Here is a 57,671-nt window from a genome sequence, read left to right as displayed (position 1 = left end):
AATGATGCGTTGGTGTGACGAAGCTTATGGCATGAAATTTGTCGCATTGCGTTATTTCAATGTAGCTGGTGCCAAAGCAGATGCAACGATCGGCGAAGACCATGATCCAGAAACCCACTTAGTACCGATCATTTTGCAAGCGGCACTAGGACAGCGAGAAGAAGTCGCAATCTTTGGTGATGACTATGACACGCCAGATGGCACCTGTATCCGTGACTATGTTCATGTAGAAGACTTGATCAATGCCCATTTATTGGCGTTAGACTACTTACAAAAAGGCAACGAAAGCAATGTCTTCAATTTAGGCAGCAACAATGGTTATTCGGTCAAAGAAATGGTCGAAGCAGCCCGCACAGTCACACAAAAAGACATTCCGGCCCGCATCGCACCACGCCGCGCCGGCGATCCGAGTACGCTTGTTGCTTCAAGTGACAAGGCCAGAGCTATCTTAGGCTGGGCACCAAAGTATACAACTGTTGAATCAATCATCGAAACCGCATGGAAATGGCATGTTAGTCATCCAAATGGTTATCAAGAGTAGGAGGCATTTGATCTATGACGATCAGTCAAACAATTTGTGATTTTGTCACGTTGTCCATCAAAGCTGGAGGCTGGATGGCGCTGGATCGCATTTATTTACAGAACCGTGTCTTGGCATTGATTGGTGAAGACGTGATGGAAGAAACGGTTGAACAAGAAGTTGCCTCCTCATTGACATTGATGGATACACTTGTTGAAAAAGCGATTGAGAATCAAGTAATTGGTGATACAGTTGCAGAGCGTGAACAGTTCGAAGCCCAATTAATGGACTTTTTGACACCACCACCCTCAGTGGTTAACGCTTTTTTTGCCCAACATTACGCCAACGCGCCAAAAGAAGCCACTGATTACTTTTTTGCATTGTCGAAACAAAATGATTACATCAAGACGAGAAGTATCGCAAAGAATATCGTTTTTCCGGTTGAAACGGAATATGGGACATTGGAAATCACCATCAATTTATCCAAGCCCGAAAAGGACCCAAAGCAAATTGCGGCAGAAGGGAAAAGTGTCCAAGTGGACTATCCTAAGTGTATGCTTTGTTTAGAGAATGAAGGGTATCAAGGCAGGATCAATTATCCAGCCCGCGCCAATCATCGTATCATCCGTATGAACTTAGACAATGAAGCGTGGGGATTCCAGTATTCGCCTTATGCTTACTACAATGAGCATTCGATTTTTCTATCATTGGCTCATCGGCCGATGAAAATCAATTTGGCCACTTTCAGCCGATTGCTTCAGATCGTTGAAGTGATGCCTCATTACTTTGTTGGATCGAATGCTGACTTGCCAATTGTTGGTGGATCGATTCTATCCCACGATCATTATCAAGGCGGACGGCATGATTTTGCTATGGCAAAAGCTCCTGTTGAAACGACATTTACATTGACTGGCTTTGCAGATGTCACAGCGGGGATCGTGAAATGGCCCATGTCGGTGATCCGATTGCAAGCCAAAGACAAACAAAAATTGGCCTTGGCTTCAGAGTATATTTTGGCGCAATGGCGCAATTATTCTGATCCGAGTGTATCGGTCAATGCCTTTTCTGAAGACGGTACACCGCATCATACGGTGACACCGATTGCGAGAAAAGCAGGCGAGTTTTTTGAAATGGACCTTGTCTTGCGTGACAACAATGTATCAGAAGAACATCCAGATGGTATTTTCCACCCCCATAAAGATGTTCAGCATATCAAAAAAGAAAATATTGGGTTGATTGAAGTGATGGGCTTAGCAGTCTTGCCACCGCGTTTGGCACCAGAATTAAAAGAAGTAGCGAACTATCTTCGGGATCAACCGAATCAAATGGCAGACTATCATCACACGTGGGCCGATCAGTTGAAAGCTACCCATACCAATCTGACTGAAGAAAATGTAGAAGCTGTCTTGCATGAAGCTGTCGGTCACATCTTTGCAGACGTTTTGGCGCATGCAGGTGTCTTCAAACGAGATGCCGGCGGTCAAGAAGCTTTCCAAAGGTTTATCGATCAGCTGTGATCCACGCTATCTACAAAGGAGAAGGAGGGACGCAATGGCCACAATCAAAGATATTGCCCAGCAAGCTGGTGTTTCACCGGCAACTGTCTCTCGGGTCTTGAATTACGATAGCGAGTTATCCGTGAGTGGTGAAACCAAAGAGAAAATTTTTAAAGCAGCAGAAGCGCTGAACTACACCAAACATAAGAAAAAAACAGCTGAAACAAGCAGTATTCGCCTGATCCAATGGTTCGATACCGAAGAAGAGTTAGCCGATCTTTATTACTTATCGATTCGTTTAGGTATCGAAAATAAAGCAGAGGAACTGGGGATCCGTTTGCTCAAGGAGCCTTTTGATTCCTTATCAGATACAGTAGTTGATGGCACGATCACCATTGGCAAATTTGGTGATCATCAAATTCAGCAATTGAAGAAAAGCCAGAAACATCTGTTGATGGTAGATTTCGATGCCCTTTCTTATGGCGTAGATTCTTTGGTGGTAGATTTCCAGCAAGCAGTCGATCTGGTGATCGATGCCTTTATTGCCAAAGGGCACCAAAAGATTGGTCTGTTATCTGGTATCGAATATACCAAAGATCATCAGCAGAAAATCATTGATCCGCGACAGTATTTTTTCGAAGCCCGTTTGCGGCAATTAAAATTGTATGACAGTCATTACTTGCTGCAAGCACCTTTTACAGTAGAAGGCGGCTATTTGGCAATGCAAGCATTTTTGGCGAGAGCCGAAGAACTACCAAGTGCCTTGTTTGCCTCGAGTGATGCCTTAGCGATTGGTGCGATGCGTGCGCTGCAAGAAGCTGGCGTCCACATTCCAGAAGATATTGCAGTGATTGGTTTTAATGATGTCAGTGTCGCAAAATATGTCACACCAGCCCTTTCTACTGTCAAAGTGCATACAGAATGGCTCGGCGAGTTGGCAGTGACCACCCTTATGGAGTTGAATGCTTCACCAGCACCGGTACCCAGAAAAGTCACCATTGCTACGGAACTGATCAACCGTGCTTCCACTGGTCATGCGACAGAGCTGACTTCGGAATGACGGATCAGTAACCAAGCTTAAACAGAAGGATGCGTTCTATGAGAGATATGCAGGTCATAGAATGAAACGACTGTTTAAGCTTTTTTTGTACTTGTTGGGCAATCAGCCAGAATATGGTAGAATATGAGAGAGTTTTTTGAATGGGGAGATAGCAGTATGAAAACATTAGCAATCGATACGTCTAACCAAACATTGGCAGTTGCGGTGGTTGACGGTCATCAAATTCTAGGCCAAAGTCAAACGATGGCAGTCAAAAATCACAGTACAGCTTTGATGCCAGCCATCCAACAAATGATGCAGATGGTCGATCTAAAATCGAATGCATTGTCACAAATCGTTGTGGCGAAAGGCCCAGGCTCTTATACTGGCCTGAGGATCGGTGTAACGACAGCCAAAACATTGGCGCAAACCTTGGACATTCCCCTTATTGGTGTGTCCAGCTTGAAAACGATCGCTGCAAATTGCGTAGGAACTACGCAATGGATCATCCCACTCTTTGATGCAAGACGAAACAATGTCTACACGGGTATCTATCAATGGCAAGGGAATATATTGACTTCAATCGTTGAAGATCAGCATACGTCAATGGACAATCTATTGGCATTTTTGCAAAAAGAAACCAATGGAGAGGTGCTGTTCGTGGGGAGTGATACTGCCAAATTTGCGAGAATGATCAAAGAAGCATTGCCTCAGGCAATCATCAACCAAGTCCCCATCTGGGATTATCCTTCAGCGGCCGTCTTGGCTTTATTGGCAGCACAAGAAGAACCTGTACCATCGATTCATGGATTTGTACCATCCTATTTAAAATTAGTGGAAGCAGAAGAAAACTGGTTGGCCGTACATGAAGCCGGAGCAGATGCCTATGTTGAAAAAATTTAAAGCAATCAAAGGCAAGCTGTCGTTGTTTCGACAGGTTCAATACCCTGAAAGAGAAGTGGAACTTGGCGGAACCGCCTATGTCTTTCGTGAGTTGGTTGGCGATGATATCAAAGAATTGCTGCAAGTGGAACGTCTTGTCTACGCGGGGGAATTGCCGTGGACGAAAAGTGCATTCTTATCAGAATTGTATTCCCGGGTACAGCACTTATACATCGGCGTGTTGTTTCAAGAACGCATGATTGGCTTTGCTGGTGTCCGTATCCTAGGCGGCGATGCCCACGTCACCAATATTGCGATCATTCCTGAATATCAAGGAAAGGGCATCGGCTCATTTTTGTTGGCTGAACTCGAACGATATGCCCGCAGACAAACCTGTGATCGTCTGACATTAGAAGTACGGCTAAGCAATCGGGATGCCCAAAGATTATATCGCCAATTAGGCTTTCAATCGTTGGCAATCAAGACCGCATATTATACGGAAGGCAATGAAGATGCATTGGATATGGTGAAATATCTTCATGGATAAACAATTGAATACGAACCCTTCAGCCGAGGCAGTGTGGGCACTGGCGAACGCCAGCTATCCTACAGGTTCACCATGGCAAGTAGCGCAATTTGAGGAAGATTTAAATAACCCTCTTAGCCATTATTTGATCAAGGAATCAGGTCAGCCAGCCGCATTGGTGGCGTTTCTCAGCTATCAGCAAGTGTTGGATGAGGCAGAATTATTTAATATAGCAGTTGATCCAACTTATCAAGGCCGGGGACTGGCTAAGGCATTGTTGCGAAGTTTTTTCTCAGCTGTTGAAGCGGCAGGTGGGACACGGATCTTTTTGGAAGTGCGGGCATCGAATCTGCACGCCCAAGCCCTTTATCTGCGCACAGGATTCGTCATTATTGGACGCAGAAAAAATTATTACCAGCATCCAGAAGAGGATGCACTCATTATGGAAAAGAAAGTAGGCGGACAAATCAAATGAATGAATTGATTTTAGCCATTGAAAGCAGTTGCGATGAAACGAGTGTTGCCGTTATCCAAAATGGTGAAACGATCCTCAGCAATATCGTCGCATCGCAAATAAAAAGTCACCAACGTTTTGGCGGTGTGGTCCCTGAAGTTGCCAGCCGACATCACGTAGAGCAAATCACGATTTGTATCGAAGATGCCCTGACAGAAGCAAAAGTTGTCCCAGAGGATCTAACAGCAGTCGCAGTCACGTATGGGCCAGGATTAGTTGGCGCTTTATTGATTGGTCTTTCGGCGGCCAAAGCGTTTGCATGGGCGCATGATTTGCCTTTATTGCCAGTCAATCATATGGCAGGACATATCTATGCGGCACGATTCGTGAAACCATTGGTCTTTCCTTTGATGGCACTGCTTGTCAGTGGCGGACACACGGAGTTGGTCTATATGGTTGAGGATGGTTCTTTTGAGATCATTGGCGAAACCCGCGATGATGCGGCAGGAGAAGCCTATGACAAAGTCGGACGGGTTTTAGGATTGCCCTATCCAAGTGGTAAGGAAATCGACCGTTTGGCTCATATTGGACAAGACACCTATCACTTCCCGCGGGCAATGATCCATGAAGACAATTATGATTTCAGTTTCAGTGGTCTGAAGAGCGCCTTTATCAATCATGTCCATAATGCGGAACAAAGAGGTGAAACGCTGGTGCCAAATGATTTGGCGGCGAGTTTTCAAGCCAGTGTCGTTGATGTGCTCGTTGCTAAAACCATCAGAGCCTGTCAAAGTTTTCCAGTCAAGCAATTGATCGTTGCAGGTGGCGTAGCGGCGAACCAAGGGTTGCGAGAAGCATTGGAAACAGCCATGCTTGATTATCCAGAAATCGAATTGTTGATTCCACCATTACGGCTGTGTGGGGACAATGCCGCAATGATCGGTGCGTATGCCCACATTGCCTTGCAAAAACAACGCATTGGCTCATTGGATCTGAATGCAGATCCGAGTGTCAGTTTTATGCATAGCCAAAATTGATCGAATGAAATCGATAAAGACAAGTCGCCCTTGTTTTTATCGGTTTTTTTTCGAGAGAAAGCAAATGATTCTAACAAATCCATTTGTTTTTTGTGTATATTTATTTAAAATAAAACTTATTATTGTATTTTATTTCAATTGTTGGTATGATTGTGTATAGATATCAATTGAAAGGTGGTTATCCCATGTATTCGATTTTTCAAGGACGTAGTTTTTTAGCAGAAAAAGATTTCAGCCAAGCTGAATTGCAGTATTTGATCGATTTTGCGCAGCACTTAAAAGAAATGAAGCAACAACATTTGCCACACCAGTATCTTGCGGGAAAGAACATTGCCTTACTATTTGAAAAGACTTCAACGAGAACCCGGGCGGCATTTACTGTAGCAACAACAGATTTAGGCGCACATCCTGAATTTCTAGGCGCCAACGACATCCAATTAGGCACGAAAGAATCAGTAGAGGATACTGGAAAAGTATTGGGACGGATGTTTGATGGTATCGAATACCGCGGGTCTAGCCAATCAGTGGTTACGCAGTTGGCTGAATCAGCTGGCGTACCTGTATGGAATGGCCTCACAGATGCGTGGCATCCTACGCAAATGATTGCTGATTTTCTGACGATCCAAGAGAATTTCGGTAATTTGGCGGGCTTGACGATTGCTTATTGCGGCGATGGACGCAATAACGTCGCCAATTCATTGCTGGTCACAAGTGCTATTTTAGGGGTAAATATCCGTATTGTGACACCAACGACCCTTTATCCAGATGATCAAATCGTGGCTTTGGGCCATAACTATGCCAATCAATCGGGGGGAACGGTCCAAATCACCGATCAAGTAGCAGAAGGGGTCTTAGGTGCAGATGTCATTTATACCGATGTTTGGGTATCGATGGGAGAGGAAGCTCAGTTTGAAGCCCGTATCAAGCAATTGCTGCCCTATCAAGTCAATCAACAGCTGATTGAGCAAACCAAGAATGAGCAAGTCATTTTTATGCATTGTTTACCTGCGTTTCACGATACGCAAACCAGTTATGGCAAAGAGGCAGCTGCAACATACGGAATCCAAGAAATGGAAGTCACAGATGAAGTATTCCGCAGCGCGTATGCCCGTCAATTTGATCAAGCAGAAAATCGCCTGCATGCTATCAAAGCAATCATGGCAGCCACAGCTGGCAACTTATTTATTCCTAAAGTCTAAAGATTAGTATTTGGTTAAAGCGACAACTGTTTCTAGCCAAAAGAGGATTTCTTTGTTATACTTTCTGAGAAGTCAATAGCAAAGATTTGATGATACAAGAGAAGTAATCCTCCACAGTCTTAATAGCAAGTTCGGGATGATGGAAGCCGAATAGACGTGAGGGTGAAACGCACTTGTGAGAATTTGCCTAGCAAACGGGATTCTGCCGTTATCAGAAATAAAGTGGGTCCTTTAGGACAATCAGAGTGGTACCGCGGGAAATCTCGTCTCTAGTGCATTGTTATGCGCTAGAGGCTTTTTTATGTGCAAATCTTGCCACAATCAATCAATGCCAATATACAGGAGGTCAAAAATATGAATAACAAAGAAATCGTCGCTCAAGCCATTTATCAAGTCGTCAAAGAAGATTTGACCATTGAACAAGTTCAACAATTATTAGAAAATCCCAAGTCAGTCGATCATGGAGACGTCGCTTTTCCAGCGTTTGCTTTAGCAAAAGCGTATCGCAAAGCACCGCAACAAATCGCTGCAGAATTGGCTGAAAAAATCGATGGAACATCATTCGAAAAAATGGAAGTCGTTGGCCCGTATTTGAACTTTTTCATGGATAAGTCTGCTATCTCAGCCCATGTTTTGGAAGCAGTGATCAAAGAGCAGCAACATTATGGGGATCAAACCATAGGTAATCAACAAGCAGTCCCCATCGATATGTCGTCACCCAATATTGCAAAACCAATCTCAATGGGCCATTTACGTTCAACAGTTATTGGAAATTCAATTGGGTTTATCTTGGAAAAAATCGGCTATCAACCAATCCGGATCAATCATTTAGGTGATTGGGGCACACAATTTGGTAAATTGATCGTGGCATACAAAAAATGGGGTTCAGAAGCAGCGGTCAAGGCAGAGCCAATCAATGAATTGCTACGCTTGTACGTGGATTTTCATGAACAAGCAGAAACGGATAAAAGCTTAGAAGATGAAGCCCGCGCTTGGTTCAAAAAGCTGGAAGATGGCGATGAAGAAGCAATTCAATTGTGGCAATGGTTCCGAGATGAATCAATGAAAGAATTCAACAAAATCTACGCTATGCTGGAAGTGTCTTTCGATTCATTGAATGGCGAAGCTTTTTATAATGATAAGATGACGGAAGTTGTGGAGTTGCTAGAAGAAAAACATCTATTGAAAGAAGACCAAGGCGCAGAAATCGTTGACTTGTCTGCCTATGATCTTAATCCGGCATTGATCCGCAAATCTGATGGAGCAACATTGTATATTACTCGTGACATGGCAGCTGCCCTTTACCGCAAACGGACTTATGATTTTGCCAAATCATTGTATGTGGTCGGCAACGAGCAAAGTTATCACTTTAAGCAGTTGAAAGCTGTATTGAAAGAAATGGACTTCGACTGGTCAGACGATATGACCCATGTACCTTTCGGCTTGATCACAAAAGACGGCAAAAAGTTATCTACTAGAAAAGGGAAAATCGTTTTACTTGAAGAAGTCTTGAACGAAGCCATTGCTTCAGCCAATGCGCAAATCACCGAAAAAAATCCAACATTGGCGAACAAAGAAGAAGTTGCCAAACAAGTCGGTGTTGGCGCCGTTGTCTTCCACGATCTGAAAAACGATCGCTTGAATAACTTTGACTTCACATTAGAAGAAGTCGTACGTTTTGAAGGTGAGACTGGACCATACGTGCAATATTCTCATGCTCGTGCAATGAGTATTCTTGACAAGGCTGGTTTTGATCCAAAAACAGCCCAAATCACCGGATTATCCGATGCCGATAGCTGGGAAGTCATCAAATTGATTCAACGCTATCCAGAAACGATTTTGCAAGCAGCTGAAAAATATGAACCATCTGTGATTGCCAAACATGCCATCAAATTGGCGCAAGCCTTCAATAAATACTATGCCAATGTCAAAATTTTGGCAGAAGATGGGCAAAAAGAAGCACGCTTGGCGTTGGTCTATGCTGTGACAGTCTTGCTGAAAGAAGATCTGCGGTTGCTAGGGTTGCATGCGCCGGATAAGATGTAGGCGATAAAGCGCTGAGTTATGAAAAAAACGTCGCTGACCACATTTGGCTAGCGACGTTCTTTTTTAGATGCACAATCAATGAATGACAGATTATTTACAGTACCGCATGTGCTTGAATAAATTCAAAAAATGTCTCCGCGTCTTCTTCTGTCCGAGAAATCACCGCAACAGTATCAAATCCTGCCAACGAGCAGACTTTTTCTGGCATCGTCACATCGTCGATCGCTGCTGCCAACAAAGGGGCGTTGTCAGCTACTGTATGGATCAATGTCATAAATTGGACACGGTCGATTTTGGTCACGACTTCTTCAATCATTTGTACCAAACGCTGCTCCTCAGCTTTTTCGTCATCAGAGGCATGCTGGCCTTGGAAAATAACAAATTTGGTTTGACCAGTTTCATCTGGTATTTTGACGATCTTTAAATCACGGATATCACGAGAAATAGTCGCTTGAGTGGCTGTAACACCTTGTTTTTCTAACTGCTGCAGCAGTTCTTCTTGAGTACGCACAGTATATTTAGTGATAATTTGTCTAATCAATAAATGGCGATCAGCTTTACGCATAGGTCAAACTCCTTTAGATGATAGAATGAATCAGCCCTATCATAGCAGAAAATCAAGAGATTGCCTAGAAAATCTGGTAAATATCCCTGCGTGGTGCATAAACCGGAGAAATCAACGGTAATTTTTATTGAATCAGTTGCATTTATTTATATGCTACTGTATACTGTTTAAGGCGTGAGTTTTTCGGCGCTATGATCCCACATCTTGTTCCATCTGCGAAGCGGTGCTGACAATGTCAGTTCTTCAAAGAGCAAAAGAACAAGAGAGGAAAACAAAAAAACCAATTGGAGGAAACACAACATGGCAGTAATCTCAATGAAACAATTACTAGAAGCCGGCGTACACTTTGGTCACCAAACACGTCGCTGGAACCCAAAAATGAAAAAATACATCTTCACAGAAAGAAACGGCATCTACATCATTGACTTGCAAAAAACAGTGAAATTAGTAGATGTAGCTTACGACTACATGAAAAATGTTGCTGAAGAAGGCGGCGTTGCTTTGTTCGTAGGAACAAAAAAACAAGCGCAAGAAGCAATCAAAGAAGAAGCAATCCGTTCAGGTCAATACTACGTTAACCACCGTTGGTTAGGTGGAACATTGACAAACTGGGAAACAATCCAAAAACGTGTTTCTCGCTTGAAACAAATCAACAAAATGGAAGAAGACGGTACATTTGACCTACTTCCTAAAAAAGAAGTCGTTGGTTTGAACAAAGAACGCGAACGTCTTGAAAAATTCTTAGGCGGTATCGCTGACATGCCTAGAATTCCAGATGTAATGTACGTTGTTGACCCACGTAAAGAACGCATTGCAATCCAAGAAGCACGCAAATTAAATATCCCAATCGTAGCGATGGTCGATACAAACTGTGATCCAGATGAAATCGATGTTGTCATCCCATCAAACGATGACGCAATCCGCGCCGTTAAATTGATCACTGCTAAAATGGCAGATGCTTTCATCGAAGGCAATCAAGGGGAAGACCAAGTAGCTGAAGAAGATTTCGCTGCTGAGTCAACTGAAAACGCAACGTCTATCGAAGAAATCGTTGATGTTGTCGAAGGCGACAACGCATCAGCTGAATAATAAATGATGGAGCTGTTTCAAAGGCTAGGCGCCAAGCCTCACTCTCCTTTGAAACAGCTTTTTTTAAAGACAAGGGTACTTGTTCAAAAACATTTAGGAGGAAACAAATAATGGCAGAAGTAACAGCTAAATTAGTAAAAGAATTACGCGACATGACTGGTGTAGGTATGATGGACGCAAAACGTGCATTGGTTGAAGTCGAAGGCGACATCGAAAAAGCAGTTGATTTATTACGTGAAAAAGGTATGGCGAAAGCAGCGAAGAAAAACGACCGTATCGCAGCAGAAGGTTTAGCTTCTGTAGCTATCAACGGCAACACTGCAGCTATCGTTGAAGTCAACTCTGAAACTGACTTTGTTTCTAAAAATGAAATGTTCCAAGACTTAGTCAAAGAAATCGCAGAAGTGATCGCTGCTAACAAACCAGCGGATATGGATGCTGCCTTGCAATTAGAAACATCTAAAGGCAAAATGGAAGCTGTCCTAATCGAAGCAACGCAAGTTATTGGTGAAAAAATCAGCTTCCGTCGTTTCGAAGTTGTTGAAAAAGATGACAATGCAGCATTTGGTGGCTACTTGCACATGGGCGGACGCATCGCTGTCTTAACTGTTCTTGAAGGTACAACAGATGAAACAGTTGCAAAAGACGTAGCTATGCACGTTGCAGCAATCAACCCTCGTTATGTCAACGAAGAACAAATCTCTCAAGAAGAATTAGACCATGAAAAACAAGTCTTGACTGAACAAGCATTAAACGAAGGCAAACCAGCCAACATCGTTGAAAAAATGGTTGAAGGCCGCTTGAAGAAATTCAAAGCTGAAATTGCTTTAGTAGACCAACCTTTTGTGAAAGACCCAGATATGACTGTTGAAAAATATGTTGCTTCTAAGGGTGCAACTGTGAAATCATTTGTTCGTTTCGAAGTCGGCGAAGGTATCGAAAAACGCGAAGATAACTTTGTTGAAGAAGTAATGAGCCAAGTGAAAAAATAATTCTGTTCCTTGAACAGATGGGAACGCATGGAAGTGCGCTCCCTTTTTTTAAGCAAAAACAGTGTAACAAAAGAATGAAGATAATTTCAACGAAAAGAACACCAATATGCTACAATGGTATTGGAGAATGTGTGGAGGAATCATAATGGTCAAACCTAAATATCAACGTGTTGTTTTAAAATTAAGCGGCGAAGCACTTGCGGGTGATGAAGGGTTCGGAATCAAACCGCCTACGATCCAAGAAATCGTAAAAGAAATCAAAGATGTGCATGAGTTGGGTGTTGAAATGGCGATCGTTGTCGGCGGCGGCAATATCTGGCGTGGCCAGATTGGTGCCCAAATGGGGATGGAACGTGCGCAAGCTGATTATATGGGTATGTTGGCGACAGTCATGAACGCATTGGCTTTGCAGGATACTTTGGAGAATGCAGGTGTGCCAACGCGGGTACAAACATCGATTGAAATGCGTCAGATCGCAGAGCCTTATATTCGTCGCAGAGCCGAACGTCATTTGGAAAAAGGACGGATCGTGATTTTTGCCGGTGGTACAGGAAATCCGTATTTTTCTACTGATACGACCGCTGCACTACGCGCTGCAGAAATCAATGCTGATGTTATTTTAATGGCAAAAAACAATGTTGATGGTGTCTATTCAGCTGATCCAAAAGTGGATCAAAACGCTGTGAAATTTGAGGAATTGACTCATTTAGATGTGATCTCTAAAGGATTGCAAGTCATGGATTCAACCGCAAGTTCTTTAAGCATGGACAATGATATTCCATTGGTTGTCTTTAATTTGAACGAAACCGGCAATATTCGTCGCGCTATTTTGGGCGAAAATATTGGTACAACAGTAAGGGGGAAATAAAATGGCAGACAAGATTTTAACAGAAGCAACGGACAAAATGAAAAAAGCAGCAGAAAACTTGCAACGTGAATTGGGACAAATCCGTGCTGGTCGCGCCAATGCGAGCATTTTGGACCGTGTGATGGTCACGTATTACGGTGTTCCGACACCATTGAACCAAATGGCATCGATCACGATACCTGAAGCAAGAATTTTGATGATCACACCGTTTGATAAAACCATGATCCAAGAAATCGAAAAATCAATCATGCAAAGCGATATCGGTATCACTCCAGCCAATGATGGCAACGTGATTCGTTTGGTGATTCCTCAATTAACTGAGGAACGCCGGAAAGAATTGGCCAAAGATGTGAAAAAAGAAGCTGAAAATGCCAAAATCGCTGTCCGCAATATCCGTCGTGATGCAATTGAATCATATAAGAAACAAGAAAAATCAGGCGACATCACTGTTGATGATTTGCGTGATTCTGAAAAAGAAGTGCAAACACTGACTGATAATGCAATCAAAGAAATCGATGGCATTGCTGCTGAAAAAGAACAAGAATTATTAGAAGTGTAATAATAAAAAAGGAGAAGGCTGCTGCGGTAGCCTCTTTTTTTTCTAAAAAAATATCAGCTGTTCTTTTGTTTTTTCTTAATATCAAATTCTTTTTTTCGGATTTCATAGGCAAGAAATGTGATTATTGTTATAATGATAAAGATAAATTTTAAGAAATGGAAGAGGAGCGAATAGGATGTTGCGTTTTTTTCCACAAAAAGACAAGTATATCAAAGAAGCAGCCGAGCATCCCTTTGATGCGGCGCTGCCCGTACCGAAGCATATTGCGATCATTATGGATGGAAATGGCCGCTGGGCACAAAATCGACGTTTACCTCGAGTAGCAGGTCACAAAGAGGGCATGGAAACGGTCAAGAAAATCACGACACATGCCTCGCGATTGGGTGTCAATGTGTTGACTTTATATGCTTTTTCAACTGAAAACTGGAAACGGCCAAATGAAGAAGTCGATTATTTGATGCAGTTGCCCGTAGATTTTTTTGATACCTTTGTCCCTGAATTGATCAAAGAAAACGTCAAAGTACATGTCATGGGCTTTACTGAATCATTGCCAGTCCATACTCAGGAAGCCGTGCGTAACGCCATCGAACAAACCAAAGGCAACACAGGTATGGTCTTGAATTTTGCGTTGAATTATGGCAGTCGAGCTGAAATGCTGCAAGCTGTTCAGTCTCTCTACAAGGAAATCTCAGTAGAAAGTGAACAGCCAGAGATTACGGAAGAAATGATCGATCAGCATTTGATGACAGGTTTTTTACCTGCTGACCTGAGGGATCCTGAATTGGTCATCCGAACCAGTGGTGAAGAGCGAATCAGTAATTTCTTGTTGTGGCAGATTGCTTACAGCGAACTATTTTTTACCAAAGCGTTGTGGCCGGATTTTGATCCTGTATTGTTAGAGGATGCAATTGGCAGCTTTCAACAACGCAATCGACGTTTTGGCGGGTTGAAACCGAAGGAGGAAGAAGAGTGAGACAACGTGTGATCACTGCGGTCGTCGCATTGGCATTTTTTTTGCCAATCATTTATGTGGGCGGTATCGCAGTCGAATTGCTGGCTGCTTTGTTAGCCGGTATCGGCGTATTTGAATTATTCCGTATGAAAGGCTTGGCTGTATTTAGTTTTGAAGGGGTCTTATCGATCATTGGTGCAGTGATTTTGGTGTTGCCGCAAGACCGCTGGTTCCCTTTTTTGCCGGATGATACGGATAAGAGTGCTTTGTTTTATTTCGTCGTGTTACTGCTTTTGGGTATCGCAGTCATTTCGAAAAATACCTATACCTTTGATGAAGCTGGTTTTCCTGTCTTAGCAAGCTTGTATACTGGTGTTGGGTTTGAACGCTTTTTGACCGCCCGCTCTGCTACAGATGGTTTGGTTGTGCTGATATTCGGCTTGTTTGTAGTTTGGGCCACAGATATCGGGGCGTACGTGGCTGGTAGACGCTTTGGCAAGCGCAAGCTTTGGCCCGAGATTTCACCTAATAAGACGATCGAAGGTGCGCTAGGCGGTATCGCCTCAGCCGTTGTCGTTGCGGCCATTTATCTATTGGCTTTCCCCGGGAAGGACTATTTTGGCCATGGCACGTTGCTGATGATTTTGTTGACGATTGTATTTTCGATTGCAGGTCAATTTGGGGATCTGGTGGAATCAGCAATCAAGCGTCATTACGGTGTGAAAGATTCTGGACATATTTTACCAGGTCATGGCGGTATCCTTGATCGATTTGATAGTATGTTATTTGTCTTTCCAATCATGTATTTGTTCGGTGTTTTCTAAGCCAACAAGATGCAAGGAGTTCAGCAGTGCTGGACTTCTTTTTTTACATTCTTGTTACAAGGGGAATGTGAGTTTCTCTATACGTAGCGGTATGATAAAATAAGGAAAGGTTGCCTGATAGATAGGGAATCTGCGAAAGAGAGGAACCAACATGAAAACGATTTTGGTGTTTATTATCATATTTTCTGTGGTGGTTGTGATCCACGAGTTCGGCCACTATTTCTTTGCCAAGCGAGCGGGTATCCTTGTGCGGGAATTTGCAATCGGCATGGGGCCAAAATTATTTGCCCACCAAGCCAAAGATGGAACGACTTATACGATACGGATGTTGCCTTTGGGTGGCTATGTTCAAATGGCTGGTTGGGGTGAAGATGAAACAGAGATCACACCAGGTATGCCGGTATCTCTTGTACAAGACCCGACAGGGAAGGTTCTAAAAATCAATACGAGCAAAAAGATCCAATTGCAAGAAGCCATCCCTATGGAAGTCACTGCTTTTGATTTGGAAGACAAATTAACGATTTCCGGATATATCAACGGCGATGAACAAGAAGTAATCACCTATCCGGTGGATCATGATGCGTCGATCATTCATGAGGATGGCGTGGAAGTGCGCATAGCGCCTCTTGATGTTCAATTTCAATCAGCAAAGCTTTGGCAGCGTATGTTGACCAACTTTGCTGGACCAATGAACAACTTTATTTTGGCATTGGTCTTGTTTACTGGTCTTGTTTTTGCACAAGGCGGCGTTGTGAACCAAGATGCTACGATTGTTTCAGGCATCGAATCAGGTTCTGCAGCTGCGGATGCTGGATTAGAAGATGGGGATGAAATCTTGGCTATTAATGGCACAGAGGTCACGAACTGGTCTGAATTGACTACCCAGATCCAGAAATATCCGGACACGCAAATCACGTTAGACGTAAAGCGTGGGGATCAAACCTTAGATCTAACAGCGACACCGTCAAGCAGTACTTCTGGAAGTGAAACGATTGGTGTTTTGGGTGTAACGCCTTCGTTAAAAACGGGTATCGGCGCGATTTTGTCGGGTGGCCTACAGATGACAATGGACAATGGGCTAGCGATATTTAAAGCGGTGGGCAACCTAATCACGCAACCTGATCTGGATAAACTTGGCGGTCCGGTAGCCATTTTCCAATTGTCTTCGCAAGCTGCTTCTCAAGGTGTTTGGACGGTTATTGGGATGATGGCGATGATCTCCATCAACCTAGGTATTTTTAATTTATTGCCGATCCCAGGATTAGATGGCGGCAAACTGGTCCTAAATATCTTGGAAGGTTTGCGAGGCAAACCTATCAGTCAAGAAAAAGAAGGCATCATTACCTTGGTAGGGTTTGGTTTTTTGATGTTATTAATGGTTTTAGTTACATGGAATGATATTCAGCGTTTCTTCTTTTAACACGGGTTACAGCAATCAACATGTATCATTGATTCGGTAGAACACGAATTTTTGCAGTGAAGGAGAAAAAAATGAAACAGTCGAAACTGTTGATTCCAACATTACGAGAAACACCAAGTGATGCGGAAACACTTAGTCATCAGCTATTAGTTAGGGCAGGGTATATACGACAAGTTGCGTCAGGTATCTATGTATACCTACCATTGGCACAACGGGTATTAGAAAAAATCAAACAGGTCATTCGCGAAGAACTTGCCAAAATCGATGCCATCGAAATGGCGATGCCGGCACTCCTGCCTTTTGAACCTTGGTCGGTTTCAGGACGAGCAGCTCTTTATGGCAATGCCCTCTATCGCTTGGAAGATCGCAATGCACGCACCATGGTATTAGGACCGACTCATGAAGAACCGTTTACGGAATTAATCAAGAATGAAGTGACTTCTTACAAGAAATTGCCGCTGAATTTGTTTCAGATTCAAACCAAATACCGCGATGAGCAACGACCCCGGTTTGGCTTGATACGCAGCAGAGAATTTTTGATGCAAGATGGCTATTCGTTTCATGCAAATGAAGAAAGTTTAGATATCAGTTATCGTCAGTATGAAGCAGCCTATCATGCGATTTTTCGTCGATGCGGCGTCGATTATCGCGTTGTATTAGGAGATAATGGGGTAATAGGTGGCCATGATTCAAAAGAGTTTTTGGCACTGTCAGGCATTGGCGAAGAATTGCTTTGCTATTCTACTGAAAGTGATTATGTTGCGAACTGGAAATTAGCCACGAGTCTATATACAGCAAAAAAATCCCATGAAACGTTTTTGCCAGTAGACATCTTTGAGACAAATAGCGAGTGGTCGATCGATGAGGTGGCTAAAGCGGGTGAGTTTGGCATGACTAAAACGATACAATCTTACCTTTTCCTAGTTGATGGACAAATCGTGATGATTTTACTCAGAGGCGATCATACGATCAATGAAACCAAAGTCAAACTATTTTTGGGCGGAGCGCAAATTACGCCAATGTCAGTTGCGCAAGCCCAGTCTCGAATCGATGAAGCGGCACAGGTACGCAGTCCAATCGATTTGTCTGAGGGCATTAAGTTGTATGCCGATCAGCATGTACAAGATATGACCAATATGGTAGTAGCTGGCAATGATTCTGGCACCTACGTGCGCAATGCTAATGTTGGCCGTGATTTTCAACCGATTGCATTTGCTGATTTTCGTCTTGTGCAAGAAGGAGATCCTTCACCTGATGGGCAAGGTGTCTTGACCTTGACCCGCGGCATCGAAGTAGGACAAATTTTTAAGTTAGGCACGAAGTACAGTGATGCGCAGCAAGCCAAGATCGTTGATGAACAAGGGCAAGAGATTCCAGTACTGATGGGTTGTTACGGCATTGGGGTATCGCGCCTGCTTGCTACGATCGTTGAACAGCACGGCAGTGAAAACGGCATCGACTGGCCACAGGAGATTGCGCCCTTCGATGTGCATATCATTCAAACAGCCATTGATGATTCCTATCAAGAAGCGCTTTGCCAAGAAGTAGAAGCGATGATGAAACACGTGGGCTACGATGTACTGGTGGACGATCGCGATGAACGTGCCGGTGTGAAGTTCGCCGATGCTGATTTGATTGGCTGTCCGATTCGCTTGACCATCGGGAAAAAAGCGACGGATGGCATTGTTGAAATCAAGATCAAACATAGTGGCGCAACAGTCGAGGTGCGCAAAGATGAAGTCGCTTCGACCTTAGAGATATTAATGAGCAATCTTGAATAAGTACAATCAATACGTGATCGAGAGAGGGAATCCTTTCTCGATTTTTTAATGAAAGAAAGATAAAAAAGAGGTATACTAATGAGTACGGAGAAAAGGAGGATCTTCAATTGTCAAAAGAAAGAGAAACCTTTGAGATATTGTTAGAACAAATCAACGCTGCTGAAAATTTACGGCAGCATCCATTGATCCAAACAGCACAAATCAAGCAAGTGGTCGTACATCGCCAGTCTAAAGCATGGACGTTTCATATCCAGATGGACCAGATCATGCCAGTAATGGTCTATCAATCGTTCAAACAGCACCTTGAGCTAGCATTTAAGGAAATTGCCGAGGTCCGTTTGGTGATCCAAGCTGTAGATGGGGCATTCGATCAGCAGCTGATCCAAGAATACTGGCCGTTGGCATTAGCCAACCAAAACTGTGATCGACCATTGATCAATCAAGTGGTCAAGAGTCAGATGCCTATCGTTGAGGGGGCCAAGGTGATTCTACCTGTCAACAATGATGCAGTGATCACTATATTGCAGCAACAGTATTTACCGATCGTTGAAGACAATTATCAGGCATTTGGGTTCCAAAAGTTTCGTATTCAACCGAAACTGGATGAGGATCAAGCCAAAGAAGCGTTGGCGCAATTGGAAGCGCGAAAAGAAGAACAGACAGCAGCCTTCCAACTCCAAGCTGCCGAAAACTTGATTGCGCATGAACAACGCAAGAAAGAAGTCAAAACAGTTGATTTTGACGGACCAATCGCTTTGGGAAGAAATATTCCGACAGATGAGCCAATCACACCGATGATCAACATCATTGAAGAAGAACGCCGCGTGACGATCCAAGGGTATGTGTTTGATAAAGAAGTGCGAGAATTGCGTTCGAAACGCAAAATCTTGATTCTAAAAATCACCGATTATACCTCGTCTTTTAGTGTCAAAAAGTTCTCAAACAGTGAAAAAGACGAACAAGTCTTTGATGCAATTGCTAAAGGCAGTTGGGTCAAAGTACGGGGGAGTGTGCAAGAAGACACCTTTATGCGAGACTTGGTCATGAATGCGCAAGATCTGTTGGAAGTGAAACACGAAGCGCGTAAAGACTATGCGCCAGAAGGCGAAAAGCGAGTGGAATTACACTTGCATTCCAATATGAGTACAATGGATGCCACCAATAATGTCGCTGATTATGTAGCACAAGCGGGTAAATGGGGCCATCGCGCAATTGCAATCACCGATCATGCGGGTGCGCAAGGATTTCCCGATGCCCATCATGCCGGTGAAAAAGCCGGTGTCAAAATCTTGTACGGTATTGAAGCCAACATTGTAGATGATGGGGTGGCTGTTGCTTATAACCCTAAACCGATTCCTTTGACGGATGCCACCTATATCGTATTTGACGTGGAAACCACAGGGCTGTCCGCTGTCTATGATACTATCATTGAGCTAGCTGCCGTGCGGATGCACAAAGGCAACGTTGAAGGCTCATTTGATGAGTTTATCGATCCAGGACATCCACTGTCACGTACCACCGTTGAACTGACAGGTATCACCGATGAAATGGTACGTGGATCGAAATCAGAAGAGGAAGTATTGCGTTTATTCCGTGAATTTTCTGAAGGGGCGATTTTGGTTGCCCATAATGCCTCGTTTGATATGGGATTTTTGAACACCAGTTATCGCAAATATGGTATTCCAGAAGCGGAAAACCCCGTGATCGATACGTTAGAATTAGCCAGATATCTCTATCCGCAATTCAAACGGTTTGGTCTAGGTGTCTTGTCTAAGAAATTCGGCGTTAATTTGGAACAACATCACCGGGCGATTTTCGATGCGGAAGCAACGGGGCATCTTGCTTGGATTTTTGTGAAAGAAGCGATGGAAAATCATGAGATGTTTTTGCATGAAGATTTAAACCGGCATGTCGGCGGTGAGAACTCATTCAAAGCAGCCCGTCCTTTCCATGCGACGATTTTGGCCAAGACACAAGCTGGCTTAAAGAATTTGTTCAAATTGATCTCTATGTCCAATATCAAGTATTATCATGACAAAGTGCCTAGGATCCCCCGATCTGAATTGGTCAAATTACGGGAAGGTCTATTGGTGGGGACTGCATGTGACAAAGGCGAAGTCTTTGTGGCGATGATGCAAAAAGGGGTCGATGCGGCCCGTGAGTTAGCGAAGTTCTACGACTATATCGAAGTCATGCCCAAAGAAGTCTATGCACATTTGCTCGAAACCGAATTGGTCAAGAGCGAGTCTGACCTGGAAGAAATCATTCGTAATTTGGTCCAAATGGGTGAAGACCTTGGCAAGATCGTTGTTGCTACTGGGAATGTCCATTATTTGAACGAAGAAGATGCGATTTATCGAAAAATATTAATCAATTCGATGGGTGGCGCCAACCCGTTAAACCGCCATAGTTTGCCTGCTGTCCATTTTCGGACGACCGATGAAATGTTGACCGCCTTTCAATTTCTAGGCCCTGAGATGGCAAAAGAGATCGTTGTGACGAATCCGAATAAGATCGTTGACCTTTGCGAAAAAGTGATTCCCGTCAAAGATGATCTATATACACCAAAAATTCCCGGATCAGAACAAGAAATCACTGATTTGAGTTACAATCGTGCCAGAGAATTATATGGGAATCCGTTACCGGAAATCGTTGAGAAGCGATTGAAGAAAGAACTAGATTCAATTATCGGCAATGGGTTTTCGGTAATTTACTTGATTTCGCAAAAACTGGTGCACAAAAGCAATGAAGATGGCTATTTGGTTGGTTCTCGGGGATCGGTCGGTTCAAGTTTTGTCGCTACCATGACTGGGATCACAGAGGTCAATCCATTGGCACCGCATTACTATTGTCCAGATTGCCAATATTCCGAGTTCTATGAAGATGGTTCCTATGGGTCAGGGTATGACATGCCGGAGAAGAAGTGTCCGAAATGCGGCACGCGCTTGAACAAAGATGGGCATGATATTCCTTTCGAAACCTTCTTAGGGTTCCATGGAGACAAAGTACCCGATATCGACTTGAACTTTTCTGGGGAATACCAGCCAGAAGCCCATAATTATACGAAGGTATTGTTTGGAGAAGACTATGTATTTCGGGCAGGAACGATCGGTACTGTTGCGGATAAAACAGCTTTTGGTTTCGTGAAAGGCTTTGAACGGGATCATAATCTTCATTATCGGGCAGCTGAAGTCGATCGCCTAGCCAAAGGTGCAACCGGGGTCAAACGGACGACTGGTCAGCATCCAGGGGGAATCATCGTTATCCCCGATTATATGGATGTTTATGATTTTACACCAATCCAATTTCCAGCAGATGATTTGAATGCAGAATGGAAAACGACCCACTTTGATTTCCATTCGATCCATGACAATATTTTGAAGTTGGATATTCTAGGACATGATGATCCTACCGTCATTCGGATGCTGCAAGACTTATCAGGAATCGAACCCAAAACGATTCCGACAGATGATCCAGAAGTGATGCGGATATTCGGCGGTACGGATGTTTTAGGAGTGACGGAAGAACAGATATACTCTAAAACCGGTACACTAGGTATTCCAGAATTTGGGACCCGTTTTGTACGAGGGATGCTTGATCAAACGCACCCATCAACCTTTGCAGAATTGCTGCAAATTTCAGGGCTTTCTCACGGGACAGATGTTTGGCTAGGGAATGCCGAAGAATTGATTCGTCGGGGAGATGCCAGCTTAGCTGAAGTGATCGGCTGTCGGGATGACATCATGGTATATTTGATCCATGCGGGACTCGATGACGGTATGGCTTTCAAAATCATGGAAACCGTGCGTAAAGGTTTATGGAACAAAATTCCAGATGAATTGAGAGATACGTATTTGCAAGCGATGCGAGAAAACAATGTGCCTGAATGGTATATCGATTCTTGTTCGAAAATCAAATACATGTTCCCGAAAGCCCATGCGGCAGCGTATGTGTTGATGGCCTTGCGGGTAGCGTACTTTAAAGTCTATTTCCCAATCCTCTATTATTGTGCCTATTTCTCGGTTCGTGCGGATGACTTTGATCTGATTGCAATGTCTAAAGGCAAAGAAGCCGTCAAAGAACGGATGCAAGAAATCAACGACAAGGGAATGGACGCTTCAACAAAAGAAAAGAACTTGCTCACTGTCTTGGAGCTATGTAATGAAATGCTGGAACGGGGCTATGAATTCGGCATGATCGATCTATATAAATCTGATGCCGAAAACTTCGTGATCGATGGCAACAAACTGATCGCGCCATTACGGGCAGTGCCAAGTTTGGGACTGAATGTGGCCAAACAAATCGTTGAAGCCCGCAAAGATGGCCCATTCTTGTCGAAAGAAGATTTAGCCAATCGCGGCAAAGTATCGAAGACATTGATTGAATATATGACAGACAACGGTGTATTGAAAGACCTACCTGATGAGAATCAGTTGTCGCTGTTTGATATGTTGTGAGGGTACACAAAATAGTAAATCAAATGTAAATTACCAATAAAAAAACGTTTATCATATTCATGAGAAAAGCTTTATGCGCTCATGATGATAAACGTTTTTTAGTATGCATTCAAAACATCAACAATAACAAAACCGGTATATACACCATATACAACAAAACAGAATAGCCCAATGCAGTGGTGGCAAACTCTTCATCGCCCTGATAATTACGGACTAAGATCGGCACGGAATTTTGCACAGGCATGGAGGCTTGGATGACGAACACTTGCAACATCAATTCGGGTATGTTGATCAGATAGCCCAGTCCGAAAACAATCAGTGGAGAGAGGATAAAGCGGCCAAAAAGAATACCCGCAATATCCTTGGTCATCTTCAAGTTTTTCAATCCGCCAAAATATACGATGATGCCGATGATAAACATCGATAAAGGGGTGGTTAAATCTGCCAAATAACTTCCAAGACTGTCAATAAAATGAGGTAAAGGAATCGCCAGCAACATCCAGATCAAGCCGATAATGAAACCAATCAAGGCAGGTGAAAAAACTTTTTTTATAACGACGAGGGGATGAAAGGATACCTTCGCCTCATCGAAATGCGGGCTGTCTTTTGCCAATTCAAAGATACCGATGGTCCAAAATAACGTTGTATTGACGATATAATAGAGCAAAACATACGGAACAGCTTTCTCGCCGAAAATGGCTAAATTGATAGGCAAACCGATGAAAATCGTATTCGAGAACGTAAACATAGAGGAAAATGCGCCTTGATGCTTTTTCTCAACATGAAAGACACGGCGCCAAAGATGACCAACCATATAGGTGATCAGCATCGAGAACAAAGGAATGACCATGCCGGAAACCAAGGATAGAAATTCCTCTTTGGTAAAGTTTTTGATAATCGTCAAAAACATATTGGCTGGCAATGTTAGATTCAAGACCAGCTTGGAAAATGTATCGGCGGTTCGATTTGAAAACCATTGCTTATATGAAAGTAAATAACCGATGAACATCAGACTAAAAATCACAAAAATATTGATATATGCATCAAACATGTACTCACCTCATATTCACTATAACGAATGCAAATAGAACTTGCAATCTTCTCTAGGTGAATTGCAACAATTTTCTGATGAATGTGGATAGAAAAAAACCAAATCAGCAAGTGATTTGGTTTTTTTGATTATTTGCGTTGCTGTTTGCCAGCGTTGCGTCCTGAGCCATTTTGTTTGCTAGAATTGAGTGCTTTCTTGTCAGCAGGGGCCGCTTTTTCTGGTGTTACATCTTTGCGAGGTGTCACAACTGTTTTAGGCGGATTGGCTTTCATTTCAGCTTCCACTTGCGCTTTGATTTTTGGTTTCATGATGACATTTGTAATAAATGTTTGGATACAACTGAAGACCCCACCAACAACCCAGTACAAGGTTACGCCAGCTGGTGCACTCATGGACATGAAGACGATCATCAAAGGAGAGACGATCAGCATCGTTTTCATGGTTTTCTTTTGTTCTTCTGGAATCCCAATTGTTGATATATAGCCCTGAGCAAGATAGGCTATCCCAGCAATAGCCACAAAGATGATACTTGGTTCTCCTAAAGAAAAACCAAAGAATTCAGAGTTTTGGATACCTTGGGTGTAACGAGCAGTGAAATATAAAGCTGAAAAGATTGGCATTTGAATCAGCAATGGCAAACAACCGATGCCGCCGAACATACTTACGTTGTTTTCAGAGTAGATTTTTTGCATGTCAGCTTGCGCTTGCATTTGTTCTTCTCTTGTCGTCGCTTTTTTCAAATTGGCTTGGGCAACATCCACTTGTGGTTTTAAAAACTGCATTTTTTCACTTTGGATCATCGTTTTACGTGATTGGTTGATACCTAGTGGTAAAATAATCACCCGCACAATGATCGTTACAGCGATGATCGCCCATCCATAGGACCAGTTAAAATTCTCAACCAGCATCGTGATCATACTACCAAGTGGTTTGACCAAGAAGCGATAGATCATGCCGGATTCTTTAGGCGTCCCATCAGCATTCGTACTTACACAACCGGATAAAGTCAATAAGAGACCAAATAATCCAGATGTAAGGAACCATTTATTCATTTTAGACATTTTTTTCTTCCTCTTCACAATAAATTTAGACAAAAATAACTATACTAAAAAAGACCGACTATTTCAATGTACAAAGCGAAATTCATTGAAAAGTCAATCTTTTTTGATGTAAAGGTCAACTATATACGACGTCAAATGTATCCCTTGTCTCAATACTAGGGTCCTCATTGATTGTGGTATCATTTACTTTTCCGACAGGAGAAGGAGAACCTTTGACACCTTCGATAAATTGCGCCATCACCTGTGGTTCACCGATAGCTTCGATCGTCACGGTGCCATCTGATTCATTCTTGACCGTACCAGTAATACCCAGCTGATCCGCCAGCATCTTGGTGGTGTAGCGGAAACCAACGCCTTGGACACGTCCGTTGACAGTGATGCGTACTTTTTTCATTCGGCAACCTCCTTTGTTCTATATCCATGATAGCGTTTTTTTGGGAAAAGAACAAGTTTCACTGATTGAGTCATGCTATAATGAATCGAGGTGAAAGCCATGAATGAGATTCAGTCAAAAAAGAATACACTGATCAAAGAAACAAAAAAGTTAAGTCAAAAAAAGTATCGCCAGCAAAATCAACAATATCTGATCGATGGCTGGCATTTGGTTCAAGAAGCAATCAAAGCAAAAGCAGACATTCAAACGATTTTTGTTACGCCCCATGGGTATGAGGAATACCGTGAACGTCTTGACACAGTCAATGCTGCTATCTATCTGATCACGGATGAGATTGCTGCGTATTTATCTGAATTGCCTACTCCGCAAGGCATTTTTGCAGTGGTCGCAAAAAATGATCAGTTGCCTAAGCAATTAAAAGGGAACTGGCTGATTTTAGACAACGTACAAGATCCGGGAAACGTTGGTACGATGATTCGGACGGCTGATGCGGCTGGATTTGCCGGTGTTTTCTTGGGTACTGGGACGGCAGATCTGTATAGTACAAAGGTGTTAAGAAGTATGCAAGGCAGCAATTTCCATTTACCAATCGTTGAGGGTGCGATTCCTGATTTTATCGCTGCTTTACGTGCAGAAGAAGTGATGATTTATGGTACTGAGTTGAATAAAGATGCCCTTGCGTATACGGATATCAAACATTATCCCGCAGCATTCATTTTAGGTAATGAGGGACAAGGTGTGCAAAAAGAACTTTTGGCATTGACCGATCACAATGTATATATTCCTATTTATGGTGAGGCAGAATCACTGAATGTAGCGATTGCGGCAGGCATCTTGATGTATCATGCTGCGAGGTAGATCATTAAGGAACTGTTAAACTATGTCTAGATGATCGGCACAACCTAGAAAATCCCATTCATTGGTGCTATACTTTACTTTGTAACAATCAAGCAGATCAAAAAAGGTGGCAGAAAAGAATCTATGACAGATAAATGGCAAGAAGATAGCGAATATATGTCTTACATAGCGGACCTGTTAGAAACAGACGCTGTGAAAAAATTAGCCAACTTTGTGCAGCATATGAATTCCACTCGTTTGGAGCATTCGATCAGCGTTTCATATTACAGTTACAAATTGGCCAAAAAATGGGGTGGGGATGCCCGTGCAACAGCTCGTGCAGGACTTCTTCATGATTTGTTTTATTATGATTGGCGGACAACGAAGTTTGATGAAGGCACGCATGCTTATATGCATCCGCGGATCGCAGTAAAAAATGCCGAAAAAATCACTGAATTAAGCGATCTTGAAAGAGATATTATTTTGAAGCATATGTGGGGAGCAACGATTGCACCACCACGATACAAAGAAAGCTATATCGTTACAATGGTGGACAAATATTGTGCCATTAAAGAAGCTTCAGAGCCATTAACAGATGGCCTGAAAGAAAAATGGGCGCAACGTTTTTGGAAAAGACAACGTACGATCCATTGATCGGACCACAAAAAGACTAGTAGAAGGGCACCCCCCTCAGCTAGTCTTTTTTTCTATGTGAAATACATTTGTAGTAAAGCGGCTATGACATAAAAGAGCACAATTCCGGATAAGACAACGATATGTCGCTTTTTGTGCATGAATAATATGGCGACAAATTCACGCAAGAATGCATTTGGCAAGTAATACAAAGCGGTCCGCGCACCAATCCCGTCTGCGTTGACGCCAGCCTGATCCGCATACAATCCAGCGCGGAAAATATGATAATTGTTGGAGCTGAAGATTGCTTTATAGCCTTGCGGTTTCAATGCATCCATGACTTCTTTAGAAAACTGCATATTTTCAAGAGTGGTCGTTGAATTGGCTTCTACCAAAACTTCGCCGTCAGGAATCCCATTGCTGACAGCATATTCTTTCATTGCAATTGCTTCGGGCACTTTTTCATCACTGCCTTGTCCGCCAGACATCAACAATCGTGGTGCCTGTTTTTTGGCTTTGAATTGCAAGTGATAAAAGTCGATGGCTTTGTTGATTCTTTGTGCCAATAACGGTGAGACAGTTTCCCCATTCAGTAAGCCTGCCCCCAAAACGATAATGAAATCTTGATCGTATCGTGGATGGTTGAATTGATAGAGAATAGACACCGATAGAAAGTTCAAGAACACGATAAACAGATACAGCAAACTAACCGGTGCAATCCCGAAAAGTACCTGAACCCATTGTGGGAAAGGATGGAGCAAGACATCTGAGAATAAGAAAATCGTTAAGACGATCGCCAAGAGCAATGTCAGCAGATTCGCGATAGAATGCGACTCACGACGAAACACCACCAATGAATTCCAATAGAGAAAGATAACCAGTGTCACCAAACCAAACAACAATACTGCCAAAAAGATAGCCAGTAATACAGCCAGCAATCCACCCACAAGTATGTCTTCGGTACGGAATAGATTGATAATCAAGTACCCACCAAACGAGAGGATAAACACATTGAATAATAAGCCATTGATCAATCGATGTTTGTTTCTGCGATACGAAACCAAGAATAGACTCCCTAATAAAATTGGAATCAGAATATAAAAGCTGCCCGTTCGAAGTTCTAAAACTGCTAAATAAATCAATAATGCGAAAATCGTCCAGCAACTTTCAAAGAAAAAAATATCGGGGTCGTCTTTTTGCTTGCGGTATTTGTAGACCCCAAACGCACCCAACAAATAAATAATGCTAAAAATCAGCGATGGTACAAAAGCCATAAGATTCACTCCTTCAACAATACCCTTAGTATACCAAATTTATCGAAAAATGAGTGAATATGAGGTCAAAGTTGCTCAATTTCAACCGATTCGCTAAAATGAAGAAAAGAAGGAGGATGGATCATGGAATTAGGTGAAGTCATTCGCGTGGATGTACCAGCATTTTATGTGATAGGTAAAGAAGGCAATGGGTTAGCAGAAGAAGGCGGTTCTTGGGTACCGGCACTTTGGGAACTTGCTACCAAAGATTTTCAAGAAATAGAATTTCTAGTCAGTGATCAAGAAGCCAAAGATTTGGAGTTCTGGGGATTGATGAGTGATGGGGATAGATGGTTAGAGCCATGGCAAGAAACTGGGCGTTATTTGGCAGGTGTCAAAGTCCTGACGGAGAACTTTCCGCCAGTCGGCTGGGTTCGCTGGGAAATGCCTGCGATGTCTTATTTGGCCATCAAAACCGATGAGCGAAATTTAAGTATGATGACTGAAAAAATGCTTTCAGAAGTATTGCCGGAAAACAAAGTCCGTTTAGCAGCTGCGATTCAAGAAAGATATCTTCCCCATTTCAAAGACGGCGAAGTTGAATTGTTTTTCCCAATCGAGCCAGAAGACATTCCGCAAGTATAAGCATAGCAAAAACGCATCGACCCAAGACGATATACATCGTTCAAGAGTGATGCGTTTTTTTAGAATAATTGAGAAAAGAATGATGTCACACCACGCCACGTACGGACAAATATATTGGCTTTTTCAACAGCTGCTGTCGTGACCAGAGAACTTGAAGTCGTGCTGCTGTCATCCACATACCCTAGCGTGTCGGCAGGAATCGACGCTGTAACAGTCCCGATTTCGGTATCTTGATTGACAGGGGCTTGCAAGGCAGAATCAACAAATTGATCATTGTAATCGATCGTTGTCGTATAAGCTGTTGCATCCATATCTTTACGCACCCATAATGTCAAGCTGTCTTTGATGGCAACCGGGACAGTCAATTCTTTCCCGTCTTTGACCGCAACCGTTTTTGTATCGGATAGTTCAGCATTTGCCGGTAATACTTCTACCTGTTCCCAAGCATCGAAAGAATAATCCATGAGTTTTCCAGTTTCAATAAAGCGGACACTTGGATTTTCTGCATGACCGTTGACATTGAGGACAACAGTGATAATGCGTTGACCGTCTTTGACAGCTGTACCGACAAAACAAGCGCCAGCTAAGTCAGTTGTACCGGTTTTGAGTCCATCCACACCATCTTTTGCGTTGGTAAAGCCTGGCAACATCCAGTTCCAATTGACCATTTCCACTGGAGAATAAGAGCCTTCGCCAAATGTTTGGGTCGTTGTACTGGTGATTTCCAAGACATCTGGAAAATCTTGCAGCAAATGGCGTGCCACAATAGCAACATCTTTGGCGGATAATTCATTTTCATCCGTTGAGGTCGAGCCAGGATAAATATTGTCACCCAGATAGGCATTATTCAAACCAGAGGCATTGACCAACTTGGCATCATCGATCCCCCATGAGCTGACTTTTTCTTTCATTAAATCAACAAAGTCACTTTCTGAACCAGCAATTTTTTCAGCCAGTGCGACAATTGCTGCATTTGCTGATTGAATGTAACTGGCATCATACAAATCTTTCACAGTATAGGTGACATCTTGATGCAGCGGCACATTTGATAAATCTGGTGTCACGCTTAGGTCGGCAGCGTACTGTGAAATAGCGACAGTATCATCCCAGGCAAGGTTGCCTTGTTCAACTTGTTCTGCAACGAGATAGAGGCTGATGATCTTAGTGATGGATGCGATGCCCATTGCCGTATCGCCATCTTGATCATATAAAATTTTTCCCGTATCAAAATCTAATGAAAAAGCAGCTTTGGCATCCACAGAGAAATCTTGTATTTCTTCAGTGGTCATAGCAGTATCATCGGCATAAGACACGATGGGTAATCCAATTGCAACAAACAACATCATGCAAGCTGCAATGAGAGAATACCCAAGTTTGTTCATTTTTGGCATAGTGGTATATAGCTCCTTTAGTCTGTATCTAAAAAAAAAGTTTATCAAAGAGTCGCGATGGTTGCAATACTATCGTAACAAACTTAGTAAGAATATTGTAATTAGGTCTTGTTTGTACCTTAGCCAATCTAGCGTATACACCCAAACTTAACCGAAGCTTAAAGCAGCAAACACAAAAAAACCTTTCTTATAAAGAAAGGTCGTTCTACATGCATCTATCAATCATGGTATCCATTAGCGGTTTGGATACTGTCTTCGATCGTCTTCATTTTGGATTCTAACGGGAACTTTCACCGGTTTGGCCTCTTGTGCCATCAATAGACGTGCCATAAAGAATGTGCCTGCTAATAACGCTGCTAAAGCAAAAATGGAGAAGAGTGAAATAAATGTGGCTAACATAGAAATCCCTTCTTTCTGTTTTTAGTAATGTGGAAGGTAGGAGTCGAACCTACACCTTAAATTCTGAACGATCAAACATCACTCAACGGAACACCTTGTTCAACCACTTGATATAGTTATCATAGCATGAACCCAGTAGAAATGCTGGGAAAAAGTCTGAGTATTCACGGAAGAAATTGTGAAGAAAAAATGAAGAGCTCATGCACATTTCTTAAGGGAATAATGGGTATCTTCTGCCTCATCATAAAGTGTGATCACAGCGCCCTTTTGTTCAAAAACCAAATGGTAACCAAAGGAATCTAACAACACAAGGCGCGTTGGCGATAATTCAACAATCGTGGTAGGAATCGTTTTTTCTTCTATGGATAAGGTATAATCGGCCCCAATCTCAACTATGATCGGTTCTTTCATTTTAGAAGTAAATTGCCATTTGCCAATGAAGTTTTGTCGAATCTCATGTTTTTGTTTTTCTTTTCTTAACAGGAGGGAGCTGACAAAACCTGTCGCCAATGATAAGCCAATCAATAAGGATTTCTTTTTCACACATTCACGTCCTATCTAAATTCCTTTCGCTAGCCAATCAAAAAATTGGCCAATGAAGTGGTAAAATTGTTGAAACTAGTATACCATGAGGAAGTAAAAAAACATGGTACTTTAGTTTGAACTTTAGAAGTTTTTAGAAAACTATGCTATGATACAAAAGAATAGGTGATGAAGTGAACTACCCGAATGTCGTTAGGGCCTTTTTTATGATAAGAGAGAATCGATTTGTTGCTCGTTGTCGTTTGGTCACAGGTGAAGAGGTCGTCGTTCATGTCAAAAACACAGGACGAGGCAAAGAAGTGCTGATAAAAGGCGCACCCGTCGTACTTCAGTATTGGGACAATCCCAAAAGAAAGACCAAGTATGATTTGATTGCGGTCAAAAAGCAAGACCAATGGATCAACATTGATAGTCAGGTACCAAATCAATTGGCTTATGAAGGCATATTGGATGGACAAATACAATTACCTGACTTACAGGGTGAAATTGTTTTGTTGCGTCGAGAAGTCGTTTATGGGCAATCGAAATTTGATTTTTATCTTGAAACCGATCAAGGTGAAATGGGTTTTGTGGAAGTCAAAGGGATGACGCTAGAAAACAATCGGGTTGGGGCGTTTCCAGATGCACCGACGATTCGAGGTCTGAAACATGTCAATGAATTGATGCAAGCCAAACAGGCGGGGTATTATGCAGCAGTCTTATTTATGATTCAATTTGAAGCGGTAGACGTCGCGACGATCCACCGCGACATGCAGCCAGCATTGGCAGCTGTCATCACACAAGCCCAATCAGAAGGTGTAGCTGTCCTGGCCTATAATTGTCACGTTCAGGAAGGAGAAATCAAACTTCTATCACAGATACCATTTGATGTAGATGCACCATTTATTGATCCAAATATTGATGAAGGAAAGAAGGCGTTATTATGATTCATTTAGGCATTATCGGTACCAACTGGATAACTGATCAGTTTGTTGAAGCGGCCCACCAAACCAAACGTTACCGTTTACGGGCAGTGTATTCAAGAACTTTAGAAAAAGCCGAAGCATTCGGCAAAAAGTATGGCGAAGTTCTCTACGAAACAGATTTGCTGCGTTTTTTTGGATTAGATGAGATTGATACCGTCTATATCGCTTCCCCAAATAGCTTGCACTTTGAACAAGCCAAACAAGCCATTCTTGCCGGCAAACACGTCATCGTTGAAAAACCTGCTTTTTCAACACCGAAAGAAATGGCTGAAATCATCGAATTAGCAAGTCAGAAACAGGTACTATTTTTTGAAGCAGCCCGCAATATCCATGAAAAGAGTTTCCAAACAGTGGCAGATTTCTTGCCAACGAAAGGTGCAATTATTGGCGCCAACTTCACTTATATGAAATATTCTTCTCGCTATGATGCAGTATTGGCTGGCGAAGAACCAAATATTTTTTCTCCGCATTTTTCTGGCGGGGCGTTGGCAGACTTAGGTGTCTACACTATTTATGCAGCTTTGGCATGGTTCGGTAAACCAGAAGGGATCCATTATTTTGCCCGCAAGCTGTCTACAGGTGTCGATGGTATTGGCACGGCCGTATTGCGGTATCCCGCCTTCGATGTCACGATCCAAACTGGGAAAATCGTCAATGCCAATCTGCGCTCGGAAATCTACTTTGACAACGGCACATTGGATTTAAATGCGGTCAATGCTATTGAAGAAGCGACTTTTTATGGTCGGTCAGAAACGGATACGCAAACGTTGGCGGTAGATGCAAAAGCCAACCCAATGGTGGAAGAAGCCAATGATTTTGCAGATGTGATCGAAAACAGCACCAATCCGATCCAAGGAAAACGCTATGAAGAGTGGGTTGAATTAGCCCGCAGTGTCAACGAAACGATTTATTTAATGAGAAAACAAGCTGACATCAATTTTGATGCAGACCAAGAGTAGGAATGGACTAAATGACAGAATTTACAACGACGACGTGGCCAGAAAACTGGCAAACGCTATGGCAAGAAGCTGGATTCACCACCCCTTCTTTGATTCAAGAAAAGGTCTATGGACCATTAGCAAAAGGTCAGTCTCTGATTGGTATTTCGCCAACCGGTTCCGGCAAAACCTTGGCGTATCTCTTACCACTTTTAGGTAAAGTAAAACCAAATGAAGGCAATCAATTGTTGATTTTGACTTCATCGCAAGAATTGGCCATGCAAGTGACCGAGGTCGCACGCACATGGGGACAAGCCATCGATTTGACTGTTCAACCATTGATTGGCGGAGCCAACACCAAACGTCAGGTAGAAAAATTGAAAGCAAAGCCAGAAGTTTTAGTCGGAACCCCTGGTCGAGTCTTAGAATTGATCAAAGCCAAAAAAATCAAAAGCCAGCAGATCGAGATGCTAGTATTAGATGAAGTCGACCAATTATTAAAAGAAGGACAGCTGGGGTTAGCTGCTAAGATCAATCAGACATTGACCAAGGAAGCACAACGCAGTTTCTTTTCGGCAACTGCCAATGAAGTAATAACAGAAATCCAACCATTGGTGCATACAACACCTATCATTATCGATGTGACTGCTGAGGACCAAAGCAAAGGGCTGATCCACCATTATTATTTGGATTATCCGCAACGAAGAATCGTTGATGGATTACGGCGATTGGCGCATTTGCCGGCGTTTCAAGGATTGGTCTTCTTTAATGAGCTGAGTGCAATGGGCAACGCTGAGGAAAAATTATTGTATCATGGATTGCCCGTAGCGACATTGGCTTCAGACCAAAACAAATTAGCCAGGCGCGGTGCACTAGAAAGCTTTAGACAAGGAAAAGTCCGCCAACTGCTAACGACAGATGTTGCAGCCCGAGGATTAGATATCCATGATTTGCCTTATGTGATCAACACCGATGTTCCTTTAGATAAAGAATCGTATCTGCATCGGGCCGGTCGTGTGGGTCGAATGGGCAAAGAAGGAACGGTTGTCACGATCGTTCAAGATCATTCACTGAAAGATTTGAAGAAAATCGCGAAGCAATTGGATATTACGTTGGAAGAAGTCTTTCTACACGGTGGAGCGTTACACACTGAAGCGCCAGCGGTCAATTCCGATCCTGTAAAACGTGTGAAAACTAAAACTGTGCAGAAAACTTCCGTGAAAACGCCTGAAAATTTACACACTCCCGTAAAAAAAGCCAAAAAGAAACAAAAAAACCGAAAAGACAAAGGGAAAAGACGCCATTGAGCGTCTTTTTGTGTTACCATTAAAAGTGGAAAAAATAGTGTGTAACATGAGGAGGCTTTTGAGTGAACTCTCGTAAGGAAGAGATTTTTCAAACGATTGAACTGCATAAACAAGGATTGACTGCGGTGGATGTCGCAAACATCTTGCAAATCGATCGCAGCAATGCAAGCCGCTATCTCAGTGAATTATATAAAGAAAGCAAAATCGGCAAGCGTTCGGGTCGACCTGTGGTCTATGAACCTTTAGAAGAAACAGTTCACGTCGATATTTCCTCTGAAGTAAGTTTTGAAAGTTTGGTTGGTGTTCAAGCTTCGTTAAAAGTCAGCATCCAACAAGCCAAAGCGGCCATTTTATATCCGCCTCGCGGATTGCATACCATCATTTTTGGCGAAACAGGAACTGGGAAATCAATGTTCGCAGAATGTATGTATCATTTTGCTGTTGAATCAAAAATGTTGAAAAAAGATGCGCCTTTCGTGTCCTTTAACTGTGCCGACTATGCACAAAACCCGCAACTGTTGTTTGGCCATATTTTCGGAATCAAAAAAGGTGCCTATACTGGAGCTGCAGAAGATAGTCCAGGCTTGATGTCCAAAGCGGATGGCGGCATCTTATTTTTAGATGAAATTCACCGCTTACCGCCGGAAGGTCAGGAAATGTTGTTTACCTTTATTGATAAAGGTGTTTATCGACCATTGGGGGAAAGCAACCAAGTCTATGAGGCGTCCGTTCAAATCATTGGTGCCACGACAGAATCTTCAACGAATTTTTTGACCACCTTCAATCGGCGGATTCCAATGGCCATCACATTGCCTAATGTGGAAAGTCGTTCATTAGATGAACGCTATGAAATCATCTCTTTATTTATCAAACAAGAAGCGACACGACTGAATCAACGGATCGATGTGGAGCGGGATGCGATTTTGGCGTTTATGCTCTATGATGCGGAGGGCAACATTGGTCAAATCAAGCGAGATCTGAAATTGGTTTGTGCCAAAGCATTCTTACACTACCGGACGTACGGCAAAAAGAATTTGTTGATCCGTAAGGAAGATTGCTCCTTGCAAGTGCAAAAAGGATTGCTGAAAATCAAAGAATTATCCGAGCGCTTGGATCGTTTTTTGGAAGGAAAGGGCGACTTTATGCGCTTTGAGCCAGGGGATCAAGATATTGTCTGGTCCCACGATCCTCAACGCAATATGCAAGTCTATAATGAGATCGAAGAAAAAGTCAGTTCACTGATTGAAACAGGCGTCGAGAACGTCGACTTGGAAAATTTGATTTCTAAAGATGTCGATGCGTATTTCGAAAAGTATGTGGAAGAATTGATTCAAAACCCCGTGCATAAAGAATTGATTCCTGAAGATATCTGGCGTTTGACCAATCGCTTATATGATATTGCCGAACAAGATTTGTCTCGCAGCTACAGTGAAAAAGCCCGTTTTGCCTTTGCCTTACACTTGCAAAGTACATTGGAGCGTGTCAAAGATGGCCATATGATCGTTCATCCCGATTTAAATACGGTACGCAAAAACCTGAAATCAGAATTTCAAGTGGCGATGGATCTTTCAACGATCATCGAAGAAGAGCAAGATGTAGAGATTCCTTTTGATGAGATTGGTTTTATCAGCATGTTCTTAGCTATTCAAGTGAAACCAGCTGTGGATTTGCCATTGGAAAAAATCGAAATCATCGTTTTGATGCATGGCACTGCAACGGCTAGCAGTATGCTAGCAGCAGCGCAAGAACTGTTAGGAACCAAAAGCGGTCATGCGATGAACATGTCGCTGGATATGTCAGTCGGACATATGTATGATGCGTTACTTGCATTCGTGGCCGACAACAAAGAACGACTTAGCAATGGCATTTTATTATTGACGGACATGGGGTCACTCAATTCATTTGCCAATTTACTGTTTGAAGAAACAGGCATTCGCACCAAAGCGATTTCGATGACAAGCACGATGATCGTCTTAGAAGCTTTACGAATGGCTGATAGTGGCCGCAGTTTAGAAGATATCTACCAAAACATCCAACGATCCTTTGAAACGATCGTTCAAGAACAATTCCGAACAGTTCACGAGGCAAAAGGCACGAAAAAAGCTGTGATCGTGACTTGTTTTACAGGAGAAGGCGTTGCTGCAAAACTGTATCAAAGAATTTTCCCAGTGGTCGATCAAGCGCAAGTAGAAGTGATCCAAATGCAATTTATTGAGAAGGAAACCTTTAAAAAACATATCGATGGCTTATTAGAAGAATATGAAATCAAGGCAATTGCCGGAACGGTGGAAATCGATTATCAAAACATTCCTTTCTTTTCCGCCTATGATGTATTTGATGATGATCGACTGAACGTGTTGAAACGAATCGTTTCAGATGAAGTACCGATCGATAAAATCGTCCGATCCTTAGAAAATACATTGACCCATGTCGGATCGGTCTATCATTTGATTGAAAGTCTGCAAAAAATCGTCCATCAAATCCAAAACCAGCTGCATGTCATTGTGGAGCCGACTGTCGATGCAGGTTTAGTTATCCACTTGGCTTTCTTGGTGGAAAGCTTATTGAAAAAAGAACCGAGCCGCCAATTTAAAGACTTAGCAGTATTTCAGAAACGCTACCGCATCGAAAATGATGTGCTGCGCACCCACTTACTGCAAATCGAGAAAAATTATCAAATCAAAATCTCGGAAGATGAGATTGCTTACTTGACGCAAATGTTTTTGGAAAACGAAATCAAAAATTATCATGAATCCGCACACAATATTAGTGTGTAATGAGAATTCAGTGAGTGTGTAAAATGAAAATTGGTTCAGACCTTTGATATAGCAAGGTTTGAGCTGATTTTTTTTTGGCACGTTTTTTGCTTTATAGTTAAGTGTAACCATCAACAGAAAGGAGCGAATACACAATGGCTAAAAAAACAATTATGCTTGTTTGTTCAGCAGGAATGAGTACCAGTTTATTGGTGACCAAAATGCAAAAAGCAGCAGAAGCAAAAGGTATGGAAGCAGACATCTTCGCTGTTTCAGCTTCAGAAGCAGATCAGCATTTAGAATCAAAACCAGTAGATGTCTTGTTGTTAGGACCACAAGTTCGATTCATGAAATCGCAATTTGAACAAAAATTAGCACCTAAAGGAATTCCTTTAGAAGTCATCAACATGGCAGATTATGGCATGATGAATGGCGAAAAAGTTTTGGCGCAAGCTGAAAGCTTAATGAAATAAATAAATGTATGGAAGTGTAAGGAGGATTTTTTAAGATGGATGAGCAAAATTTGGAAGCCATTATGGGATTGATCATGTATGGGGGAAATGCCAAGAGTGATGCAATGGAAGCAATCGCTGCAGCGAAAGAAGGCAACTTTGAATTAGCAGATGCGAAAATCAAAGATGCTGAAGCATCATTGGTTGAGGCGCACCATTCTCAAACAGGATTATTAACGCAAGAAGCGCAAGGCAATCATATGACTGTCACTTTACTAACAGTGCACTCGCAAGACCACTTAATGACATCAATCGCATTTACCGATTTAGCGAAAGAAATCATTGATGTCTATCGACGTCTAAATAACGAATAATCTTTGAACGGATAGAAGTAGTTATTGTCGATGAATCAAGAAAATCTTCTTTGACGAATAGGACTTATAGGAGGAATTAAAATGGATGGATTAACAAGTTGGATGGAGAAACATATTCTCCCTGTAGCCGCGAGAATTGGTTCACAAAAACACTTGGTTGCATTACGTGATGCCTTTATCGGTATGATGCCTGCAACAATGGCTGGTGCGATCGCAGTTCTTTTGAATGCCTTTATGCGTGATTTTCCTAATACGTATTTAGGTGCTGATAATGCCATTACGAAATTCTTTACCCCAGTTATCGGGATCAATGGACTGGTTTGGACTGGGACATTGGCAATTATGGCCGTTATTTTCTCTGCATCATTCGGATACAATTTAGCAAAAGCTTATAATGTTGATGCTTTGTCAGGGGCGCTGGTTTCTTTAGCAGCATTTATTATGGGTATTCCACAATCAGCGTCATTATCATTGACATTAGAAGAAGCATTGCCAACAAATGTGTTAGATATGATCAACAACACAAGCGCAACTTCTGGTTTTGCAGCTGACGGGTCAACAATCAGTGCTGCAGGCTGGGGCTACTTCCCATTTAGCGCATATATGGGCGGATCTGGGTTATTTACAGCTATTATTTTCGGATTTCTATCTGTCATCATTTTTGCGAAGTTGATGCAAAAGAATATTATTATTAAAATGCCAGACTCAGTTCCACCGGCAGTATCACGTGCATTCGCTGCCATCATTCCTGGGATTGCTGGTCTATATGCATCAGGTTTAATCTACTATGTATTTGAACGATTTGTAGGAATGCCATTGATCGATTGGATTTCAGAGTCTATCCAAAAACCATTACTTGGTTTGTCACAAGGGTATTTCGCAGTCTTTATTATTGTACTATTGGTACACGTTTTATGGTTCTTCGGCCTTCACGGCACCAACATTATGTCACCAGTATTGCAATCGATTTATGGTGTTGCAATGGTTGAAAATACGAATGCTTATCAATTAGGTGAAGCGGCTCCTTATAAATGGGTTGCGGGCTCATTTGAAGCCTTTGTATGGCCTGGTGGCGCAGGTGTTACGTTGATGCTCTTGATTGCCATCTTGCTTTTCTCTAAACGTGCAGATTACAAAACAGTGGGTAAATTAGGGATCGGGCCTGGTTTGTTCAATATCAATGAACCGGTTATGTTCGGTCTGCCTATCGTATTGAACCCATTGTTTATCATTCCATTTATCGTGGCACCATTGGTAACAGCAACAATTGCTTATGCGGCAACAACGCTAGGTTTAGTTGCGCCAGTAGTAGTGAATGTTATTTGGGTTATGCCTACGATTATCAGTGGTTTCTTAGCAACTGGTGGGGATTGGCGCGCAATCATCCTAACGATTGTCAATCTAGCCGTAGCATTGTTGATTTGGGCACCATTTATCATTGCAGCGAATAAAATCAATCCTGCAGATCAAGACAACTAAAAAAAATCATCTAGATGGGCGAAATCGTCCATCTAGATGTATGATTTTATAGGAGGAAGTAGTATGATCATTGTAAATTCAGCTATGCAGCAAGACAATATCAAACAATTATTAGAAGGACTAGCAGGCGATGCTACATTTACTTTTAAAGAAAAAAAAGGCATACAACTTGTATTTGAGACCACAGCCGAAGATAAAGAACAGGCAGTCAAGACTGCGAAAGATGCCATCAAAAATACCGATTGGGGTCGCGTACTTTATTTCAATGTTGTAAGTCAGTAGTGAGGTGGATATCATGTTCAAAAATGGATTATTTTTAATAAGTATCGGGAGTATCTTGTTTTTATATAGTGCCAACGCACAATCAGGTGAGTATCATTGGGTGAACCTGATCACTTCGATCATCATCATGGCTGTAGGCGGTCTTATAGCGTCAATCGGTCATAAACGACAAAAGAAAAATAAGGAGGCCCAAGATGGAAATCACTAAAAAAATGAATGTGCCAGCTGCATTTCTTTATAAGACGATCATCGATTCCGTTTTGCATGATATTAAGCAATCAACTGATAAAGTATTGACAGAAGAGCAATTAACTGGGTATTCTTATGTTAAGCAATTTTCTAAGGATAGTCAAGCAACGATTCAAATCTATGATCTCAAAAAGAATGAAATGTATGCATTTCATACAGCTACAAAACGCAATACGTTTCATGTGACTTATAAAATTGAAACCATTGATGAAAACAACTGTACACTTTATTACGAAGAAAAGATGACCTCAGAAGGCATGATTCAGCAATTAAATGATATGGTTTTGGGAACGATTTTAGGGTATTTCAAACGCAAACAATTTAAAAAAATGCTCGTCATGATGGAAGAGTCGTATTAAAGGGTCCTTTGAGGCCTTTTTTTGTTATTTTTGCTAAAAGGAGAGAACAATATGAATGATGTCAAAAAAATGACGACCTATGGTGATCAAGAAGTGTTAGATTTGGTTGCTTATGCTTTTCAATGGGAATTGAGTGAAAAAAATATTGAGCGCTACCAAAGGCTTGCAGCCAATTCTTGGAATTATGGATCTTACGATGACGATGGAAAACTAGCCAGTCAAGTGATGGCTACCATGTTCAACGTCAACGTGCATGGAGTAGCGTATCCAATGGCAGGAATCGGATTTGTGGCTTCTTATCCGGAGTATCGTGGTCAAGGAAGAATCGATCGCATCATGCAGCAAGTCATCAAAGAGTGTTATGATCAGAAAATTGTTCTTTCCTATTTGGCGCCATTCTCGTTTCCTTTTTATCGCAGATATGGCTATGAATATACCTTTGAACGCAGCGTGTACGATATCAAATCTTCTGACTGGCCGGACAGTCCCAAAACATCAGGGTCTATCAAACGGTTGAGTTGGGAACAAGCCAAAGACATTATTCATGCAATCTATCATCAGCAAGCAAAAAATCACAGAGGGGCCTTGATTCGTGATTCATGGTGGGAAGAAATCAAATTCACATTACGTAAAACGTTGACGTTTGCTATCTATTACAATGCAGCTGGTGACCCAGAAGGGTATTTGATTTATTCTATTGATAATGGCACATTTATGATCGATGAATGGGGGTATATCAGCGGGGAGGCTTTTCATGGACTGAACCGATTGATTGTTTCTCATCGAGATTCTGTCGCCAAAATCCATTATCAAGTAGGGGAAGCATGCGGACCTTTACAAGCATTTGCGCTAAAGCCAATGCCTGCCATTCAATCTCGACCAGATATGATGACGAGAATTATCGATTTAGAACAATTTCTACAGTCGTATCCATTTACCAATAAAGAAGGTACAATTGCGATCCACATTGAACATGATGTTTATGCGCCATGGAACAATGGCTATTATGAACTCTCTTTTGCACATCAAAAGCCAATCGTCAAACGCGTAGAATCCACCGATCTTCCTTGTTTGACTACGTCGATTCAAAGAATCGGGCAATTACTGTTTGGCGTTCAAGCCATTGATACGTTGCTGTTTTTTGGTGAAATCGTTGCGGATGATGCGGTCGTTGCCTTTTTCCAAGCAAACTTACCTAAGGGACAACCAGTGTTGGAAGATTATTTTTGAATAAAAAAAGGCCAGTGCTTAGTGCAAGCATTGGCTTTCGTTTTGTAACGTTCCCTGCCGGAATCGAACCAGCAACTAATCCTTAGGAGGGACTTGTTATATCCATTTAACTAAGGGAACACAGTAGTTCTATTTTACCTGTAAACACTCATTCCCGCAAGATGAGAATGAAAAGGAAATAGAGAATTATTTTTATCTGCGCCGTCTTTTTTAAAAAAAAAGGTATTTTTTGAGCGAGTGAAATGACTTGAGACAGACTGCAATCGTTTTATTTTGTTAGAGAAATCAGGCGTGGTACACTTGTTTTGTATACGATAAAGCAGGAGGTAATGTGGAATGGTAAAAATTGCGAAATCTTTTTTGTCACAAGTTACAGCTGAAGGGCTCAACGGACCATTTGTCACCATTATGCTTAATACGCATGTCGGACACCAAAATGTTGAAAAGGACCAAATCAAGTTCAAGAACTTTGCGAAAGAAGCAAAACGGCGTTTCGAAAAGAAATATCCGGAACATGAGTGGGCACCTTTCCAGAAAAAAATAGATGAGATATTGGCTGATCAATCTTTTTGGCGCAGCAGTACGACCAGCGCAGCGGTGATTTTGACGCCAGAAGAAGTATTGGTGCATCGCCTTAGTATTCGTGTCGATGACCAATACTATGTCGGTGAAACACCATATTTGCTTGCGATCATCAAGAATGCTCAATTCAACGATCCATTTTATGTATTGGCTTTAAACCGTGATTCAATGAAACTATATCAAGTTGAAAATAAAGTTGTTTCTGAAGTTGAATTACCAGAAGAAGCACCGACCACCATGGAAAAAGCGTTGGGAGAAGAAATCACTGGTGGTGGAGATTTCAATTATAGTGCCCAAGGTGGTGCCAATAATGGGGGCGAAGGTGTTGCTTATCACGGATTCAGCGCCAAAGATGAAGAATTAGAAATCGACCATGTCAATTATTATCAAGCAGTAGATGCATTCTTCCGAAATGATTTTTCGAATGATGACAATTTGCCGCTGTATATCTTTGCATTACCAGAAAATCAAACATTATTCAAAAAGAATGCCAAAACAAGTTTCTTCCACGCAACACCAAATATTGCGACTTCACCAGCACCATTGTCTGTGAAGGAAATCCAGCCTTACGTTGACAAGTTAGTGGAAGAATTGACGCAACAGCAAGTGTCCGCTTATGAAAAGCTGTTGGATCGCAAATTCATTGATCAACTGGTGGATATGATACCAGCCGCCAAAGAAGGGCGCATTGGACAGCTGTTTATTGCTACCTCTAATTTAGTAGACGGTTTTGGAGAAGACCCCGATACTGAATACGACCGCAGACAAGTGCTCAATACACTGGCGAAGGATGTAGTAGATAATGGTGGTGAAGTGGCCATCTTAGCGCAAAAAGATGCCCCAGGCAGCAAACCTTTGACGGCGATCTTGCGTTACTAAAAAATGTATCATCATAGAATAATACTAAGGGGAGGCTGAAGACGATTGTTAACGTCTTCAGCCTTTTCTAAAAAAATAAATGCGTTTTCATTTTTTTGGATTTTCTATTAGTCAAGGTGAAAATTCTGTGCTATAATACATATTGTAGTATTTGTTACGGTAAATTATGGTAGCTTGTTTCATCTTAAACATCTTCCACATTTTCACCTTATACAAGTAATTGCAAAATATGTGTTTATACACAAGGAGGATTTTTATTATGGAAACAGGTACAGTGAAATGGTTTAACTCAGACAAAGGCTTCGGATTTATCACAGCAGAAAACGGCAACGATGTATTCGTTCACTTTTCAGCTATCCAAGGCGACGGCTTCAAAACTTTAGAAGAAGGCCAAGCAGTTACTTTCGATATCGAAGACGGACAACGTGGACCTCAAGCAACTAACGTAAACAAAGCTTAATTCAAATTGTCGATTATAGAGCAGCCTAGCTGCTCTTTTTTTATGCCGATTTTTATTTGTTGAATTGTTTTGGACTTGTTATAATGATGAAAATAAGGGGGGATACTTATGGGATTGAATGAATTTATCTTAGGTCTAGCAAATTTGGAGAAAATCCAACGGGCACCAGGATTTTTCAAATTCACTGAGCACAGTGTGGCAGCTCATTCTTTTCGTGTGACGATGATTGCCCAAACATTAGCTGATATTGAAGAACGAGCAGGGAATACGATCAATTGGCAGATTCTTTACGAGAAAGCATTGAACCATGATTATACCGAGCGATTTATTGGCGATATCAAAACGCCTGTAAAATATGCCAACAAAGAATTACGGTCTATGTTATCCACTGTAGAAGAAAAGATGACGGATGTCTTTATCGAGGAAGAAATTCCTGAAGACCTTCAGGCTATTTATCGCAGACGTTTGGCTGATGGCAAAGATGATACAGTAGAGGGACAATTATTGGCAATTGCCGATAAAATCGATTTACTCTACGAATCATTTGAAGAAATCACCAAAAGCAATCCAGATAAAGTGTATAAAGAGATGTTTCGCGAAGCGGTCTTGACGGTCAAAAATTTCCGTCATCGTCCCTCGGTTTCATACTTTTTTGAAGCAGTGTTTCCAGAATTGCTGAATGCCGATTTTTATGGGAAAACGGCTTTTTTAGATGAAATTGCTACATTGATCGAAAAATAAAAAACGTTTATCAACCCGACTGCAAGAACAGAGGTTGATAAACGTTTTTTTGATTATAGTAAAGACTCAGCACCATCGATATACACTTCTGTTCCGGAGATATTTCCTGCAGCTTCGGAGGACAAAAATAGAACCAGATTGGCTACTTGTTCAGGTACGCCTGTTTCTTGTCTCAATGGGCGAGAACGTTCAGGGTAATCCACAGGTATCTCGATACTTGCGACTTCTGGTTCCACATCTGTTCGATCATCAATATTGGTCGCGATCGCACCAGGGCAAATGACATTGACTCTGATGTTGTATCCAGAAAGCTCAAGGGCCGCCATCTTGGCAAACGCTACTTGTCCAGCTTTGGAGGTACTATACGCAGAAGCCCCAAAATTGCTGAAAATCCGATTGCCATTGACTGAACTCGTGATCACAATGCTGCCGCCATTGGCTTTCATGATAGGAACAGCGGCTTTGACCGTTAAGAATGTGCTGCGTAAATTGGTGTTGATCGTTTGATCCCATTCGTCGATCGTCAGCTCTTCGATGGGGGTAAAGGTCCCATTGATCCCAGCGTTGACGTGTAGTATATCCAGACCACCCAGCGATGATGCCAATTTGGTGACGGCGGACTGCAGCCCGTCGCTATCAGTGACATCGACTGCTTCAATATGTGCCGCATCACCGAAAGCCTGTTTGATTTCAACAAGTTCTTCCTCATTTAAGTCAATCAATCCAACCTGTGCCCCTTGTTGAATAAACTGCTCGGCTGTTGCTCTACCGATACCTGAAGCTGCACCAGTAATAATGACACGTTTGTGCTTAAACCCTTGCATGTGAACGCCTCCTTTCTTTTTAGTATAAAAAAAAACAATGATTTTGTCGAAAATAAGGTATCCTTCACCAAGCTACTGACATTGATTTCACTGAAGCGGTTTTTCTCAACCACTCGCTTGGTTGACTGCAAAACTAATGTATTGCCTTCTAGTTTTGTAGTATAATGCTAACAGTGTGCAAGGAGGTATACCATGAAACCCATATATGCTGTGGTGGATCTTGAAACCACTGGGACAGACGCCGCCGTCGATCGGATTATTCAATTTGGCTGTGTATTGGTACAAGATGGCAAGGTGGTCAATCGCTTTGCGACCGATATTAATCCAGATCGCCGAATTTCTAGACAAATTCAAAATTTGACACACATCACGAATCAACAAGTGAAACAAGCACCTTATTTTGAAGATGTAGCGGATATTATTTTTAACTTACTGAGCAACACGATTTTTGTTGCTCATAATATTTATTTTGATTATCAATTTTTAAGCAATGAGCTGGTCCGCTGCGGCTTACCAGCATTAACGATTCCTGGGATTGATACTGTGGAATTGGCGCAAGTCTTTTTGCCGACTGAAAGTAGTTTTCGATTGGGCGATTTAGCAGACAGCATTGGTTTTGTCCATGAAAATCCTCATCAGGCGGACAGTGATGCGGAAGTGACTGCTGCATTATTGATGTATATTGAAGCAATCATGAAGGAACTGCCCCGAACAACTTTGAAGCAAATTGCGCTATTGAGCGGTCAAATGGGGATGCAGACAAGTGCATTTATATATGATGTGTTGAAAGAAACGTCGACGACTTTGCCTGAAGAACTAGAAGAAGTGGACGGTATCGTGCTCCGTAAAAAAACGGTCAAAACGTTTGTCTACAATCATTACCCTAATGACTATCCACAAATCAAAGCTGAAAAAACGGCGCAATTTCAAGCGCATCTTACCTATCGTAAACAACAAGCCAGGCTGATGAATGCTGTGTACAACCACTTTACTGATACTGAAAAGAACTTGATTTTAGAAGCTGAGACGGGGATGGGAAAAACGATTGGCTATTTATTTCCTACGGCTTATCTAGCGACACCCGATAATCCACTGATTGTCAGCACTTCCTCTATTTTGTTGCAAAACCAAATCATGGCGAAAGATGTACCACTTGTCAATCAGGTACTTGACCAGTCAATCCAAGCGACAGTCGTCAAAAGTCATCGACATTATATCGATTTGCAGCGTTTTAAAGCGACTTTAGACCAGCCAGTGGATCAAAAACAATATGCACAATATCAAATGGGGATGTTGGTATGGTTAACCAAAACAGTGACTGGTGACTTTGATGAGCTGAATTTGGTTCGTTTGGATCATCCAATATTTACTGATATTCGTCATCGTGGGCTTGAATTTTTATCAGATACGCAAGCATTTTACGCCCATGACTTTTTGCGCCATGTTTATGCACAAGCTGCCCAAAGCAATGTGCTGATCGTCAACCATGCATTCTTGTTGCAAGAAACGAAACGTCAGCAACCATTGCTGCCTGCAAGCGACTTTCTTTTGATCGATGAAGCACAGCAGTTGCCAAGCCAAGCAGAAGGTCTCTCACAATATAGCTTTGACTCGGCCTATTTCAAACGGCAATATATGCAGTTCAATGAGGAAGGATTATTTGATCAAGTTGCAGATGTTCTTGAACAAGAGCAGCAAATTTTACCTTTGTTCAAGTTATACCGTGATGCATTGGCTATATTGATCGATACGCAAGAAGCATTTTTTGGCACGATTGATAGGGTGTCTGACGATCGACAGGTACTGCAACGCCATGAGTTATTCAATGACAGTGTGCAACAAGGACAGATTTATCGAAAGTTGATGCTGTATTATCAAGAAATCTCAGAGATGCAGCAGCAATTACAACAATTCTTGATGGCACTGCATGTGCGGATCACAGCGCAGCAACAATTACTGGTTGCACGGTTGTTAGACTATTTTGATCAGTTTCACATACAAGCATATACAGTTACTACTTGGTTAGAAAGTTGGCATCCGCGTTATGTCCATTGGTTGAAATTGCATCCAAGTCATCAATCGGGTACGATCGAATTGGCAGATCTGGAAGGCAAACAAGTGTCAGAAAGTATCTGGTATCAGCGATATCGTCATATTATTTATTTGGGTGGTACACTGCGAATCCCTGGTAATAAGGCGTATTACGCGCATCAAATAGGGATCCCAGATACACCAGTCAAAACGATTCCAGCTTTTTATGATTACGAAAAACAAGCACGACTTTATGTAGTCAAACAAGGGATATCGATTCAACAAGCAGATGCGGATTCCTATGCAGACTATCTTGCAGAGGCGTTAACGCCAATCTTATTCGAGCTGCAGCAACCTACGCTGGTTCTGTTTACAGCGCATGAAACGTTGAAGGCGGTGTACGACCGATTGCATAAGAAAGCCATGAATCAGGGGCGAGAACTCATTGCCCAAGGTACCGGCGGTAGTCGGGAAAAGATATTGAAAAAGTTCTTATTGGCAGAAAATGGTATTCTCTTTGGGACCAATAGTTTTTGGGAAGGGGTCGACTTGCCTGGGCAAGCCCTCAAAGTTGCAGTGGTTACCCGATTGCCATTTGAAAACCCGCAAAATCCGTTGGTGAAGGCGCGTCATACGTATCTTGCTGCTCAAGGAATCGATACCTTCAAAGAAGATGCATTGCCTAAAGCTATTTTGCGGCTAAGGCAAGCCTTAGGGCGCTTGATTCGTTCAGAGAAAGATACGGGGGTCATGATCGTCTTAGATCGCCGCTTGCTTTCTACTAAATATGGCAAACGAATGGTCAAAGGCCTGCCCAAAAACCTACCTTTGATTGAAGCAACACCTAGCGAAATGACTGAAGATATTTGTCATTTTTTTGAAAAAGAGAAACAAAGTCTGCTATAATAAAGCATATTTAAAAGGAGAAAACAGTATGAAAACAAAAGACAAAGAACAACGTCGTGTCGTCATCCTGTTGATTGCTATCACGACCTTGCTTGTGCTGATCATTTTTTCTTCGATTTTTTATCTTCGGGCTTCAAGACCGATGCGACAAGCACGAAGTGAAGCCATTGATATTGCTGAAGAATATACTGATCTGGCAGAAGTGGATCAATTTTATTGGTTTACTAGAGAAACAACATCCTTTAGTATTGTCGGTAAAGACACGAATGACAAAGAAATCGTTGTGATCATTCCCAAAAGCGGTGAAAAAGTAACGGTCTACAATCAAGAAGATGGATTGACAGAGGCGCAAGCTCAACAAGTGGTCATGGAAGCCCATCCGGACCAAACACTACAAAAAGCGACTTTGGGTCTTTATGAAGATGAACCAGCTTGGGAAATTATGACCAAAGATAGTGAGGGGACGTTGAGCTATTTTCTAATTGCCTTTAAAGATGGAAAAGAGATCAACACAATCACAAATATGTAAAAGAGAATGACACTATAGATACACGCAGAAAGGATGATCGAAATGGTACTGTCAAAACGAGCTGAAAAATTAGAACCTTCAGTCACATTAGCGGCTTCGGCAAAAGCCAAAGCGTTAAAAGACCAAGGAATAGATATATTAAGTTTAACTGTTGGAGAACCTGATTTCTTTACGCCTGAAAATATACGAGCAGCTGCTTTCACTGCGATTGAAGCAGGTAAAGCCAGTTTTTACACACCAACTGCAGGTATCCCTGAATTAAGAAAAGCGATTACGAATTACATCAAAGAATTTTATGGATTGTCTTATGACACGAACCAAGTGATCGTGACTGATGGAGCAAAATTTGCGCTTTATACGTTGTTTCAGGCATTGCTTGATGAAGCTGATGAAGTAATCATTCCCGTTCCTTACTGGGTAAGTTATGCTGAACAGATTCGCTTAGCAGAAGGTACCCCGGTATTTGTGGAAGCGACACAAGAGGCTGATTTTAAAGTGACCGTTTCACAATTAGACGCAGCACGTACAAGTAAAACAAAAGCAATCATCTTGAACTCACCAGCGAATCCAACTGGCGTGATTTATACTAAAGATGAATTGTTGGCGATTGGCGAATGGGCTGTTGCCAATGATATTTGGATTATTTCCGATGATATTTATGGCCGCTTAGTCTATAATGGTCATGAATTTACGCCAATTGCTGCTTTATCAGATGCCATCCGCAAACAAACGATCATTATCAATGGCGTATCAAAAACCTATGCGATGACAGGTTGGCGCATTGGATTTGCTGTGGGTGATCAAAGAATTATCGGTGCGATGATCGATATCGCTTCACAGGCAACGAGCAATCCGCCAGCTGTTAGTCAGTATGCAGCTGTGGAGGCATTGACTGGCAATCAAGATTCTATTGAAGTGATGCGCCAAGCATTTGAGCAACGGTTGAATGACTTGTATCCGTTGATCGAAGCCATTCCGGGCTTTACATTAACGAAACCGCAAGGGGCCTTTTATTTGTTTCCGAATGTCAGAGAAGCCATTCAGCTTTGCGGGTATCAAACGATTGACGAATTTGTTGAAGGTTTGTTAGTAGAGGCTCATGTGGCAGTCGTGACGGGTGCTGGCTTTGGTGCACCAGATTATCTAAGAATCAGTTATGCTGCAGATTGGCATACTTTAGCGGAAGCAGCTAAGCGGATCCATGATTTTGTTGAAAACAAGCGCCAAAACATATAAAATGCTTTATGGTGCGTTAAATAATAGTTAGGAGAGAATCAAGTGAAATCTATTCAAATTTTAGATGCAAAACATCATGTGGGCGAAACTGTTCAAATTGGTGCTTGGATCGCCAACAAGCGTTCAAGCGGAAAAATCGCTTTTCTGCAATTGCGCGATGGTACTGCGTATTTCCAAGGAATTGTTGTAAAAAGTGAAGTTGGAGAAGATGTATTTCAATTGGCCAAAAACCTAAGCCAAGAAACAGCTGTCTTGATCACTGGCGAAATCCGTGAAGATAGCCGTTCTAAATTTGGCTATGAAATCGGCATTTCTGGAATTGAAGTGGTGGGTGAAAGCCATGATTATCCAATCACACCAAAAGAACATGGGACCGACTTTTTGATGGACCACCGTCATTTATGGTTGCGTTCTTCTAAACAGCATGCCATTATGCAAGTCCGCAGTGAAATCATTCGGGCAACTTACGAATTCTTCAATCAAAATGGATTTATCAAAATCGATCCGCCAATTTTGACTGGTTCTGCACCAGAAGGCACAACAGATCTATTCGAAACCAATTACTTTGACCAAAAAGCGTATTTGTCACAATCTGGTCAATTATATATGGAAGCTGCTGCAATGGCTTTTGGCAAAGTCTTTTCTTTTGGTCCAACATTCAGAGCGGAAAAATCAAAAACCCGTCGTCATTTGATTGAATTTTGGATGATTGAACCTGAAATGGCCTTTATGCATCAAGAAGAAAGCTTAGAAGTTCAAGAACAATATGTGGCGTTCCTTGTACAAAGTGTGTTAGACAATTGCGATTATGCATTGGATGTCTTAGGGCGTGATCGTGAAGTCTTACAAAAATACACCAAATTGCCTTTCCCACGAATCTCATACGATGATGCAGTGGAATTGTTACAAAAAAATGGCTTTGACGATATCCAATGGGGCGATGATTTTGGCTCACCACATGAGACCTTTATTGCCAACTCATTTGACCAACCAGTCTTTATTTTGAACTATCCGAAAGCCATCAAACCATTTTACATGAAACCACATCCAACTAGGGAAGATGTCGTGATTTGTGCTGACATGATCGCCCCAGAAGGCTATGGCGAGATCATTGGCGGCTCTGAAAGAGCGATTGATCACGAATATGTCTTAGAACAAATCAAAGCCCATGGCTTAGACGAGAATGAGTATTCATGGTACTTAGATTTGCGTAAATATGGCTCAGTACCACATACAGGGTTTGGATTAGGATTAGAACGGACTGTTACTTGGCTCTCTGGTATCGAACATGTGCGGGAATCCATTCCGTTTCCACGTTTGTTGAACCGGATTTATCCATAGATTGGTTTTTGTCCTACAATTTTTATGCTTCATTTCTACATTTAGTTGAGCCTATCCATAATGATCAAATATTATGGTAGGCTTTTTTGTCTTTTAAAGTGACAATCTGGCGCATAGGGCTATTTGGAAAATAATTGATAGTTGAAAAAATCAACTTTAAGTATAATTTCGCGCTTAAAAATCAATCAATGATAGTATATGAATAAATCGTGTTTTAATTATTAAATCTTGTTGTGAAAAAAATATTTAATTGGGATAGGATCTGTCTCTTATACACATCTAGATGTGTATAAGAGACTTACTGTGTAAATAGGAGAGTATTACAATGAGTTATTTTAAGAAGTATCAATTTTTTATACAAATAATGACAATTTTATTAGCTGCATTCCTTTTAACTATTCCTCAAGTGTATCTAAAAGGTTTTGTTATTGGATCAGATGCGATGTTTCATTTCAATCGCTTTTATGATGCAAGCGAACAAATAAAACATGGCAATTTCCAATATTTTATTACAATGTACGGCTTTCAACAATCAGGTAGGATTGTAAATGCGATGTACGGACCTATTTTTGCCTATTTTCAAGGTGTTTTGGTATTAATATCTAATTCATGGTTCCATTATCAAATCATATCTAATTTTTTGATTTATCTACTATCCGGATTATCCATGTTTGCTCTTTTAAAAAAAATCCATATATCTGGTTGGTTGTCCGTTGGTACAGGTATATTTTTCATGACAACCTATCCAATTCAATATTGGATTGATCAACAAGGACTTTCGGCTTGGCCATCAGCGATTTTACCGTTGTGTCTGATTCCCCTTGTTAAACTTGTTGATAAGCAAAAATTAGATGTTCTAGGTACATCTATTTCTATTGGTATCATGTTTCAAATACATGTTCTGTCTACGCTATTTTTAGTACTTATATACTTTTGCTTTTTTACTTATATTTTTGTTCAGTCACAATATAAAAAGAGACTCATGAAACAATTATGCATATCGATTGTTTTGTTTATGATTATTACAATGAACGTATGGTTGAATATGCTTGATATTTATCGATTTAATCAACTTGTGCCACCATTCTTTAATAACCATATGGAAAATAATACGATTACTGCGAATAGTGCATATTGGATTAGATATCCGAAGTTCTTACCCATCTTATTTGCCGTCTGTTTTAGTAGTGTATTAGACAAACGTCATCGAGTTTCACCTTTTCTTAAAGTAAGTGTGGCGATTATAGTCGTATTCACTGTGTTGGCTACAAATTTTTTCCCATGGAAAACACTATCTAGTTTGGAAGTTCCATTCTTAGGTCTTTTACAATTTCCTTTTAGATTTATTGTTTTTGGTATTGTCCTTTTGCTTATAAGTATAGCGATGATTGTATCTGCTAGGCCTGAAATTAGATTAGCTAAACCAATCTATTTGTTCTTGTTGTTGGGATTATCTCTGCTGCAAGTAACATACCAAAATACAAGCAAAATGATTGATTGGCATCTGAGTGATACCGCGGTCAACAGAAGAGTTCATTCCTATGTTTTTGTTGATGATGAACGTAAAATGAAAGATCAGCTATTTTCAAGTGACAAAGAAAAAATTCTAGAGAGTTTTCAAAAGTCTGCCCCCGATTATTTACCACTGTATAAAATTGATCAGTCAAGTAAATACGGTGCCTATGGAGATGATGTGATAAAAAATAATCATCACTTTGATAAGAAAGTTGAGCATAAAGCGCTCCTTGTTACTTGGCAAGGAGATCAAGTAGAAAAAGTAAAAGTCCCAGTAATCAAATATGAGAGAACCCAGTTAGTATTAAATGGTCAAAAACTAGAAAAAGATGACTATAGTTTATCGACAATAGGTGTTGTCAGTCTCAATCAAAAAATAGGTCAAAATGAACTGACCGTGACGTACAAAGCCCCATGGTTTTTTATGATCACACTTCTGTTGCCTGCTTTGTTCTGGATAGCAATCATTTGCTACTATTTGAAAAAAATGATTCGATCAATATTAAATTGAGGAAAGTATCTGAATGATAAGATAGAGGCTAGCGTGTTACGCCGTGGCAATTTTTGCCATAGTTGTGGATGCTAGTCTCTTTTTTGTAGTAAGACTTTATGACGGTTTCGTTACAAATATTTTCTTTTCTTCTTTTATCGGTTAAAATATAGGATAGTGTGAAAATGAGGCGATTTATGATAATTAAAATGATAAAGTCATTGGCAAAATCAGTTTATTTGTTGCCAATACGCATGCTTGCGTCCAAACAATTACCTAAAAATAATCATATTGTATTTCTGCTTAGCTTTCCGAGTACGAGTGATTACATATTAAGCAAATTGGCAGACAAATATAAAGAGCGCTTGGTTATTTGTTATACGAACGAGGCGAAACCTCTGGCTGAAAGCTACCAAAAAAAAGATATCACTATTTATGCGCTTGATTCAATAGGAGAGTTATATACAAAGGTTATCCCGGTAATAAAGAGTGCACAAATGATTCTTTGTGATAATTATTTTGCCATACTGGCTGGTTTCGATTTTAAGGATGGCGAAAAAGTTGTTCAATTATGGCATGCCAACGGAGCAATAAAAAGATTTGGTATGGAAGCTGAATATGCGAAAGATGGTACATCATTTGATAGAAAACGTTATAAGAATGTATATGATCGTTATACGCATCTTGTAGTGAGTTCAGAAGAAATGGCCAATATCTTTTGTGAAAGTTATTTAAATGATTATAAGATTCTTCCTTTTGGTTATCCACCCACAGATGTATATTTTGAAGATAACATTTACCCAGGATCGTTCCTTTTTGAACAGCATAAACATAAGAAAATTGCATTATATGCGCCTACTTATCGAGACCAAGCTGAACAATCTGGAGTGGATTTGCGTGAGATGAATAAACATTTTCCCGAGAGATGGCAACTTTATGTACGAGTGCATCCCCACGATCATAAGTTGAAAAAACAATTAGTTGGACTCCCAAGTATCAAACAAATACCAGAAGAAGTCCCTTTATCAACAGTATTTAACCAAATCGATTGTTTGATAACAGATTATTCTTCTATTCCATTTGAATATTCATTAGCTAAAAAAGATGGGAAAATCATTTACTATTGTTATGATCTTGAGCAGTATGAAATGACTGTCGGCTTGCAGCGTAATTTTAAAGAATGGGCTGCTCCGTACCTTGTTTCAGATATAGAAGAACTTATTGCTGCAATAAAAGAGGAAAACGACTATCCTTTCGATCAATTCAATGCATTTTGGAACACTTTTGCAAATGGCCATGCTGCGGATCAATTAATAGAATGGATTGATGAACAATATGAAAACTGAACAAATTTTGGGGATTCCAGTTGATAACCTCACGTATGATGAAGTGCTAGCAGATATTCCTCAATACATCGAACAAAAAACGAAAATGTCAATACTTAGCGTAAATCCTCAAATTGTTTTGGATGCGAATCAATACCCTGAAATCATTACACTTTTGCATAATAGTACGCATCGTATTCCTGATGGGATAGGTGTTGTGATGGTTTCAAAGTTAACAGGAGGCGCAATAAAAGAACGCGTTGCTGGTTTTGATCTAATGATGGAAATCCTTGCATATGCTGATAAATCTGAACATAGTATATTTCTATACGGTGCTCATCCAGATGTGCTTAATAAAGCAGTAAATCAAGTTGAGTCTAAATTCCCAAATATCAGGATTGCTGGTGCAATCGATGGATATACAAAACTTATCGATGAAGAAGTAGTAGATATGATCAATCAAGCAAAACCTGACTTTTTGTTTGTAGCATTAGGATTTCCTAAACAGGAGTTATGGTTATCGCGGCATATCAATCAATTAGATGTCAACGTTTTCCAAGATGTAGGCGGAAGTTTTGACGTTTTGAGTGGACAGGTAAAACGTGCACCGAAAATGTTCATTGATTTACATTTAGAATGGCTCTATCGTTCATTACGGAACCCTTCAAGAATCGGCAGGATTTTCCAGTTACCGATTTTTTTAATAAAAAGCCTACATTGGAAAGTGAGACATCGTCATGATCGTTAAAATGATAAGTTACATTTATCGTAAGATTTTTAATATGGTGGCAACTGTGCTTCCTGTGAAAGAAAAAACAGTATTATTTGAATCCTTCAACGGAAAAATACCTTCAGACAATCCATTGGCGATTTACCAGGCGTTTAGAGCTGAACATAACGATACTTCTTGGCAATTATATTGGGGCGTAAAGAAGCAATATGTCAATGAGGCTAGAGCATGCTTTCCTGAATATACAATTCTTACAAGATTTTCATTGAAGTGGCTTTGGGTGACAGCAAGAGCTAATTTTTGGGTTTTTAATTCTAGAATGCCAATTTGGCTAAAGAAAAATAAACAAACAATTTATATTCAAACCTGGCACGGTACACCGTTAAAAAAATTAGGAATTGATATAAACAAAGTGTCCATTCCTGGCACGGATACGCAAAGTTACCATCATGATTTTATTTATGAAGCTAGACGATGGGATATTTTGATTGCACCTAATACGTACTCAAAAAATATTTTTAAACATGCTTTTTTGTATCAGCAATCATTTCTTGAAATAGGCTATCCACGAAATGATATGCTAACAGCGAAAAAAGACGATTTGCTTTATATAAATAGATTGAAAACCAACTTAGTAGGCCACTCAAAAGGCAAAGTCATCCTTTATGCACCCACATGGCGAGACAATTATTATATTTCTAAGGGAAATTACAAATTTTATATGCCATTTGATTTAGAAAAAGTAGTGTCACTTTTGGGTGAGAACGATACATTGATCATTCGACCGCATTATTTAGTGGGAGATACCATAGATGTAAGTAAATATGATCAACAAGTTATTGTCTGCACAGATGAAGATATCAATATGTTATATTTAATCAGTGATATACTGATAACAGACTATTCGTCTGTTATGTTTGATTATGCCCATTTGAAACGCCCAATGCTTTTTTATGCGTATGATTTTGATTTCTATAAAGAGGAATTAAGAGGATTTTATTTTGATTATAACCATGATTTACCAGGCCAAATCGTGAAAGATGAAGCTGGATTTTATCCGGCATTCAATCAATTGCTTCAAAAAACTGAGATAGAAAAAGTATACCAGAATAAATATAACGATTTCTTTGATAAATTTTGCAACACTAACTCTTCAAGTAGCAGAATAGTTGTTGAACGTATACTTTCTGAAACAAATGATAAAAACTGAAAGAAAAGGTGTACAAATGGATAAATTTAAGATTAGTACAATTATGCCCACATACAATGTTCAAGGCTATATTGATGAAGCAATCCAATCTGTAGCAGAACAGGAAAATGACAGGATCGATCTCGAATTGATTATCATAGATGATGGATCAACAGATGGGACAGTTGAAGTAGTCTGCCAATCAAAAGAAGCTTTTCCTGGGGAAATTGTGGTTATTCAACAGAATAACGAAGGTCCTGGAGCAGCTAGAAACAAGGGGATACAAATGGCGACTGGAGATTTTATCGCCTTTTTAGATGGCGACGATATGCTTTATCCAGATGCATATTTAAAATTACTTCAGTCAGCTACGAGTAATAATGCTGATATAGTAGTGGGAAATGTCGATCGATTTAATAGTACATCTAATCATTTTGTAAGTGGTTTACATCGGAAAATTTTTGATAATGATTTAAGTAATACACATATCATCAATAATCATTCACTGTTATATGATACGACTTCTTGGAATAAGCTCTTTAAAGCAGAATTTTTAAAAAAATATCAAATTTTATTTCCTGAGAATATATTATACGAGGATATTCCTTTTAATATGGAAGCACACCTGCGTTCTACTTGTACGAATATTATTACAGATAAAGTTTACCGTTGGCGTTTACGAGATGGAAATGATAAGTCAATCACACAATCACGTTTTGAATTTAAAAACTTAGAAGATAGAATAACTGCTATCAAATTGTTTAGTGAAGTCGTTTCAAATCTAAACATAAACAATGATGCATTCATAGCTAGTAAGGAATTTAAAGAGTTAACATTGGATTTTCCTTTATATATGGATCATTTGAAGGATGCACCAGAAGGATATAGTGCATTCTTTCAAAAAGAGTTTTTAACCTATAAAGAGCAGCTACAATCTAATGCAATGGAAGATAGATTAACTTCTAGAGATCGAATAAAATACTTTTTGCTGGAAAAAGGCGATTTTTCTTTGTTGAAGAAGTTTGTTGAATATCAAGGGAGCTACTTAAAATTGCCTACAATTTCCGTGGGCAACCAGCAATTATTTGATACGTCACATTTCGATGTTGATTTAAGTTCGTTGCCATCAGCTCTTTTTGATGTCAGGAATGACCGTCATCCCATCACTAAGATTCAAAAAGTTAGATTTGAAGAGAACCTTATTTTTATTGAGGGATATGCGTTTCACAAATATATTGATCTTAAAAAGAAAAATCAAATTACAATTACTGCATCTTTAGTTGATCCAGGTGATAACAAAATTGACATTCCGTTGACCGTTTCAATACAAAAGAATAAGCAAGCAACACATATGCATGGTGGGGGAAACCAAGAATACTTATTTAAGAGGTATCATAATTATGATTGGTCTGGGTTCGTGATCGAGATTGACCTGAACAATACGGCTATCATTAATGCAAACAGCGAAAAATGGAGCTTAAAATTTGTCCTCTCGACACAAGACTTAAAGAGTGAAGTGTTTTTATCAAATCCAATCAAGGGAGGAAGAGCGCGCCCAAAACCCAAAAAGATTGGAAATAGTTTGTTCT

At 41.1% G+C, this 57,671-nt stretch carries 53 protein-coding genes, 1 tRNA gene and 1 other annotated feature (2 of these 55 only partly in view); of the genes, 44 read left to right on the top strand and 10 right to left on the bottom strand.

Going from position 1 to position 57,671, the window contains the following annotated elements; translation table 11 throughout:
• The 9 genes from galE to argS all read left to right on the top strand — a co-directional run.
• On the top strand, positions 1-541 hold the 3' portion of the coding sequence (gene galE, locus A5886_RS10555; protein WP_086275102.1) for a UDP-glucose 4-epimerase GalE. The gene continues 449 nt to the left of window position 1, outside the view; 541 of the gene's 990 nt are visible here — the last part of the coding sequence; its start codon lies beyond the left edge, outside the window; it ends in the stop codon at positions 539-541.
• 14 nt (positions 542-555) lie between these two features.
• Positions 556-2,037, top strand: coding sequence for a UDP-glucose--hexose-1-phosphate uridylyltransferase (galT, locus tag A5886_RS10550; RefSeq protein ID WP_086275101.1), 1,482 nt, complete (start codon positions 556-558; stop codon positions 2,035-2,037).
• A gap of 34 nt (positions 2,038-2,071) precedes the next feature.
• Positions 2,072-3,076, top strand: a complete 1,005-nt coding sequence (locus A5886_RS10545) for a LacI family DNA-binding transcriptional regulator (protein ID WP_086275100.1) — start codon at positions 2,072-2,074, stop codon at positions 3,074-3,076.
• Positions 3,077-3,232: 156 nt separating this feature from the next.
• Entirely contained in the window at positions 3,233-3,958 is a 726-nt protein-coding gene (tsaB, locus tag A5886_RS10540; protein WP_086275099.1) for a tRNA (adenosine(37)-N6)-threonylcarbamoyltransferase complex dimerization subunit type 1 TsaB, read from the top strand.
• Entirely contained in the window at positions 3,942-4,484 is a 543-nt protein-coding gene (gene rimI / locus A5886_RS10535) for a ribosomal protein S18-alanine N-acetyltransferase (RefSeq protein WP_086275098.1), read from the top strand. Before tsaB ends, rimI (A5886_RS10535) begins: the two co-directional genes overlap by 17 nt.
• A complete protein-coding gene (gene rimI, locus A5886_RS10530) occupies positions 4,477-4,938 on the top strand; it encodes a ribosomal protein S18-alanine N-acetyltransferase (RefSeq protein WP_086275097.1) in 462 nt (153 codons plus the stop codon). Before rimI (A5886_RS10535) ends, rimI (A5886_RS10530) begins: the two co-directional genes overlap by 8 nt.
• Positions 4,935-5,954: a tRNA (adenosine(37)-N6)-threonylcarbamoyltransferase complex transferase subunit TsaD gene (gene tsaD, locus A5886_RS10525; RefSeq protein WP_086275096.1), complete on the top strand. Its 1,020-nt coding sequence runs from the start codon at positions 4,935-4,937 to the stop codon at positions 5,952-5,954. The genes rimI (A5886_RS10530) and tsaD overlap by 4 nt, the downstream gene beginning before the upstream one ends.
• 185 nt (positions 5,955-6,139) lie before the next feature.
• A complete protein-coding gene (gene argF, locus A5886_RS10520; protein WP_086275095.1) occupies positions 6,140-7,153 on the top strand; it encodes an ornithine carbamoyltransferase in 1,014 nt (337 codons plus the stop codon).
• 80 nt (positions 7,154-7,233) lie between these two features.
• Positions 7,234-7,427 (top strand) — a binding site (T-box leader).
• Between the two features lie 80 nt (positions 7,428-7,507).
• Positions 7,508-9,199 carry an arginine--tRNA ligase gene (gene argS, locus A5886_RS10515; protein ID WP_086275094.1) on the top strand — a complete coding sequence of 564 codons (1,692 nt, stop codon included), beginning with the start codon at positions 7,508-7,510 and terminating at the stop codon, positions 9,197-9,199.
• 94 nt (positions 9,200-9,293) lie between these two features.
• Here argS and A5886_RS10510 read toward each other — a convergent pair whose 3' ends face one another.
• Positions 9,294-9,764, bottom strand: coding sequence for an arginine repressor (locus A5886_RS10510; RefSeq protein ID WP_086275093.1), 471 nt, complete (start codon positions 9,762-9,764; stop codon positions 9,294-9,296).
• A gap of 300 nt (positions 9,765-10,064) precedes the next feature.
• On the opposite strand from A5886_RS10510, the gene rpsB reads away from it, so the two are divergent.
• From rpsB to A5886_RS10465, 9 genes are all read left to right on the top strand, one after another.
• On the top strand, positions 10,065-10,853 hold the full coding sequence (gene rpsB / locus A5886_RS10505) for a 30S ribosomal protein S2 (protein WP_054116498.1): 789 nt from the start codon (positions 10,065-10,067) through the stop codon (positions 10,851-10,853).
• A gap of 110 nt (positions 10,854-10,963) precedes the next feature.
• On the top strand, positions 10,964-11,845 hold the full coding sequence (gene tsf / locus A5886_RS10500; RefSeq protein ID WP_086275092.1) for a translation elongation factor Ts: 882 nt from the start codon (positions 10,964-10,966) through the stop codon (positions 11,843-11,845).
• 145 nt (positions 11,846-11,990) lie between these two features.
• Positions 11,991-12,713, top strand: a complete 723-nt coding sequence (gene pyrH / locus A5886_RS10495) for a UMP kinase (protein WP_054116500.1) — start codon at positions 11,991-11,993, stop codon at positions 12,711-12,713.
• Between the two features lies 1 nt (position 12,714).
• On the top strand, positions 12,715-13,272 hold the full coding sequence (gene frr, locus A5886_RS10490) for a ribosome recycling factor (protein WP_086275091.1): 558 nt from the start codon (positions 12,715-12,717) through the stop codon (positions 13,270-13,272).
• A 175-nt stretch (positions 13,273-13,447) separates the two neighbouring features.
• Positions 13,448-14,245, top strand: a complete 798-nt coding sequence (gene uppS, locus A5886_RS10485) for an undecaprenyl pyrophosphate synthase (protein ID WP_086275090.1) — start codon at positions 13,448-13,450, stop codon at positions 14,243-14,245.
• Positions 14,242-15,048 (top strand): phosphatidate cytidylyltransferase, encoded by an 807-nt coding sequence (locus A5886_RS10480; RefSeq protein ID WP_086275089.1) that lies wholly within the window; start codon positions 14,242-14,244, stop codon positions 15,046-15,048. Before uppS ends, A5886_RS10480 begins: the two co-directional genes overlap by 4 nt.
• 151 nt (positions 15,049-15,199) lie before the next feature.
• The gene (gene rseP, locus A5886_RS10475; RefSeq protein WP_086275088.1) at positions 15,200-16,468 is read left to right on the top strand and encodes an RIP metalloprotease RseP; all 1,269 of its coding nucleotides are present in this window, start codon (positions 15,200-15,202) and stop codon (positions 16,466-16,468) included.
• A 71-nt stretch (positions 16,469-16,539) separates the two neighbouring features.
• Positions 16,540-18,249, top strand: coding sequence for a proline--tRNA ligase (locus A5886_RS10470; protein ID WP_086275087.1), 1,710 nt, complete (start codon positions 16,540-16,542; stop codon positions 18,247-18,249).
• Positions 18,250-18,356: 107 nt separating this feature from the next.
• The gene (locus A5886_RS10465) at positions 18,357-22,706 is read left to right on the top strand and encodes a PolC-type DNA polymerase III (RefSeq protein WP_086275086.1); all 4,350 of its coding nucleotides are present in this window, start codon (positions 18,357-18,359) and stop codon (positions 22,704-22,706) included.
• 109 nt (positions 22,707-22,815) lie between these two features.
• Here A5886_RS10465 and A5886_RS10460 read toward each other — a convergent pair whose 3' ends face one another.
• From A5886_RS10460 to A5886_RS10450, 3 genes are all read right to left on the bottom strand, one after another.
• Positions 22,816-23,757, bottom strand: coding sequence for an AEC family transporter (locus A5886_RS10460; RefSeq protein WP_086275085.1), 942 nt, complete (start codon positions 23,755-23,757; stop codon positions 22,816-22,818).
• Positions 23,758-23,885: 128 nt separating this feature from the next.
• Positions 23,886-24,818: a membrane protein insertase YidC gene (yidC, locus tag A5886_RS10455; protein ID WP_086275084.1), complete on the bottom strand. Its 933-nt coding sequence runs from the start codon at positions 24,816-24,818 to the stop codon at positions 23,886-23,888.
• A gap of 115 nt (positions 24,819-24,933) precedes the next feature.
• On the bottom strand, positions 24,934-25,212 hold the full coding sequence (locus A5886_RS10450; RefSeq protein WP_086275083.1) for an acylphosphatase: 279 nt from the start codon (positions 25,210-25,212) through the stop codon (positions 24,934-24,936).
• 99 nt (positions 25,213-25,311) lie between these two features.
• On the opposite strand from A5886_RS10450, the gene A5886_RS10445 reads away from it, so the two are divergent.
• A complete protein-coding gene (locus tag A5886_RS10445) occupies positions 25,312-26,070 on the top strand; it encodes a TrmH family RNA methyltransferase (RefSeq protein WP_086275082.1) in 759 nt (252 codons plus the stop codon).
• Between the two features lie 123 nt (positions 26,071-26,193).
• Positions 26,194-26,703, top strand: coding sequence for an HD domain-containing protein (locus A5886_RS10440; RefSeq protein WP_086275081.1), 510 nt, complete (start codon positions 26,194-26,196; stop codon positions 26,701-26,703).
• Between the two features lie 53 nt (positions 26,704-26,756).
• Here A5886_RS10440 and A5886_RS10435 read toward each other — a convergent pair whose 3' ends face one another.
• A complete protein-coding gene (locus A5886_RS10435) occupies positions 26,757-27,956 on the bottom strand; it encodes a YdcF family protein (protein ID WP_086275080.1) in 1,200 nt (399 codons plus the stop codon).
• 123 nt (positions 27,957-28,079) lie between these two features.
• On the opposite strand from A5886_RS10435, the gene A5886_RS10430 reads away from it, so the two are divergent.
• Positions 28,080-28,580, top strand: coding sequence for a GyrI-like domain-containing protein (locus A5886_RS10430; protein WP_086275079.1), 501 nt, complete (start codon positions 28,080-28,082; stop codon positions 28,578-28,580).
• 59 nt (positions 28,581-28,639) lie between these two features.
• Here the strand turns inward: A5886_RS10430 and A5886_RS10425 are convergent, their stop codons facing one another.
• The 3 genes from A5886_RS10425 to A5886_RS10420 form a co-directional block, all read right to left on the bottom strand.
• Entirely contained in the window at positions 28,640-29,971 is a 1,332-nt protein-coding gene (locus A5886_RS10425) for a serine hydrolase (protein WP_086275078.1), read from the bottom strand.
• Positions 29,972-30,205: 234 nt separating this feature from the next.
• Positions 30,206-30,370: a hypothetical protein gene (locus tag A5886_RS15870; protein ID WP_179190025.1), complete on the bottom strand. Its 165-nt coding sequence runs from the start codon at positions 30,368-30,370 to the stop codon at positions 30,206-30,208.
• Positions 30,371-30,568: 198 nt separating this feature from the next.
• A complete protein-coding gene (locus A5886_RS10420; RefSeq protein ID WP_086275077.1) occupies positions 30,569-30,913 on the bottom strand; it encodes a DUF4828 domain-containing protein in 345 nt (114 codons plus the stop codon).
• A 173-nt stretch (positions 30,914-31,086) separates the two neighbouring features.
• Here A5886_RS10420 and sfsA point away from each other — a divergent pair, with 173 nt between their 5' ends.
• From sfsA to A5886_RS10365, 11 genes are all read left to right on the top strand, one after another.
• Positions 31,087-31,839 (top strand): DNA/RNA nuclease SfsA, encoded by a 753-nt coding sequence (gene sfsA, locus A5886_RS10415; protein WP_086275076.1) that lies wholly within the window; start codon positions 31,087-31,089, stop codon positions 31,837-31,839.
• Entirely contained in the window at positions 31,836-32,837 is a 1,002-nt protein-coding gene (locus A5886_RS10410) for a Gfo/Idh/MocA family protein (protein ID WP_086275075.1), read from the top strand. The genes sfsA and A5886_RS10410 overlap by 4 nt, the downstream gene beginning before the upstream one ends.
• An 11-nt stretch (positions 32,838-32,848) precedes the next feature.
• Positions 32,849-34,123: a DEAD/DEAH box helicase gene (locus A5886_RS10405; protein WP_086275074.1), complete on the top strand. Its 1,275-nt coding sequence runs from the start codon at positions 32,849-32,851 to the stop codon at positions 34,121-34,123.
• A 62-nt stretch (positions 34,124-34,185) separates the two neighbouring features.
• Positions 34,186-36,900 (top strand): sigma-54-dependent transcriptional regulator, encoded by a 2,715-nt coding sequence (locus tag A5886_RS10400; RefSeq protein WP_086275073.1) that lies wholly within the window; start codon positions 34,186-34,188, stop codon positions 36,898-36,900.
• 134 nt (positions 36,901-37,034) lie between these two features.
• Entirely contained in the window at positions 37,035-37,352 is a 318-nt protein-coding gene (locus A5886_RS10395) for a PTS sugar transporter subunit IIB (protein WP_086275072.1), read from the top strand.
• Between the two features lie 35 nt (positions 37,353-37,387).
• Positions 37,388-37,705: a PTS lactose/cellobiose transporter subunit IIA gene (locus A5886_RS10390; protein ID WP_054116521.1), complete on the top strand. Its 318-nt coding sequence runs from the start codon at positions 37,388-37,390 to the stop codon at positions 37,703-37,705.
• An 81-nt stretch (positions 37,706-37,786) separates the two neighbouring features.
• Positions 37,787-39,184, top strand: coding sequence for a PTS sugar transporter subunit IIC (locus tag A5886_RS10385; RefSeq protein ID WP_086275071.1), 1,398 nt, complete (start codon positions 37,787-37,789; stop codon positions 39,182-39,184).
• Positions 39,185-39,247: 63 nt separating this feature from the next.
• Positions 39,248-39,466, top strand: a complete 219-nt coding sequence (locus A5886_RS10380; RefSeq protein WP_086275070.1) for a hypothetical protein — start codon at positions 39,248-39,250, stop codon at positions 39,464-39,466.
• Between the two features lie 13 nt (positions 39,467-39,479).
• Positions 39,480-39,674, top strand: coding sequence for a hypothetical protein (locus A5886_RS10375; protein ID WP_086275069.1), 195 nt, complete (start codon positions 39,480-39,482; stop codon positions 39,672-39,674).
• Positions 39,661-40,074, top strand: a complete 414-nt coding sequence (locus A5886_RS10370; protein ID WP_086275068.1) for a DUF3284 domain-containing protein — start codon at positions 39,661-39,663, stop codon at positions 40,072-40,074. Before A5886_RS10375 ends, A5886_RS10370 begins: the two co-directional genes overlap by 14 nt.
• 51 nt (positions 40,075-40,125) lie before the next feature.
• Positions 40,126-41,304, top strand: a complete 1,179-nt coding sequence (locus A5886_RS10365) for a GNAT family N-acetyltransferase (RefSeq protein ID WP_086275067.1) — start codon at positions 40,126-40,128, stop codon at positions 41,302-41,304.
• Positions 41,305-41,352: 48 nt separating this feature from the next.
• Here the strand turns inward: A5886_RS10365 and A5886_RS10360 are convergent.
• Positions 41,353-41,424 (bottom strand) — tRNA-Arg (locus A5886_RS10360).
• Between the two features lie 216 nt (positions 41,425-41,640).
• On the opposite strand from A5886_RS10360, the gene A5886_RS10355 reads away from it, so the two are divergent.
• The 3 genes from A5886_RS10355 (at position 41,641) to A5886_RS10345 (ending at position 43,966) form a co-directional block, all read left to right on the top strand.
• Complete coding sequence (locus tag A5886_RS10355; protein WP_086275066.1) at positions 41,641-42,765, top strand: baeRF6 domain-containing protein; 1,125 nt, start codon at positions 41,641-41,643, stop codon at positions 42,763-42,765.
• A gap of 259 nt (positions 42,766-43,024) precedes the next feature.
• Positions 43,025-43,225 carry a cold-shock protein gene (locus A5886_RS10350; RefSeq protein ID WP_086275065.1) on the top strand — a complete coding sequence of 67 codons (201 nt, stop codon included), beginning with the start codon at positions 43,025-43,027 and terminating at the stop codon, positions 43,223-43,225.
• Between the two features lie 108 nt (positions 43,226-43,333).
• The gene (locus A5886_RS10345) at positions 43,334-43,966 is read left to right on the top strand and encodes a YfbR-like 5'-deoxynucleotidase (RefSeq protein ID WP_086275064.1); all 633 of its coding nucleotides are present in this window, start codon (positions 43,334-43,336) and stop codon (positions 43,964-43,966) included.
• 53 nt (positions 43,967-44,019) lie between these two features.
• On the opposite strand, the gene A5886_RS10340 is transcribed toward A5886_RS10345, so the two are convergent.
• Complete coding sequence (locus tag A5886_RS10340; protein ID WP_086275063.1) at positions 44,020-44,790, bottom strand: SDR family oxidoreductase; 771 nt, start codon at positions 44,788-44,790, stop codon at positions 44,020-44,022.
• Positions 44,791-44,982: 192 nt separating this feature from the next.
• Between A5886_RS10340 and A5886_RS10335 the strand changes: the two genes are divergently transcribed.
• The 9 genes from A5886_RS10335 to A5886_RS10295 all read left to right on the top strand — a co-directional run.
• Positions 44,983-47,727, top strand: a complete 2,745-nt coding sequence (locus tag A5886_RS10335) for a helicase C-terminal domain-containing protein (protein ID WP_086275062.1) — start codon at positions 44,983-44,985, stop codon at positions 47,725-47,727.
• A gap of 28 nt (positions 47,728-47,755) precedes the next feature.
• Positions 47,756-48,256 carry a cell wall elongation regulator TseB-like domain-containing protein gene (locus A5886_RS10330; RefSeq protein ID WP_086275061.1) on the top strand — a complete coding sequence of 167 codons (501 nt, stop codon included), beginning with the start codon at positions 47,756-47,758 and terminating at the stop codon, positions 48,254-48,256.
• Positions 48,257-48,298: 42 nt separating this feature from the next.
• Positions 48,299-49,492: a pyridoxal phosphate-dependent aminotransferase gene (locus tag A5886_RS10325; RefSeq protein WP_086275060.1), complete on the top strand. Its 1,194-nt coding sequence runs from the start codon at positions 48,299-48,301 to the stop codon at positions 49,490-49,492.
• A 42-nt stretch (positions 49,493-49,534) separates the two neighbouring features.
• The gene (gene asnS, locus A5886_RS10320) at positions 49,535-50,833 is read left to right on the top strand and encodes an asparagine--tRNA ligase (RefSeq protein WP_086275059.1); all 1,299 of its coding nucleotides are present in this window, start codon (positions 49,535-49,537) and stop codon (positions 50,831-50,833) included.
• A gap of 325 nt (positions 50,834-51,158) precedes the next feature.
• Complete coding sequence (locus tag A5886_RS10315; protein ID WP_086275058.1) at positions 51,159-52,859, top strand: putative glycosyltransferase family protein; 1,701 nt, start codon at positions 51,159-51,161, stop codon at positions 52,857-52,859.
• Between the two features lie 176 nt (positions 52,860-53,035).
• Positions 53,036-54,184 carry a CDP-glycerol glycerophosphotransferase family protein gene (locus A5886_RS10310; protein WP_179190023.1) on the top strand — a complete coding sequence of 383 codons (1,149 nt, stop codon included), beginning with the start codon at positions 53,036-53,038 and terminating at the stop codon, positions 54,182-54,184.
• Entirely contained in the window at positions 54,174-54,911 is a 738-nt protein-coding gene (locus A5886_RS10305; protein WP_086276039.1) for a WecB/TagA/CpsF family glycosyltransferase, read from the top strand. Before A5886_RS10310 ends, A5886_RS10305 begins: the two co-directional genes overlap by 11 nt.
• Entirely contained in the window at positions 54,901-56,103 is a 1,203-nt protein-coding gene (locus tag A5886_RS10300; protein ID WP_086275056.1) for a CDP-glycerol glycerophosphotransferase family protein, read from the top strand. The genes A5886_RS10305 and A5886_RS10300 overlap by 11 nt, the downstream gene beginning before the upstream one ends.
• 16 nt (positions 56,104-56,119) lie before the next feature.
• Positions 56,120-57,671, top strand: the beginning of a protein-coding gene (locus A5886_RS10295; RefSeq protein WP_218776640.1) for a bifunctional glycosyltransferase/CDP-glycerol:glycerophosphate glycerophosphotransferase. It continues 1,934 nt past the right edge of the window; only the first 1,552 of its 3,486 coding nucleotides appear in the window; the start codon lies at positions 56,120-56,122; its stop codon lies beyond the right edge, outside the window.

The organism is Candidatus Enterococcus testudinis (assembly GCF_002140915.1).
GTDB lineage: Bacteria > Bacillota > Bacilli > Lactobacillales > Enterococcaceae > Enterococcus_D > Enterococcus_D testudinis.
Note: the sequence above shows the minus strand (reverse complement) of the source record. Positions and strands in the feature narration are given on the sequence as shown.

Bases quoted from the DNA above. Each gene is read 5' to 3' on its own strand.
- galT (WP_086275101.1), top strand. From the start codon at position 556: ATGACGATCAGTCAAACAATTTGTGATTTTGTCACGTTGTCCATCAAA.
- A5886_RS10545 (WP_086275100.1), top strand. From the start codon at position 2,072: ATGGCCACAATCAAAGATATTGCCCAGCAAGCTGGTGTTTCACCGGCA.
- tsaB (WP_086275099.1), top strand. From the start codon at position 3,233: ATGAAAACATTAGCAATCGATACGTCTAACCAAACATTGGCAGTTGCG.
- rimI (WP_086275098.1), top strand. From the start codon at position 3,942: ATGTTGAAAAAATTTAAAGCAATCAAAGGCAAGCTGTCGTTGTTTCGA.
- rimI (WP_086275097.1), top strand. From the start codon at position 4,477: ATGGATAAACAATTGAATACGAACCCTTCAGCCGAGGCAGTGTGGGCA.
- tsaD (WP_086275096.1), top strand. From the start codon at position 4,935: ATGAATGAATTGATTTTAGCCATTGAAAGCAGTTGCGATGAAACGAGT.
- argF (WP_086275095.1), top strand. From the start codon at position 6,140: ATGTATTCGATTTTTCAAGGACGTAGTTTTTTAGCAGAAAAAGATTTC.
- argS (WP_086275094.1), top strand. From the start codon at position 7,508: ATGAATAACAAAGAAATCGTCGCTCAAGCCATTTATCAAGTCGTCAAA.
- A5886_RS10510 (WP_086275093.1), bottom strand. From the start codon at position 9,764: ATGCGTAAAGCTGATCGCCATTTATTGATTAGACAAATTATCACTAAA.
- rpsB (WP_054116498.1), top strand. From the start codon at position 10,065: ATGGCAGTAATCTCAATGAAACAATTACTAGAAGCCGGCGTACACTTT.
- tsf (WP_086275092.1), top strand. From the start codon at position 10,964: ATGGCAGAAGTAACAGCTAAATTAGTAAAAGAATTACGCGACATGACT.
- pyrH (WP_054116500.1), top strand. From the start codon at position 11,991: ATGGTCAAACCTAAATATCAACGTGTTGTTTTAAAATTAAGCGGCGAA.
- frr (WP_086275091.1), top strand. From the start codon at position 12,715: ATGGCAGACAAGATTTTAACAGAAGCAACGGACAAAATGAAAAAAGCA.
- uppS (WP_086275090.1), top strand. From the start codon at position 13,448: ATGTTGCGTTTTTTTCCACAAAAAGACAAGTATATCAAAGAAGCAGCC.
- rseP (WP_086275088.1), top strand. From the start codon at position 15,200: ATGAAAACGATTTTGGTGTTTATTATCATATTTTCTGTGGTGGTTGTG.
- A5886_RS10470 (WP_086275087.1), top strand. From the start codon at position 16,540: ATGAAACAGTCGAAACTGTTGATTCCAACATTACGAGAAACACCAAGT.
- A5886_RS10460 (WP_086275085.1), bottom strand. From the start codon at position 23,757: ATGTTTGATGCATATATCAATATTTTTGTGATTTTTAGTCTGATGTTC.
- yidC (WP_086275084.1), bottom strand. From the start codon at position 24,818: ATGTCTAAAATGAATAAATGGTTCCTTACATCTGGATTATTTGGTCTC.
- A5886_RS10450 (WP_086275083.1), bottom strand. From the start codon at position 25,212: ATGAAAAAAGTACGCATCACTGTCAACGGACGTGTCCAAGGCGTTGGT.
- A5886_RS10445 (WP_086275082.1), top strand. From the start codon at position 25,312: ATGAATGAGATTCAGTCAAAAAAGAATACACTGATCAAAGAAACAAAA.
- A5886_RS10440 (WP_086275081.1), top strand. From the start codon at position 26,194: ATGACAGATAAATGGCAAGAAGATAGCGAATATATGTCTTACATAGCG.
- A5886_RS10435 (WP_086275080.1), bottom strand. From the start codon at position 27,956: ATGGCTTTTGTACCATCGCTGATTTTTAGCATTATTTATTTGTTGGGT.
- A5886_RS10430 (WP_086275079.1), top strand. From the start codon at position 28,080: ATGGAATTAGGTGAAGTCATTCGCGTGGATGTACCAGCATTTTATGTG.
- A5886_RS10425 (WP_086275078.1), bottom strand. From the start codon at position 29,971: ATGCCAAAAATGAACAAACTTGGGTATTCTCTCATTGCAGCTTGCATG.
- A5886_RS15870 (WP_179190025.1), bottom strand. From the start codon at position 30,370: ATGTTAGCCACATTTATTTCACTCTTCTCCATTTTTGCTTTAGCAGCG.
- A5886_RS10410 (WP_086275075.1), top strand. From the start codon at position 31,836: ATGATTCATTTAGGCATTATCGGTACCAACTGGATAACTGATCAGTTT.
- A5886_RS10405 (WP_086275074.1), top strand. From the start codon at position 32,849: ATGACAGAATTTACAACGACGACGTGGCCAGAAAACTGGCAAACGCTA.
- A5886_RS10395 (WP_086275072.1), top strand. From the start codon at position 37,035: ATGGCTAAAAAAACAATTATGCTTGTTTGTTCAGCAGGAATGAGTACC.
- A5886_RS10390 (WP_054116521.1), top strand. From the start codon at position 37,388: ATGGATGAGCAAAATTTGGAAGCCATTATGGGATTGATCATGTATGGG.
- A5886_RS10385 (WP_086275071.1), top strand. From the start codon at position 37,787: ATGGATGGATTAACAAGTTGGATGGAGAAACATATTCTCCCTGTAGCC.
- A5886_RS10380 (WP_086275070.1), top strand. From the start codon at position 39,248: ATGATCATTGTAAATTCAGCTATGCAGCAAGACAATATCAAACAATTA.
- A5886_RS10375 (WP_086275069.1), top strand. From the start codon at position 39,480: ATGTTCAAAAATGGATTATTTTTAATAAGTATCGGGAGTATCTTGTTT.
- A5886_RS10370 (WP_086275068.1), top strand. From the start codon at position 39,661: ATGGAAATCACTAAAAAAATGAATGTGCCAGCTGCATTTCTTTATAAG.
- A5886_RS10365 (WP_086275067.1), top strand. From the start codon at position 40,126: ATGAATGATGTCAAAAAAATGACGACCTATGGTGATCAAGAAGTGTTA.
- A5886_RS10355 (WP_086275066.1), top strand. From the start codon at position 41,641: ATGGTAAAAATTGCGAAATCTTTTTTGTCACAAGTTACAGCTGAAGGG.
- A5886_RS10350 (WP_086275065.1), top strand. From the start codon at position 43,025: ATGGAAACAGGTACAGTGAAATGGTTTAACTCAGACAAAGGCTTCGGA.
- A5886_RS10345 (WP_086275064.1), top strand. From the start codon at position 43,334: ATGGGATTGAATGAATTTATCTTAGGTCTAGCAAATTTGGAGAAAATC.
- A5886_RS10340 (WP_086275063.1), bottom strand. From the start codon at position 44,790: ATGCAAGGGTTTAAGCACAAACGTGTCATTATTACTGGTGCAGCTTCA.
- A5886_RS10335 (WP_086275062.1), top strand. From the start codon at position 44,983: ATGAAACCCATATATGCTGTGGTGGATCTTGAAACCACTGGGACAGAC.
- A5886_RS10330 (WP_086275061.1), top strand. From the start codon at position 47,756: ATGAAAACAAAAGACAAAGAACAACGTCGTGTCGTCATCCTGTTGATT.
- A5886_RS10325 (WP_086275060.1), top strand. From the start codon at position 48,299: ATGGTACTGTCAAAACGAGCTGAAAAATTAGAACCTTCAGTCACATTA.
- A5886_RS10315 (WP_086275058.1), top strand. From the start codon at position 51,159: ATGAGTTATTTTAAGAAGTATCAATTTTTTATACAAATAATGACAATT.
- A5886_RS10310 (WP_179190023.1), top strand. From the start codon at position 53,036: ATGATAATTAAAATGATAAAGTCATTGGCAAAATCAGTTTATTTGTTG.
- A5886_RS10305 (WP_086276039.1), top strand. From the start codon at position 54,174: ATGAAAACTGAACAAATTTTGGGGATTCCAGTTGATAACCTCACGTAT.
- A5886_RS10300 (WP_086275056.1), top strand. From the start codon at position 54,901: ATGATCGTTAAAATGATAAGTTACATTTATCGTAAGATTTTTAATATG.